The 57,671-nt window shown below is 43.7% G+C and carries 43 protein-coding genes, 1 tRNA gene and 1 pseudogene (2 of these 45 cut by a window edge); 15 read left to right on the forward strand and 30 right to left on the reverse strand.

Going from position 1 to position 57,671, the window contains the following annotated elements; genetic code table 11:
* The 7 genes from L870_RS0110485 to L870_RS0110515 all read right to left on the reverse strand — a co-directional run.
* Positions 1-1,457: the 5' portion of a formate--tetrahydrofolate ligase gene (locus L870_RS0110485; protein ID WP_028518108.1), read on the reverse strand. 217 nt of this gene lie to the left of the window's left edge; the window shows 1,457 of its 1,674 coding nt (coding positions 1-1,457); it begins with the start codon at positions 1,455-1,457; the stop codon falls past the left edge of the window.
* Positions 1,458-1,623: 166 nt separating this feature from the next.
* Entirely contained in the window at positions 1,624-2,478 is an 855-nt protein-coding gene (locus L870_RS0110490) for a carbohydrate ABC transporter permease (RefSeq protein WP_028518109.1), read from the reverse strand.
* Positions 2,466-3,458, reverse strand: a complete 993-nt coding sequence (locus tag L870_RS0110495; RefSeq protein WP_028518110.1) for a carbohydrate ABC transporter permease — start codon at positions 3,456-3,458, stop codon at positions 2,466-2,468. Before L870_RS0110495 ends, L870_RS0110490 begins: the two co-directional genes overlap by 13 nt.
* A 67-nt stretch (positions 3,459-3,525) precedes the next feature.
* The gene (locus L870_RS0110500; protein ID WP_028518111.1) at positions 3,526-4,926 is read right to left on the reverse strand and encodes an ABC transporter substrate-binding protein; all 1,401 of its coding nucleotides are present in this window, start codon (positions 4,924-4,926) and stop codon (positions 3,526-3,528) included.
* A gap of 43 nt (positions 4,927-4,969) precedes the next feature.
* Positions 4,970-6,283, reverse strand: coding sequence for a xylose isomerase (gene xylA / locus L870_RS0110505; protein WP_028518112.1), 1,314 nt, complete (start codon positions 6,281-6,283; stop codon positions 4,970-4,972).
* Between the two features lie 12 nt (positions 6,284-6,295).
* A complete protein-coding gene (locus L870_RS0110510; protein WP_028518113.1) occupies positions 6,296-8,374 on the reverse strand; it encodes a glycoside hydrolase family 3 C-terminal domain-containing protein in 2,079 nt (692 codons plus the stop codon).
* Positions 8,375-8,391: 17 nt separating this feature from the next.
* The gene (locus tag L870_RS0110515; RefSeq protein WP_028518114.1) at positions 8,392-9,282 is read right to left on the reverse strand and encodes a hypothetical protein; all 891 of its coding nucleotides are present in this window, start codon (positions 9,280-9,282) and stop codon (positions 8,392-8,394) included.
* A 223-nt stretch (positions 9,283-9,505) separates the two neighbouring features.
* Here L870_RS0110515 and L870_RS0110520 point away from each other — a divergent pair, with 223 nt between their 5' ends.
* Positions 9,506-10,372 carry an AraC family transcriptional regulator gene (locus L870_RS0110520; RefSeq protein WP_028518115.1) on the forward strand — a complete coding sequence of 289 codons (867 nt, stop codon included), beginning with the start codon at positions 9,506-9,508 and terminating at the stop codon, positions 10,370-10,372.
* A gap of 222 nt (positions 10,373-10,594) precedes the next feature.
* On the opposite strand, the gene bglS is transcribed toward L870_RS0110520, so the two are convergent.
* The 4 genes from bglS to L870_RS0110540 form a co-directional block, all read right to left on the reverse strand.
* The gene (bglS, locus tag L870_RS20155; protein ID WP_080676419.1) at positions 10,595-13,873 is read right to left on the reverse strand and encodes a beta-glucanase; all 3,279 of its coding nucleotides are present in this window, start codon (positions 13,871-13,873) and stop codon (positions 10,595-10,597) included.
* A gap of 89 nt (positions 13,874-13,962) precedes the next feature.
* Positions 13,963-14,754, reverse strand: a complete 792-nt coding sequence (locus tag L870_RS0110530) for an AraC family transcriptional regulator (protein ID WP_028518116.1) — start codon at positions 14,752-14,754, stop codon at positions 13,963-13,965.
* A gap of 192 nt (positions 14,755-14,946) precedes the next feature.
* Complete coding sequence (locus L870_RS0110535) at positions 14,947-15,699, reverse strand: AraC family transcriptional regulator (protein WP_028518117.1); 753 nt, start codon at positions 15,697-15,699, stop codon at positions 14,947-14,949.
* A 135-nt stretch (positions 15,700-15,834) separates the two neighbouring features.
* Positions 15,835-18,816 carry a family 43 glycosylhydrolase gene (locus L870_RS0110540; protein WP_028518118.1) on the reverse strand — a complete coding sequence of 994 codons (2,982 nt, stop codon included), beginning with the start codon at positions 18,814-18,816 and terminating at the stop codon, positions 15,835-15,837.
* Positions 18,817-19,316: 500 nt separating this feature from the next.
* Here L870_RS0110540 and L870_RS0110545 point away from each other — a divergent pair, with 500 nt between their 5' ends.
* Positions 19,317-21,020 carry a glycoside hydrolase family 11 protein gene (locus L870_RS0110545; protein WP_028518119.1) on the forward strand — a complete coding sequence of 568 codons (1,704 nt, stop codon included), beginning with the start codon at positions 19,317-19,319 and terminating at the stop codon, positions 21,018-21,020.
* 92 nt (positions 21,021-21,112) lie between these two features.
* On the opposite strand, the gene L870_RS0110550 is transcribed toward L870_RS0110545, so the two are convergent.
* Both L870_RS0110550 and L870_RS18565 read right to left on the reverse strand, forming a co-directional pair.
* On the reverse strand, positions 21,113-21,718 hold the full coding sequence (locus L870_RS0110550; RefSeq protein ID WP_037272018.1) for a nucleoside/nucleotide kinase family protein: 606 nt from the start codon (positions 21,716-21,718) through the stop codon (positions 21,113-21,115).
* A gap of 53 nt (positions 21,719-21,771) precedes the next feature.
* Positions 21,772-23,085: a peptidoglycan DD-metalloendopeptidase family protein gene (locus tag L870_RS18565; protein ID WP_051411508.1), complete on the reverse strand. Its 1,314-nt coding sequence runs from the start codon at positions 23,083-23,085 to the stop codon at positions 21,772-21,774.
* A 298-nt stretch (positions 23,086-23,383) separates the two neighbouring features.
* On the opposite strand from L870_RS18565, the gene L870_RS0110560 reads away from it, so the two are divergent.
* Positions 23,384-23,632, forward strand: coding sequence for a heavy-metal-associated domain-containing protein (locus L870_RS0110560; RefSeq protein WP_028518121.1), 249 nt, complete (start codon positions 23,384-23,386; stop codon positions 23,630-23,632).
* A 38-nt stretch (positions 23,633-23,670) separates the two neighbouring features.
* On the opposite strand, the gene L870_RS0110565 is transcribed toward L870_RS0110560, so the two are convergent.
* On the reverse strand, positions 23,671-24,888 hold the full coding sequence (locus L870_RS0110565) for a sensor histidine kinase (RefSeq protein ID WP_028518122.1): 1,218 nt from the start codon (positions 24,886-24,888) through the stop codon (positions 23,671-23,673).
* Positions 24,882-25,559, reverse strand: coding sequence for a response regulator transcription factor (locus L870_RS0110570; protein WP_028518123.1), 678 nt, complete (start codon positions 25,557-25,559; stop codon positions 24,882-24,884). The genes L870_RS0110565 and L870_RS0110570 overlap by 7 nt, the downstream gene beginning before the upstream one ends.
* A gap of 298 nt (positions 25,560-25,857) precedes the next feature.
* Here L870_RS0110570 and L870_RS0110575 point away from each other — a divergent pair, with 298 nt between their 5' ends.
* The 3 genes from L870_RS0110575 to L870_RS17300 are packed head-to-tail and all read left to right on the forward strand — an operon-like array spanning position 25,858 to position 29,584.
* Complete coding sequence (locus L870_RS0110575) at positions 25,858-26,526, forward strand: polyphosphate polymerase domain-containing protein (RefSeq protein WP_028518124.1); 669 nt, start codon at positions 25,858-25,860, stop codon at positions 26,524-26,526.
* A 16-nt stretch (positions 26,527-26,542) separates the two neighbouring features.
* Positions 26,543-27,214: a DUF4956 domain-containing protein gene (locus L870_RS0110580; RefSeq protein WP_028518125.1), complete on the forward strand. Its 672-nt coding sequence runs from the start codon at positions 26,543-26,545 to the stop codon at positions 27,212-27,214.
* Positions 27,215-27,226: 12 nt separating this feature from the next.
* Positions 27,227-29,584, forward strand: a complete 2,358-nt coding sequence (locus tag L870_RS17300) for a CotH kinase family protein (protein WP_051411509.1) — start codon at positions 27,227-27,229, stop codon at positions 29,582-29,584.
* Positions 29,585-29,644: 60 nt separating this feature from the next.
* On the opposite strand, the gene L870_RS0110590 is transcribed toward L870_RS17300, so the two are convergent.
* Entirely contained in the window at positions 29,645-32,032 is a 2,388-nt protein-coding gene (locus L870_RS0110590; RefSeq protein WP_028518126.1) for a cation-translocating P-type ATPase, read from the reverse strand.
* Positions 32,033-32,258: 226 nt separating this feature from the next.
* On the opposite strand from L870_RS0110590, the gene L870_RS0110595 reads away from it, so the two are divergent.
* Positions 32,259-32,828, forward strand: coding sequence for a biotin transporter BioY (locus L870_RS0110595; RefSeq protein ID WP_028518127.1), 570 nt, complete (start codon positions 32,259-32,261; stop codon positions 32,826-32,828).
* 34 nt (positions 32,829-32,862) lie between these two features.
* Here L870_RS0110595 and L870_RS0110600 read toward each other — a convergent pair whose 3' ends face one another.
* From L870_RS0110600 to aroB, 6 genes and pseudogenes are all read right to left on the reverse strand, one after another.
* Positions 32,863-33,711, reverse strand: coding sequence for a patatin-like phospholipase family protein (locus L870_RS0110600; protein WP_028518128.1), 849 nt, complete (start codon positions 33,709-33,711; stop codon positions 32,863-32,865).
* Between the two features lie 72 nt (positions 33,712-33,783).
* Positions 33,784-34,261 (reverse strand): annotated as a pseudogene (locus tag L870_RS17305) (GNAT family N-acetyltransferase).
* Between the two features lie 118 nt (positions 34,262-34,379).
* Positions 34,380-34,973: a DUF4364 family protein gene (locus tag L870_RS0110610; protein WP_028518129.1), complete on the reverse strand. Its 594-nt coding sequence runs from the start codon at positions 34,971-34,973 to the stop codon at positions 34,380-34,382.
* 10 nt (positions 34,974-34,983) lie between these two features.
* The gene (aroC, locus tag L870_RS0110615) at positions 34,984-36,063 is read right to left on the reverse strand and encodes a chorismate synthase (protein ID WP_028518130.1); all 1,080 of its coding nucleotides are present in this window, start codon (positions 36,061-36,063) and stop codon (positions 34,984-34,986) included.
* Positions 36,044-37,276, reverse strand: a complete 1,233-nt coding sequence (gene aroA / locus L870_RS0110620) for a 3-phosphoshikimate 1-carboxyvinyltransferase (RefSeq protein ID WP_028518131.1) — start codon at positions 37,274-37,276, stop codon at positions 36,044-36,046. The genes aroC and aroA overlap by 20 nt, the downstream gene beginning before the upstream one ends.
* A gap of 2 nt (positions 37,277-37,278) precedes the next feature.
* Positions 37,279-38,319 carry a 3-dehydroquinate synthase gene (aroB, locus tag L870_RS0110625; protein ID WP_028518132.1) on the reverse strand — a complete coding sequence of 347 codons (1,041 nt, stop codon included), beginning with the start codon at positions 38,317-38,319 and terminating at the stop codon, positions 37,279-37,281.
* Between the two features lie 328 nt (positions 38,320-38,647).
* On the opposite strand from aroB, the gene L870_RS17310 reads away from it, so the two are divergent.
* Together L870_RS17310 and L870_RS0110635 are read left to right on the forward strand one after the other, a co-directional pair.
* On the forward strand, positions 38,648-40,336 hold the full coding sequence (locus L870_RS17310; protein WP_051411510.1) for a bifunctional diguanylate cyclase/phosphodiesterase: 1,689 nt from the start codon (positions 38,648-38,650) through the stop codon (positions 40,334-40,336).
* Positions 40,337-40,420: 84 nt separating this feature from the next.
* Positions 40,421-40,507: transfer RNA gene (locus L870_RS0110635), tRNA-Leu, on the forward strand.
* 143 nt (positions 40,508-40,650) lie between these two features.
* On the opposite strand, the gene L870_RS0110640 is transcribed toward L870_RS0110635, so the two are convergent.
* The gene (locus L870_RS0110640) at positions 40,651-42,072 is read right to left on the reverse strand and encodes a GGDEF domain-containing protein (protein WP_028518133.1); all 1,422 of its coding nucleotides are present in this window, start codon (positions 42,070-42,072) and stop codon (positions 40,651-40,653) included.
* A 312-nt stretch (positions 42,073-42,384) separates the two neighbouring features.
* On the opposite strand from L870_RS0110640, the gene L870_RS0110645 reads away from it, so the two are divergent.
* Entirely contained in the window at positions 42,385-43,170 is a 786-nt protein-coding gene (locus L870_RS0110645; RefSeq protein ID WP_242836509.1) for an AraC family transcriptional regulator, read from the forward strand.
* Between the two features lie 43 nt (positions 43,171-43,213).
* On the opposite strand, the gene L870_RS0110650 is transcribed toward L870_RS0110645, so the two are convergent.
* The gene (locus tag L870_RS0110650) at positions 43,214-44,293 is read right to left on the reverse strand and encodes a magnesium transporter CorA family protein (RefSeq protein WP_028518135.1); all 1,080 of its coding nucleotides are present in this window, start codon (positions 44,291-44,293) and stop codon (positions 43,214-43,216) included.
* A 401-nt stretch (positions 44,294-44,694) separates the two neighbouring features.
* Between L870_RS0110650 and L870_RS0110655 the strand changes: the two genes are divergently transcribed.
* Together L870_RS0110655 and L870_RS0110665 are read left to right on the forward strand one after the other, a co-directional pair.
* Positions 44,695-45,447, forward strand: a complete 753-nt coding sequence (locus L870_RS0110655) for an amidohydrolase family protein (protein ID WP_037272023.1) — start codon at positions 44,695-44,697, stop codon at positions 45,445-45,447.
* A 187-nt stretch (positions 45,448-45,634) separates the two neighbouring features.
* A complete protein-coding gene (locus L870_RS0110665) occupies positions 45,635-46,948 on the forward strand; it encodes a GH25 family lysozyme (protein ID WP_028518137.1) in 1,314 nt (437 codons plus the stop codon).
* 165 nt (positions 46,949-47,113) lie between these two features.
* Here L870_RS0110665 and guaA read toward each other — a convergent pair whose 3' ends face one another.
* On the reverse strand, positions 47,114-48,667 hold the full coding sequence (gene guaA, locus L870_RS0110670) for a glutamine-hydrolyzing GMP synthase (RefSeq protein WP_028518138.1): 1,554 nt from the start codon (positions 48,665-48,667) through the stop codon (positions 47,114-47,116).
* A 394-nt stretch (positions 48,668-49,061) separates the two neighbouring features.
* Between guaA and L870_RS0110675 the strand changes: the two genes are divergently transcribed.
* Together L870_RS0110675 and L870_RS0110680 are read left to right on the forward strand one after the other, a co-directional pair.
* Positions 49,062-49,664 carry an HD domain-containing protein gene (locus tag L870_RS0110675; RefSeq protein ID WP_028518139.1) on the forward strand — a complete coding sequence of 201 codons (603 nt, stop codon included), beginning with the start codon at positions 49,062-49,064 and terminating at the stop codon, positions 49,662-49,664.
* A gap of 18 nt (positions 49,665-49,682) precedes the next feature.
* Complete coding sequence (locus tag L870_RS0110680) at positions 49,683-51,272, forward strand: DUF1653 domain-containing protein (protein ID WP_037272026.1); 1,590 nt, start codon at positions 49,683-49,685, stop codon at positions 51,270-51,272.
* Between the two features lie 140 nt (positions 51,273-51,412).
* Here L870_RS0110680 and L870_RS0110685 read toward each other — a convergent pair whose 3' ends face one another.
* Positions 51,413-51,874 (reverse strand): GNAT family N-acetyltransferase, encoded by a 462-nt coding sequence (locus tag L870_RS0110685; protein WP_028518141.1) that lies wholly within the window; start codon positions 51,872-51,874, stop codon positions 51,413-51,415.
* Positions 51,875-52,075: 201 nt separating this feature from the next.
* Between L870_RS0110685 and L870_RS0110690 the strand changes: the two genes are divergently transcribed.
* Entirely contained in the window at positions 52,076-52,603 is a 528-nt protein-coding gene (locus tag L870_RS0110690) for a nitroreductase (protein WP_028518142.1), read from the forward strand.
* A 37-nt stretch (positions 52,604-52,640) separates the two neighbouring features.
* On the opposite strand, the gene L870_RS0110695 is transcribed toward L870_RS0110690, so the two are convergent.
* The 4 genes from L870_RS0110695 to L870_RS0110710 form a co-directional block, all read right to left on the reverse strand.
* A complete protein-coding gene (locus L870_RS0110695) occupies positions 52,641-53,345 on the reverse strand; it encodes a hypothetical protein (RefSeq protein ID WP_028518143.1) in 705 nt (234 codons plus the stop codon).
* A 62-nt stretch (positions 53,346-53,407) separates the two neighbouring features.
* Complete coding sequence (locus L870_RS0110700) at positions 53,408-54,199, reverse strand: class I SAM-dependent methyltransferase (protein WP_028518144.1); 792 nt, start codon at positions 54,197-54,199, stop codon at positions 53,408-53,410.
* A 232-nt stretch (positions 54,200-54,431) separates the two neighbouring features.
* Positions 54,432-57,188 (reverse strand): rhamnogalacturonan lyase family protein, encoded by a 2,757-nt coding sequence (locus L870_RS17315; protein WP_162148443.1) that lies wholly within the window; start codon positions 57,186-57,188, stop codon positions 54,432-54,434.
* 405 nt (positions 57,189-57,593) lie between these two features.
* Positions 57,594-57,671 carry the end of an SLC13 family permease gene (locus L870_RS0110710; protein ID WP_028518145.1) on the reverse strand. Its footprint extends 1,029 nt past the window's final position, so 78 of the gene's 1,107 nt are visible here — the last part of the coding sequence; its start codon lies off the right edge, out of view; it ends in the stop codon at positions 57,594-57,596.

Consider the following 57,671-nt stretch of genomic DNA (forward strand, 5'->3'; position numbering starts at 1 on the left):
CATATAGGAAGATCCCAGAAGCCGATGCTCTCGATCTCCTTGATAGCCTTTTCAGCCTGAGGAGTGAATACTACTCCCTCAGCGCGGTATATCTCCTTAGCTATCTTCTCTACCTTATCTTTAATAGTAGCGTGAGTATCGTAAATAGGCTTAAATTCGTTATCGCTTACAAGGTCGATAGTCTCGCATACCTTCTGAGCAAGATCCTTTCCGCCTTCGCCGCCCTTTGCGAATACCTCGCACATTGAAACTTCAACGCCCATATCAGCGCAGAAGCTCTGTACGAATTTAACTTCTTCGTCTGTATCTGTAGCAAATCTGTTTATAGCAACAACTACAGGCACATGGTATTTATGCATATTTTCGATGTGAGTTCTCAGGTTCTCGATACCCTTTTCAAGTGCCCACATATTTTCCTTTGCAAGATCCTGCTTCTGAACTCCGCCGTTGTACTTCAGAGCCTTTATTGTAGCAACGATAACCACGCATGAAGGAGCAAGTCCGCCTATACGGCACTTGATATCCAGGAACTTCTCAGCTCCGAGATCTGAACCGAAGCCTGCCTCTGTTACAACATAGTCGCCAAGCTTCAGCGCAAGCTTTGTAGCTCTCAGTGAGTTGCAGCCGTGAGCGATATTAGCGAAAGGACCGCCGTGGATAAATGCAGGTGTATTTTCAAGAGTCTGTACAAGGTTTGGCTTGAGAGCGTCCTTGAGAAGAGCAGTCATAGCACCTGTGCAGCCCAAATCCTTCGCGTAAACAGGCTCACCGCTGAGATTATATGCAACAAGGATATTTCCAAGTCTTTCCTTTAAGTCAGCGATATCGGAAGCAAGGCAGAGTATAGCCATTACCTCAGATGCAACTGTTATGTTGAAGCCGTCCTCACGGGGGATACCGTTAGCCTTGCCGCCAAGTCCGATGAGTATATTTCTCAGCGCACGGTCGTTCATATCCATACAGCGCTTGAACATTATCCTGCGCTGGTCTATCTGTAATACATTTCCCTGCTGGAGATGATTGTCGATCATTGCGCAGAGAAGATTATTTGCTGCTGTTATAGCATGCATATCACCTGTAAAATGTAGGTTTATGTCCTCCATAGGAACTACCTGTGCATAGCCGCCGCCTGCTGCGCCGCCCTTCATACCGAAAACAGGGCCGAGAGAAGGCTCTCTCAGTGCAAGCACTGATTTTTTTCCTATCCTGCGCATTGCGTCAGCAAGTCCTGTACTTATTGTCGTTTTTCCCTCACCTGCGGGAGTTGGATTTATAGCTGTAACAAGTATGAGCTTTCCGTCCTCTTCATCAGCAAGCTTGGAATAAAGAGACTCTGATAGCTTAGCTTTGTAATGTCCGTAGGGCTCGATGTCCTCTTCAGCAATGCCGAGTTCAGCTGCGATCTCTGTGATACGCTTCATATCAGCACTCTGAGCGATTTCGATATCAGATAACATTATAGTGTTCCTCCGTGTCATTGTATTAATAGTTTTATTATACCACGTTTTTTCATCAATTGCAAGGTCTGAGCAAATATTATCAGCAAAAACAAAGAGGACTGAACCTTGCGGAACAGCCCTCTAAGATTTAAGAAAGAAAAATGTGATAACTTTAAGAATACTATTATCCCTTTACACCGCCAAGTGCAACACCTGCGATGATATGCTTTGAAAGTGCAAAGTATACAACGAGGAGAGGGATTACTGTGAGAAGAAGTCCAAGATATACAGCACCCATTTCTGTCTTATATGAGTCACCGTTAAGGAGACTTACCATCATAGGCATTGTATACTTTTCCTTATCCGTGAGAAGTACCTGTGGCAGGAACAGCTGGTTCCATGTACCAACGAAGGTAAATATAGCCTGTGTAGCCATAGCAGGCTTCATCATCGGAAGAACTATCTGGTTGAAGATCCTGAATTCACCTGCGCCGTCAATTCTTGCTGACTGAAGAATTTCCATAGGAAGTGAAGGGATCATGTACTGCCTCATAAAGAACACTGTGGTAGGTGCTGCAATAGAAGGAAGTATCAGTGGGAGATAGCTATTGAGCCAGCCTGCGCTGTGCATGAACTGATAGAAACCGATAGATGTTACCTGTGCAGGTATCATAAGTACTGCCATGATAACTGTAAAGAACGGTTTTCTGAGTCTCCAGTCATATGCAACAAGTGCAAATGCTGTCATTGTTGAGAAATAGATATTACATAATGTAGCACCACATGAGATTATGAGCGAGTTTTTGAAGCCAAGGAACGGCTTGAAGTCTCTGCCCGCAAAGCACGCATAGTTCTTCATCAGATACTTTGAAGGTATCAGTGACAAAGCGTGGCTCTGGATCTGCGGAGTGCTTCTGGTAGCGTTAACTATCATTATGATAAAGGGCAAAAGGCTGAGTACAGTAAGGAGTGCACAGAATGTGTAAGCTGAAGCCTTAAACGCAATTGACTTGGGATTTGTACGTGTTACAGACGCCATTCGTTTACTCCTCCCTTCGCAACCATTCTGGCCTCTTTCTTTGCTTTCTTAACCTGCTTGTTGAGCTTGATCTCGTCCTTATCACGCATCAGATAGAACAATACTGCCGAGCAGATAACAATTACAAGCCACATGATCATACTTGCAGCAGCCGCTCTGTTATAGATATAACTTCCTGCAAATGCCTGGTTATAAATGAATACACTCGTTGTAAGGGTTGCACTGTCAGGACCACCGTTAAGGAATACCTTAGGTATATCGTACATATTCAAACCACCTACAAGGCTTGTAACAAGTGTATACAGTAAAACTGTCTTTAAGTTAGGTATCGTAATACGGAAGAAGGTCTGAACACCGTTCGCTCCGTCGATCTCTGCTGCTTCGTAAATGTCGGGGCTTATACCGAGTACGCCCGAAACAAGTACGATCATAGTATTTCCGTACCAAGTCCAGAACTGGATAAATGCAACAATAAGTCTTGATGCGGTACGGCTGTTAGTGAAGAAATATTCAGAATCCAGAAGGCCTGATGATACGAGAATATCGTTGACAGGTCCCTTTGGGTAGCTGAAGATAGCCTTAAACAGAATCGCAACTGTTGCAGCTGTAATGATGTTCGGCATGTAGAAAACTACTTTAAAAAAGCCTTTTCCTTTTATCTCATTGCTGTGCGAGGTAAACCATGCAGTCAGCAGGAGTGCGATTGTGATCTGCGGGATAAAGTTCATTACCCAGATCATGATTGTATTTTTTAGAGATGTTTTAAAGGATTCATTCTCTAATACTGATTTAAAGTTCTGGAAGATATCTTCCTTGAGGAAATGGTAATTTTCCTGAATAAGACCTTTACGATCAGTAAAACCGAGGGTCGCTGTAAATATGGTAGGATACAGCGTAAAAATCAAAAATGCAACAACAAAAGGAATACTAAAGAGATATCCGTATTTTGAATAACTAATACCCTTGAGCTTCGTTTTCAAAGCCGCAAACCTCCTTTTTATTTATAAGCAGTACCGCCGCAGAGCGGTACTGCTTATAGGGGAAATATTAGTTTACTTTAATGTCAAATGTATCGCCGATAGCCTGCTTGAAGTCCTTGATAGCTGCATCTCTTGACTTAGCGCCGCCTGTGTACTGACGAACCTGATCACGCCACTGGCTGTTGATACCCTCATCGAACTGAGTGAGGTTATCGCCCTTAGCAAACTCGTTAGCCTTCTGGAATACATCGAACATATTCTGTCCGCCGAGGATGTCAACCTTTCCGTCTGACTTGGACATAACAACATTTGAAGCTACGCAGTCCTTAGTCGGGTTAGAAGGATCGAATGTTCCGTTAGCCCACATATACTGGAGACCGCTCTCAGATGTATCAAGTGTGATCCACTCGATGATCTTACCAACAGCTTCCTTGTTCTTGGAATTCTTGTTAGCGATTACCCAAGTACCGCCCCAGAAGAAGCCTACAGGTGACTGGCAAACTGCCCAGTCGCCGTATGTTCCTTCGCCGATCTTTGTACCGCCGCAGTTATCCTTGAGTGAGTAGTTGATGAGCCAAGCAGGACCGAAGAAACCGAGAACAGGCTTCTCACCCTCGCCCTTCATATCAGCGAACCAGCCGTCTGTCCAGTCCTGAGTATCGTTGTGGTATCCGTTATCCTTGAGCTCCTTAGAAAGATCGAGGAAAGCTTCACGCTTAGGATCGATATTGAGCTCGCCGTTAACAACCCAACCTGTATCTGAGCTGTTCTCAACTGCATGCCAGAGATCACCGTCACCTGAGATGATAGCGATATTCTTCTTCTTAAGGTCGTCAGCGCACTTGAAGAACTGATCCCAGTCGCCTGAACCTGCACCGATCTGCTTCTCAACTTCAGCAACATCGTCTGTACCGAATGCAGCCTCAGCTACAGAACGTCTGTAGATGAATGCACCACCTGTAGCCTGATATCCAAGACCTACTACCTTACCGTCATTGTTTCTGCCGATCTCTACTGAGTAAGGAGCGATCTCAGCTTCGTTGATCTTGTTCTCAACATCAATGCCGAGTTCCTCATATGGGCAAGCAAAGCTTGAAGCATCGCCCTTTGTATACTTAAGAACGAAAGCTGCCTCTGCACAGTAGAAGTCAGGAGCATCTTCTCCGCCGCCTGCGAGAGCCTGGTCAAGAGCCGGCTGGAACTGTCCGTCTGTTGTAGGGATTTCTGTAACCTTTAATTCGTACTTTTCTGCGAAATCAGGATGTGTTTCAAAGTACTTCTCACACATCTGCTTAACTTCCTTAGTGAAAGTCATAAGCTTGAGGACTGTCTTGCCCTCCTTGGTTGTTGCTCCACCACCGCTGGAGCCGTCTGAGCCTTCTTCACTCTTGCTTCCGCAGCCTGTCATAGCTGTTGTAGCGAGAAGGGCTAACGCTGAGATGACCGATAATAATCTTGCTTTTTTCATTTTCTTGACCTCCAAATAAAAAAATGTTTATATTGTTCAGTCCTTACAGACTGAAAAGAACGTTATTTACGATTGACTCGAGCATTTCCTGTCTGCCGCTTGAAAGTGAAGCAGTAACCTCACCCTTTTCAAGAGCATACTTTTCAAGTGATGCGAAATCAGCCTTGCCTGCGATGATGTCAGCGCCGATTCCACTTGTCCATGAAGAATATCTGTCCTCAGTGAACTTGTCGATACGACCGTCTTCGATGAGCTTGAGAGCTGCTCTGAAGCCGAGTGCGAATGCGTCCATACCTGCGATGTAGCTGTAGAAGATATCCTCAGGTGTGAAGCTGCCTCTTCTTGCCTTAGCGTCAAAGTTGAGACCGCCGTTTGTGAAGCCGCCTGCCTTGATAACTTCGTACATACACATTGTTGTATCATAGATGTTTGTCGGGAACTGGTCTGTATCCCATCCGAGAAGCGGATCACCCTGGTTAGCGTCGATAGAACCGAATACACCGTTGTCTCTTGATACACGGAGCTCATGCTGGAATGTGTGCTGAGCAAGTGTAGCGTGGTTAGCTTCGATGTTCATCTTGAAGTCCTTGTCGAGACCGTACTTTCTGAGGAAGCCCAGAACAGTAGCTGTATCAAAGTCATACTGGTGCTTTGTAGGCTCCTTTGGCTTTGGCTCGATGTAGAAATCACCTGTGAAGCCGATTGAACGTCCATACTCAACTGCCATCTTCATGAGACGAGCCATATTGTCGAGCTCAAGACCCATATTTGTATTGAGAAGAGTCTCATAACCTTCACGGCCGCCCCAGAATACATATCCGTTACCGCCGAGCTTTACTGTTGACTCGATAGCCTTCTTTATCTGTGCTGCTGAGAATGCGAATACATCAGCTGATGGTGAAGTACCTGCACCGTGCATGAATCTTGGGTGATCGAAGCACTTAGCTGTACCCCAGAGACACTTCTTGTCGCCCATAACAGACTTCATATAATCTGTTACGATGTCGAGCTGAGCATTTGTCTCCTTTAAGCTGCCGTACTCAGGAGAAAGGTCACGATCGTGGAAGCAGTAGTAATCAATGGAAAGCTTATCCATGATCTCCTTAGCTGCGTCTACCTTAGCCTTAGCTCTTGAAGCAGGATCAGTCTGACCCCATGTCTTGTCTGTTGTGCCGCAGCCGAACATATCTGTTCCGTCGCCGCCCATTGTGTGCCACCATGAAAGAGCAAACTTGAGGTGGTCACGCATCTTCTTGCCATTGATGATCTCATCGGGATTGTAGTACTTGAATGAGAGTGGATCTGTGCTGTCCTTGCCCTTATACTCGATCTTACCGATATTCTTGAAAAATTCCATTTTTATCCTCCATTAGACATTTATTTTCAGAGTAGTGCATTTCTTTCCGTTAAGTTTTTCACTTAGCTGGTCGGGCTGCGATGTTCCTGCATAGAGGGTGAACTCACTGCCTTCCTTGACCCACTCGCCCTTTTCGTTGACTGCCATTGTAGCTCTTTCAGGAAGAGTGATCTGTACGATCTTGCTCTCACCTGCGTCAAGTGCGACTCTCTTGAAGCCGCAGAGGCTGTGGTTGGGAACTGCGTTCTCCGAATAACCTTTGATATAAAACTGGACTACGTCCTCAGTTGCGCGGCTGCCTGTATTTGTTATCTTTACAGAAGCAACACCGTTTTCAAAGGACAGCTCCGAGCATTCTGTCTCAGAGTATGTAAGTCCGAAGCCGAAGGGGTAAAGTATATTTCCCTTGGCATATCTGTAAGTACGATCCTTCATGCTGTAATCCGAGAAATCGGGCAGCTTTGAAGCGTCCTCATAGAATGTTACGGGGAGCTTTCCCGAAGGTGATACCTTGCCGAAAAGTATATTCGCAAGTGCTCTTCCTCCAAGCTGACCGGGATACCACGCCTGAATGAGCGCGTCGCAGTCTGCTTCCACATTTATTGCACTTCCTGCGGCAGTTACTATGATGACGGGCTTGCCTGTAGCCATTACCGTCTTAACAAGCTTTCTCTGTGACTCGGGAAGTCTGAGGTCGATCTTGTCACCTGAGGAGAATTCGTTACCTGTATCTCCTTCTTCACCTTCGATAGTTGCATCAAGGCCTACGCAAAGAACTACTACATCTGAGTGCTCTGCGATTATCTCAGCCTCGGCGAGTCTGTCGTCGGGGAGAGCGAGAGCCATGCATCTGTCCTTGTAGAGGTGGCTTCCCTCGGAGAAAAGAACTCTGCCGTCGAATGCTTCACGGATTCCGTCAAGGAATGTAATGTATTCATCAGCTCTGCCGTTGTAGTTGCCCTCAAGTGCGGGAACGCTGTCGGCATTAGGTCCGATAACTCCGATAGTCTTGTATTTGCTGCCGTCAAGCGGCAGGATACCGTTGTTTTTCAGGAGCACCATAGAACGTTCCGAACATTTAAGTGAGAACGCCTTGTGCTCGTCGCAGGATACGATATCATAATCAAGATCATCGTATTCTGTAGACTTGTCAAACATACCAAGTCTTACTCTTGTTCTCATAAGCTTTACACAGGAATCTCTGAGATCTTTCTCGTTTATGAGCCCCTCATTGAAAGCACTGAGAAGGTGGAGATATGTATTTCCGCAGTTGAGATTGCAGCCTGTCTTTAAAGCCAGTGCAGCAGACTCGGGAGCGGTCTTTGTCACACCGTGATTTGTGTGGAAATCTCTTATTGCCCAGCAGTCTGATACAAAGTGTCCGTCAAAGCCCCATTCGTCAAGCTTGCTCATAAGGAACTTGCTTGCACAGGCAGGCTCACCGTTTACACGGTTGTAAGCACCCATGACACTTTCTACCTTAGCCTCTTTTACGAGGGCTTCAAAAGCTGCTGTATAAGTTTCTGTCATGTCCTTCATGTTTGACTTTGCGTCAAACTCATGTCTTGTAGCCTCAGGTCCGCTGTGTACTGCAAAATGCTTTGCACAGGCAGCTACTCTGAGCACCTTTCCGTCACCCTGAAGTCCCTTTGTATAAGCAACTCCCAGACGAGTTGTCAGGAACGGATCTTCACCGTAGGTCTCCTGACCTCTTCCCCATCTCGGATCGCGGAATATGTTAATATTAGGCGACCAGAGTGTGAGTCCTTTATATATGTCACGATCACCGTGAGCTGAATATTCATTGTACTTTGCCCTTGCTTCAACAGAAGTTATTTCTCCGGCTTTCTGTACAGCTTCATCATCAAACATTGCCGCAAGACCTATAGTCTGTGGGAACATAGTAGCTGTTCCTGCTCTTGCTACACCGTGAAGTCCTTCACTCCACCAGTTATAAGCAGGTATCCCCAGTCTCTCCACGCTTGGAGCGTCATACTTGAGCTGCTCTGCCTGTTCCTCTACTGACAATCTGTCTGTAAGATCTTCGGCTCTCTCAAGTGCGGACAATGCTTCGTCTCTGTACTTTTCCATAAGCATTCCCCTTTCAATCAAATTTTACTTACAAATTCTTCTATAACCTTATCTGTAGCCCAGTCGGTAGTAGTAAGCTCCCACTTTTCTTTAACAGAAGCTGTCTCGCCGGGCTGATATTCCCTCAGCTCACCAAGAAGCTCGCATTCAAGAAAAAGGTCGTTTGTGTAAGTTTCATAGTTACAGCAAAAATCAGGATATTCTGTCTTTTTATATTCATCGAAGCACATTCTGAAAATGTTCTTGCCATTAATATAAAGTATCTGCTTCCCTGTAACATTAAAGCCTGCCTTAAAGGCTTTCTTGATCTTGGGATCCTGTCTCAGCAGAACGTACTTATCGGTTAGTGTGAATCTTTCGTCTTTTACATCTGAATAGCTCCACAGCGACATAGTTCTGTTAGGCAGGAAACCTTTGTCCTCTCTGCAAAGAGGAACGATCTCGGTTCCGCCTGCCGCAAGTCCTGTTACGGACCACGTTGCGAACTCCGCAGGCTTATCAGAGCAATTAGTGATCTTGTTTTCAATGGTTACCGAATTGTTATCGTCCATTTTTATGACCATTTGAAACTGCTTGCCAAATTTAGTTTTTGGAGGCGTAAGAGTGAGTGTGCCATTATCAAATATTGCTTCGACGTTTGAATTATCAGGGAGATAAGTCTCGGGCATGACCTCGGGGGCTGTCCATATTCTGTGTCCGCCATAAGCGTACCATACGCCGTAGCCGTTGTTTATCTCATAGAAATTCCTGTCAACGTCCTCAAAAAGGACATTTTCACCGTCCGAGAAGCCAAAAAAAACTATCCTCGGTCCTACATCAATTGTAGTGATGAGCTTAATTTTGCCGTTATCAAGGCAAAGGCATTTTCCATAGTTTTTATAATCAGTCTCATAGCATTTTATTGACATTACACATCACCTTTCGTTTGCTCTATTGCTATTATATAACACTTCGTCAATTTATACTAATCAATTATTGCGGCTGTTTAATCAAGAATTGCTAAGATTGCACAAATTCTTTAAATCCCCTTTACAAATATTATCGTAATGGTGTATAATTGCTATAGAAACAACAGGAAATTATGAACATTGACATAAATTTCACAACAATTTTTGGTCAAGGAGGCTAATCATGATTAAGAATCTATCGGGAGATTATGAGACTGTTGAGTACGAAAACCAACGTTTTGTAATGCTTTATGACAATGATGAAATCGAGGAATATCCAACTCACTGGCATAATGCCGTAGAAATCATCATCCCCTTGCATAACGGGTTCACCGTGACATCCGGCGGTGTGGACTATAATCTTAACGAAAAGGAGATCATCATAATCCCGCCCGGCGAGCTGCATTCAATGCCTGCACAGGAAGGACGAAGAATAATCTTCCAATGCAATAACAGCATACTTAGTGACGTACCTGCTCTTGAAGCTATCGTTCCCGTCTTTTCATCAGCATTCCATATAACTCCCGAAGTAAGCAAAGAGCTTTACATACTTTCGCGCAAAAGCATACTTGATATATACTCGGAATACTATTCAAAATCCACTCTTGCCGATGTAAAAATTTATATCTATCTCATCAAAATGCTCACTGCTGTCAGAGAATATCAGCTCACACAGGCTGCCGATATCTTTGCAAGCGACCCCGCAGGACGCGATGATACGAGAAAATTCGGCATGGTCATGAAGTACATCAACCAGAATTATATGTATGAGATACCGCTTGAAAAGATAGCTTCCATAGCAGGCTACAGCAAATATCATTTTTCACGTATATTCAAAAAATACAATCATGTTTCGTATATACAGTACATCAACAGCAAGAGGATAAAGGCCGCCGAGCGCCTGCTTATCGACCCTAACCTGTCTGTAACCGAGGTAGCCATGAGGGCAGGCTTTGCAAGTCTGACTACCTTCAACCGAGCTTTCAAAAAAGCCAAAAACTGCACTCCCACAGAGTTCAAGACCCTGTATAAGATCTCCGATCACAACTGACCAAAAATGATTTGAAAAAAAAATCTTATAAATTAAAAAAGCAAATCCCGAAAGCAGCTTTATACCACTTTCGGGATTTTTTGTATTTACTGATCAATGTCAAAGCAAAGAATATAGTTCATTCACCACGTGGCGAATCACCATATTATGTTATATACAGCCAAAGGGCGGTACTTAGTACCGCCCTTGACTAATGTATAATGGAAGAATGTTACAAACTTATTATTGCTTGTTGTATGTTACCCACTGATAACGTGCAACAAGAGGGGTTCTGCCGTTGAAAGGCTTGAGCCAGTCATCAACTGTAAGACCGGGCCATGCATTCATCATGATCTTGCCTGCTGTACGCGGTATATTCTGTGTAGCTGTGTGTACAGGCTTTCCGTCGATATACCATGTAATGTGGTCAGGCTGCCAGTCAAATCCGTAAGTGTGGAATTCCTGTGATGCATCAAATCCGAGATCGATCATCTTCTCGTGGTTGCCCTGTCCGTTTGTGTAATAATTGAGCTGAACCTTAGTTGTATCCTTACCGAGGATCTCGATATCTATCTCGTCCCACGGATTCTTGTCAGACTCGCCTGTGTAGGTGAAGAACGAAGATACAACGCCGTCATTCTTTATAGCCTGCATAGAAGTCTCATAGTAGCCGTAGTGATAGAAATTGTTTGTACGGAACTCACCGCCCGAATAGCGTGGATTCCAGTCAGGATTGCTGTCGTTCGTCCACTTCTGGTCAACGCTCAGTTCAAGAAGTCCGTTCTTGATAACAGCATTTCTCTCATACCACCAGCAGTCGAACGGCTTGCCGTTTGTCCAGCCGTTAGATGCGAAGAAGTCGCCGCCCTTTCCTGTGCGGAAATCAGATACCATAGTTGCCTTGGTATTCATAGGTGTGCCCTTGTCAGGGAACGGAAGATTTACGCTCGGAGAAGTTGTAGTTGTGGTAGTTGTTGTAGTGCTGGTCGTTGTAGTCGTTGTGGTCGTCTTTTTTGTAGTTGTTGTAGTGGTAGTTGTAGTTGCAGCAGGCTGAGTTGTAGTCGTAACTACAGGCTGAGCAGCATATGACTCAGGAAGACTTACAAGACCGAGAAGGTACTTCTGGATAGAAACAGCATCATTTCCTGTAAGATTTGTGCCGTTCTCGTAAACGTCTGCATTTGCAACGCCCTGTGCTGTTATATGGTCATTGCTTGAACCGTTAACGCCGTACTTATTAGGATTAGCAAGAGACTGCATTACCAGTACAACGTCAGACATATCAACATCGCCGTCGCAGTTAGCATCACCCCATTTTGTTACGCCCGAAGGAGTCGGAGGTGTTACTACGATCTGCTGTGAAGCTGCTGCACCGTCTGTAAGTGTGAGCAGATATGTAAGAGGAGAATTCCAGTAAATGGTTATCTCGTTTGTTGAGTAGCTTTCACTGTTGTCGATATAGCACTTGTAAGCAGGTGCATCTGCACAATATGCCTTTGCAGCACTGTCCTCAAGTGCAGAGTTTACGCCGCCGACAAGCATACCCTTCATAGCCTCGCCTGCTGCAACAGAAGGTCTGTGGTGAGGATTCTGAGGTGATACTGTGCCGTAGCCTGTCATAAAGCTTGTTCCCAGCGGATTTGTACCGAGGAGGTAATCAAGCTGTCCGTTGGCAGCGTTAAGGTATGCAGCGTCTCCTGTGAGCTGATATGCAAGACCGAGAACGATACCTGCATTTGCAACTGTCATGTTGCTGCCCCAGTTGAACTTTGAAAGTGCTACACCGTAGCCTGAATTCTTGGCAATTTTTACAAAGCTGTCAGCCTGAGAGAGTATCTCCTCCTTAGCATTTCTGTATACAGCCGAATTAACATCGGGATCCTTCATTGTGAGGATTGCGATATTGCCATAATCGCCTACTGTTGACCAGTCAAGTCCGCTCATAGCACCGCTTACGCCGCTGATGTAACTGCTGTCACCTGTTGCACGATACATCTGTATAGCAGCCCAGTAACGCTCGTCCCTGTCGGTCTTGTCGCCGTAGTCGCCTGTAACTATATCTATAGGGTTCTTGAAGTTGAAATCGGGATTCTGCTGGAGATAGTCCCAAGCCTTCTTTGCACGGCTGAGGCAGTCAGCAGCGAATGTGCTGTCAACGTCCTTGTAGAACTCGTATGCCAGAGCCATAGATGCACAGAAATCAGCAGTTGCTGTTGAAGAAACAGGAGTTACTATAAGCTCACCTGTTTCCTTTTCAGGCATTACAAATCCCGGGAAGTTAGCGCAGCTTACCTTGTGGTAAACACCGCCGTCGCTTCTCTGCATCTTCTTCATCCACTCAAGCTCGAAACGTGCTTCGTCGAGTATATCTGCAACGCCGTTTCCGCTCTCGGGGATACCGATGCTGTCGCTGTAAAGTGAAGGTGCAGCACCGTATGCGTAAAGCAGGTCAGCTACAGCCTTTGCAGCAGGAACTACATATCTGCCGTAGTCACCTGCATCGTGCCAGCCGCCCGAAACGTCGATCTTGTCGCTTGTTCCGTAAACTGTTGCCATCGATGTATGACAAGCAGCATGGCTGAACTTGCCGCCCTCTACAGCAACGCCGCAGCGCTGTAAGTAAAGCATCTTTACGGAATCATCAAGAAGATTTCCGTAAACATTGTCGCCGATAGTGAAGGTATATGAATTGTCAAGACCGCTGCACTTGATGTAATAATTACCGGCAGCAGTAACCTTTGAGAAATCGCCCTTGTAGTTTGTCTCGTTTGCGCCTGTATTGCTTACAGGACCTTCAAGTGTTCCTGTGTAAACACTTACATTCGTATCCGCATTTACAACTTCAAACGATGCGGCATTTGAAACATTTCTGAATACAGCTACTTTCTGAGCATTAGTTCTGTATCCTACCTGATTGATGTTTATGTCGGGCTCATAAGCCTTGTCAGCTGAATAATCAACGTTGCTGTCATCAACGAGCTCAAGAGAAACGTTGTCAAGGTAGATAGTGTGCTCACCAAGCTCGGGATCCTTCTCCTGCAAGCCGCAGTTGAAGCACATCTTAGCCATGATATCGGTGTCTTCCTTCATGGTAAACTCATAATCTATTGTCTGAGGTGTAGATGTGACCTGGATACCCTTCCATGTATACGCCTGATACTTGCCGCCGTTCTGCTGGATCATACCCTCTACGTAACGGTCAACGGTACTTGAAATATCGTATTTAAAACGATAAACACCGTTCTTGTAAAGCGGAATGATATCATAGTTGAGCTGAACAGCATAATTGAGCTTGCCGACAGAAGTTATTTTCAGTGCAAGCTTTCCGTCCTCTGTGGTAAGCGAGCACTTACCGCCGCTCTCTTTGTATGTTCCCCAGCCTGATGTCCCTGTTTCAAATGTCGAGTTCTTGATGATGTTCCCTGCTGCCGCAACCGGTGCGGAAACAACAGGAAGAGCTGATGCCATGATGGTGCAGACAGCTATAACTGCTGCACATCGTTTGAAATTGTGCTTTTTCATTACATTCCCTCTCATTCCGTGACATTAGTCACATTTATACACTAATTGTAACAAAATATGCAAGCATGCGCAATAACTTATAAAACACATTATGTAACATTTTGTGTTTTTTTACGGTACTCAGACGGAGTAAATCCTGTCTGCTCCTTGAACTGCCTTGCAAAGTGAACATAGCTGTGGTATCCGCTGCTCGTTGAAATGTCGGTTATATTCATATTGGTAGTGGAGAGAAGCATCTTAGCATAGCTTACTCTGCTCTTTACAAGATCTTCAATGAATGTCATGCCAAAGTGTTTTTTGTAGGCGTGCTGAAATGCCGAACGGCTCATGCGCACTTCATGTGCTGTGCTGTCTACGCTGCGCTGTTCATAGGGTCTGCTATATATCTTATTGCGCACAGTTGAGATAAGCTCAAACTGTGTACTTCTTCTGCCTGATATACTGTTTAGTGTTTTTTCACGTATCTTTATAAACATCAGGCGCATAAACAATTCTGATGATTCGCTTCTGCAAATATTGTCGGAATATCTCTCATAAGCTATAGACTTAACGCAATAGCTGAGAAATTCAAGAGGCATAGTTATAGCTGTCTCAAGCGGTATGCCCATTTTCAGGAACTCTTCTTCCTCTCCTGCATCATCGAAATCAAAGTGTACCCAGTCGTTCTCGAAAACATTCAGCAGCACACAGCGGTAACGCTGAGGCCTGCCCTTGGGATAGATAAATACCGAACCTGCGGGGGTGGTGATCTCTTTGCCGTTGATCTCAAAAACAGCAGGTGTACGTACAAGGAGAAGCAGGTAATCACCGCTTCCGTCGGGTCTGTCAATAAAAAAGTCCGCATCATGGCAGTGGTCGAAGCCAACATTGTTAATGATCATTGCACATTCTCCATTCTTATTAATATAACGTTTTAATGACAAATCCACATTGAAAAATCAAGAAAAAATATATTCATTGTGCTGATTATAACATTTTCAAGCCTCAAATTATATTATTTTAGTGTCATATTTGGCAATTTTATGATATCTGCATAAAATGTTATCCCCCGCAAATGCAGGGGATAAGCCGTTTTAATGATTTTCTTTAGTAAAATCAGGGAATTTATATCGCTTTTTGTACTCCTTTGGAGTAACTCCCAGATATTTCTTGAATATCTTTATGAAGTAGCTCTGCGAACTGAATCCCAGAAGATTACTTATCTCAGAGTCTGTATACTCCGAGAAGGTCAATAGATTTGCTGCTTCCTCAGCCTTAGTCTTGCTTACATAATTGCTGAATGCAATACCTGTCTCTGCCTTAAAAAGTCTTGAAAGATATGCAGGGCTGATCTTGAGGTAATCGGCTGCATCTTCGATCATTATCTTTCCGTGCAGATGATCGCTTATATAGTCCAGCGCACGTACTATCTGCTTGGAGTAGATACCGCTGTTGCGGACTCTTCTCATATGCCGCGTATAACCTTCGATCATTTCCTGATGCACCTGATGAACCTCCGCCTCGGTACGGCATTCATCAGCCTTCATAATATAAATATCACTGAGATTGTAAGCTTCTTCGAGCGTCATTCCGCTGTTTATGCAGAAACGTGCAATAAGCGCAGCCGAAATGCTGAAATGATATTTCAGATTTCTGAGCGGATCCTTGCTCAATATTCCGTAGCCTTCGCTGCAAAGCGGTGTCGCAAAGACCTTTACAAGCTCGATATTACCTGAGCAAATGCTTTCATAGCAGGCTATCTCCCTGTCAAACGGGGCGTGTTCAAAGCCTTCTTCGCGTTTTAGGAAGAGATGGGAGGAAATGTACTTTTCGGTATAATCACTCATGTATTTCACCTCTCATATTAATTACTTTACCTTATTATACCATTTATTTATGAATTATTCAACATCTTTATATGTCCTAAATCGAGTCCGCTATACATTTTGTGCACAGCGGACTCGTATCAGAAAAGAGGTCGATCATTCACCTGTTTCGTGGAAGAAGTAAGGCAGTGCGTCATATACATAATGCCTTACATAGCCCCACCAATGCGTTTTGCCTTGAGCAACCAGCCAATATAAGTTGCCCTGTGAGAAATCTGATGTGTAAGTAAAGTAGTTGGAACGAATCTTGAGATCTTCCATTTCGGGCTTCATATTGCTGTAAGCAATATCATCAGATCCCGTAGCTGCAAAGATGTAATACTGATTCTTTTCAAGTCCAAGGCTGTCGATCTCCTTGGTAAGAGTGTTCATACCCTCCCAGTTATTACCTGAAAGCGGCATAAAGTAGCCAACGATGTCCATATCATGATCTGCTACACACCATGTTGAGAGACCGCCCATTGAGAAGCCTCCGTAAGCACGGTGCATTCTTGTTGCTCTGAGATTTTCTTCCGACACATCGCCCTCGGCATATGTGGAATATTTCTTTTCAACGAACGGTACAACGCTCCTGCGGAACTCGTCGTAGAACTTGGCTGCCTCTGTCTTGTTGAAAGTAGGCGTTACTACGATCATCGGCTCAAGCTCACCGTTCATTATCATATTGTCGAGGATATAATTCAGCTTTACATCGTCGCTGAATATAGTATTCTCATTTTCTCCGCCGCCATGCATGAGATAGAAGATATTGTACTTCTTGCTCGGATCATAGCCGTAAGGGAGATATACATTAAGACTGTTCTGTCCGTTTATTCCGTTATAGCTCTCCTTAACTATCTTTCCCGCCTGCGAGCACGGGTTAAGGTAGTTTCCAGGAGCTTCCTTAAATTGCAGATCAGCATTATAATCGAAGTCCCTTGTAGGTGTTTCGGGAGTATTATCAGGGAATTCAGCTATCCTGCCAATCAGGTATCTCTGAAGAAGAACAAGATCATTGAGCTCAAATGCTTTGCTCTTGTCAACATCTCCATTGATATTTGAATGATCGCTGTCGGAGCTGATAAGTATTTTTCTTGCACGTACAAGATCAAGTGAGTTTACACAGCCGTCCATATTTATATCACCAAGCATATAAAATCCGCCTACAGCTCCTTCGATGACCGTACCTGACTTCGCTGCCTTGATATCATCAATATAGAAATCACCTGTGCTCTTATCTGTCTCAACGTAAATCGAGATATTCTCAGCACCCACAGGAATTTTGAAGTTTTCATTTGAAAGCTGTACCCACTTGCCTTTCAGTGCCTGAACAGTGTCGATCTTCGCATAATTTACATCACCGTCAAGCTCATACTGCATGGTGAAGTGAAAAGTATCATAGTCTCTGCCTGTGTCATACATAACATTGGCACTGAAGCTATAGCTCTCTCCTGCCTTGAATTTGCTTCCCAGCTCTATAACTGCACCCTGATACGCCTCAGATCTGTCTGAGCAGTAAAGCGAACCGTTTCCGCTGAAAGACTTGCTTGAAGAAGCAGCTACCTTTGCACCTGCTCTGCCGTCAAAGTCGTCAGCACCGCTCTCAAATGAGCAATTCAGAAGATAATCACCGTTATCAGGCGTAACATCAACTGTAGTAACTGTCGTAGTTACCGACGATTCCTGCCTTGTCGCAGCTGCAGTTGTTGTAACAACAGAAGTATTCTCGCCGTCGCCGAAGCGCCACCAGTCCATATTCAGCAGATAATTGCTGCCGCCTGTAAACTTGAAGTAAAGATCATGCTCGCCGCTTGCGCCGCTGATATCACATGAAACTTCCTTCCACGACTGCCAGCCTCCTGTGTTGGACGCCTTACAGGTCCCGATCTTTTTTCCTGTAAGACTGTCAAGATATATTTCGATATCTCCGCCCTCACTGTCGGAGGATACACTTGCCGTAAATTTATTTGTACCGCTGCCGAAGTCAACTCCCTTTACCTTGATATAGCTTCCGTTCCGGATATTGCCTATATTCATTCCGCCCTCGGAGCATTTTTCGGTCTTTACGCCATTCGAGAAACAGATAGTCTCAGCCTCTACGCGCTTGTACGGATCAAGAGCCTGCAACTGGTCAGGACCGCTTTTCGTAGGAGATATCGTCGGTATAGAACCGTCAGAGCCATAAATAAACTCATCTATGCATACGCTTCTGTCAAAGCTTCCGCCGCCCGGAAGGCTGGCATCATGATAGAATAAGTAGGAATGCCCCTTGAAGTCGATAACTCCCGGGTGGTTCGTGAAGCAGTTATGTGACTTCATGACCTGACCGCCGTAAGTCCACGGACCTGTAGGCGATGGCGCAGTTGAATAGCCTAAGCTCTCGCTTCCGTCATTGCCGTAGAATGCAGCAAATACAAGATAATACTTATCATTTCGCTTGTAGAACCACGGACCTTCTCCGTAAGAAGAAGCCTTGCTCGACGGTCCGAAGGTCTGAGCGTTCATATCAAATTTTCCCACAGAACCCGAATAGCTCACCATGTCCTCGTTGAGTCTGACATAGTAGCAGCTCGGATTGCCGAACATGAGCCATGCCTGTCCGTCATCATCGATAAATACAGTAGGATCAATATAATCCCAGTTCGGACCAACAAGAGGCTTGCCTAAAGCGTCCTTGAAAGGTCCTGTAGGTGAGTCGGCTACTGCAACACCTATCGCACGTCCGCCGCCGTTTTTGTGCTCAAGTGTCACATAGTAATAGAACTTACCATTTCTCTCGATGCACTGTGCAGCCCACGCAGTATCTTCCTTGCCCCACGTAAAGCTGTCCCATGACAGGATCATGCCATGATCCGTCCAGTTCTGCATATCCTGCGACGAGTAACAATGCCAGTCAGGCATGTAATAAAAGTCGGAATTATCCTTGTCACGGCCTGTGTACAAGTAAACCGTATCATCATACACCATAGGTGCGGGATCGGTACTGTAAATGGTCTGGATACAAGGATTGTCCGCTTTTGCCTCAAGTTGCGGCAAAACAGCCGCAGCGGGGATAGCAAGAGCCGCAGAGGTTACGAATGAGAGGATCATTTTTTTCATAAGTCTGCCCCCAGTATTAAGTTTTTACTTTTAATTACCCTTCTTGTGTGCATTTTGAATAAAAACGATACAAAATGCGCTTCTCTTTTTTATATCACTTAAATTATAATGATACATGGTATCATCTTATACCAAAATTATGATAAAAATGGTAATATTTCTACATCAAATATTACTTTTCTGTTAACAATATCATAATTTAGTTATTTAACATTCGATTTTAAAATCTTTCAGTATAATTTCCACCTTATCTTTAAATATTAGGTTGCTATCTTTCTTGAAATAAAGTATAATAAGGTTTTATAAACTTTCATATATCTTAAAAAACTATCCACTTGCGTGGCAATATTTAGTAATTATTGATAACATCAGCAATAAACGACTTGATTTTTTGTAAATTGAAAACTATAATTAATCCAGAAGTAAAATACGGGTAATGTTGTTTCAAACATCATTTACTGAAATTATTATTTTTTAACTTGTTTTGAGGAGTGATTTAAGTGAAATTAAGGAAACTCAAAAAATTTTTAAGTGCAGGCATGGCTGTTATCATATCAGCTGCTTCTGTCCCCTTCATCACCGTTGCTGCCGACCAGCAGGAAATTGGCACTATAAATGGCTATAAATGGGAAATCTGGAATCAGTCTTGTGCCGGTACTGCCAATATTGAGCCCCATGACAAAAGCTTTGAATGCTCGTGGGACGATGTAGAAAACTGTGTTTTCGATATGGGATATTATTATAATGTGAAGAAAAAGAATTATAAAAAGCTCAACTATGACATAACTGTCGACTATGATATTGAATTCAGCCCAAAGGGAAATGCTTTCTTCGGAGTATACGGCTGGATGGAAACGCCTCTTGCCGAATACTATATAATTGAAGGCTGGGGCAGCTGGAGACCACCCGGATCAAGTGATAACAAAAAAGGTGTTTTCACACTCAACGGCAATATCTATGATGTATATAAAACAATGCGCTATAATCAGCCATGTATCTGGGGTACAAGTTCATTTCCTACTTATTGGAGCGTTCGTCAGACAAATTCCTGCAAGGATAATACAACTAATAAGGTACGCGGTACGATAAATGTATCAGATCATTTTGACGCATGGGACAGATTGGGACTTGACGTATCCGGAACACTTTATAATGTTGTTTTCGATGTTGAAGGATTCAGATCATCAGGTTCTGCAAATGTCAAAAAACTCAGCATTTATCCCCCGCCGCCGACTCCCAATGCTATTAAGCCCGACAGCAACGGCTATTATATCAAGGATAAGTTTGAAAGTGCAAAATCTACAAACTGGCTCCAAAAAGGATACTCTGCATATTCTGTAACCAATTACGGTACTAAAAGAGGATATTCTCTCTGCGTATGCAATCGAGTAAATACAGAGATCAATGCTTTATATCCCCTTGATACATATACCTTCAAGCCCGGTAATACATACAGCATCGGAGCTGCATTAATGCAGCAGTATGTTGAAAACTCAGACTATCGCCTGCTTTTACAGTATAAGGACGCTGACGGTGTGACTCAGTATGATGTTATTGCTTCAAACAGCGGCAGCTCAAATGAGTGGGTAGATCTTTCAAACAGATCTTATACTTTGCCTGATTACGCCTATGATCCCGTACTTTATTTTGAAGTTCCGAACAATTCCGAGGACTTCTATCTTGACGATTTCTATATAGGAGTTGATAAAACACAGCCTTTAGCCGCCGATCTTGCTGACACATGGAAAAATATTATCATTCAGGGCGATATCAATAACGACGGCAATGTCGACCTGTTTGATCTTCCTGCAATGAGAAAAGTCCTTATCGACATATTAACAGGCGACACTCAGCCACCTGTTAATGCGAACCTTAACGGTGACAGCGAGGTAACTGTCGCTGACCTTGTTCTGCTCCAGAGATATCTTACCGGAAAAGAAAAGGAATTTGCCAAGCCAGTCATAACAACTGCTGCAACAACAACAACAACAACAACTACTACTACTACTACTACTACTACAGTTACTTCTACAGAAACCACAGAAAGCACAACTGCTTCTACCGAAGTTACTGCAAGCGAAACAAGTAAAACTACAACTATAGCAACTACTACACTATCTGGTACAACCGCACCTGAACCTACTACTGTCGGAGCTGCAACAGCAGAACAGCCTTCTACAACTACGAAGGTATATGCAAACTAACCGCGGTACTCATATTAATATCGAGAGCCCCCCTTTTGAAAAAGGGGGGCTCTTAATGATCAGCATAAAAGCTTCTGCAAAAGTGCTGTTTTTTATATTACAAGGTCTGCATTTTTGGCTGGGCAGTATTTTTTCGCGTAGAAATGCTCCGCAGGAAAATAACGCTCATTATACTTTCGGCGGATATCAGCTTCATCTCCGATATATCCGTCCCTGCACAGTACACGTCTCAGTCTTTCTTCTTCGGCAGCATCAACATATATCATAAAGTCAAATGCACCTTCAAGCTCTTCTCGCTGCAAAAATACTCCTTCGGTAATGACGATGCTTCCCTTTGGTATGCTCCTCATATCTGTGATATAGCTGTCGTTTTCCTTGTTATAAAGCTCTATTGGCGGCACTTCCCTGCCATCGCGTACAGGCTTTGCAACAGCACTCAGAAAATAGTCATACCGCCACTGCAAATAATAATACTGCTCCCACTGAGGATAGTCGTCATTGTATCTGACAGCCTTAGGGTGAATAAAATCGTCTATGTGAAATACCGAGGTATTTATCCCCTCTGCATCAAGAAGTCTGCTGACCTCATATGCAACGGTGCTCTTGCCTGCACCGCCCAGACCGTCGATACCGACTAATAATGTGCTGCCATTTTTATACTTTTTTCTTATCTCTTTTACTATAGTTTCTGCGCTCATAAATTACTCCTTAAAAAAACGGAAGTACCACCGAAGCGATACTTCCATATTGATCATTCACTTACTGCAATTACAGCTTTTTTAAGCTCAACAAGGTCAAACACATCGACCGTTCCGTCCTTGTTCATATCAGAAGCAAGGTACTGCTTCTTTGTAAACTCGTCAGCCTTGTTGAGAATATAGCTCTGTAGCAATACTACATCTGACACATTCAGCTCGCCGTCACCGCTGAGGTCGCCCATAACGCCGCTGTAAACATCGCTGCTTATCACAAAATCACTTGATACCAGCGTATATGCCTGTCCGCTTTTATCCTCAGCGACTATCTTATATGTGTACTCACCCTCATAAAGAGCGTTGAATATGATATTCTTATCAAAATAAGTGGAAAGATCGTATGTCAGCGCATTCGGAACAGCCTCCGCGCACTGGCTCGTTGCTTCACCGTCACGGAAATATACACCGCCGCTTACCTTGGTTATGTTAAGGTTGGAAGTAATAACGCCCTTGATCGAAAATGGCTTTCCGACCTCGATAGTTCCCTCGGGAGTTGTCTGGTTTTCGATCTTCATACCCGACTTTATCTCTTCATTGCGCTGCATATAGTCCATAGAAGCATAACCCTTGACTCCGTTATACTCAACGTGTGCCCACTGTCCGTTGCCCTTAGTTACTGTGAACTCAGCATTTGCAGGTATCTGTCCTATAACAGATGTATTCGTACCGTGTCCTGAACGGATATTAAGGTAAGTAACTACATTCTTGGTTGTGTACAGTCCTGCATAATCCTCAGAACAGCTGCACTCGGCAGCAGGTGTATTATTGCTTGTCTGCTCACCGCCTGCATTGTCCGAATATACAAAATAAGTCATTGGATCATAATATGTACGTGAAGGGAAAGAACCGAGCAGCTTGTCACATACTCCGAAGTGGAGATGATTGCCCGAGGACTGTCCCGTACTTCCTACCTTTGCAATAACATCGCCCTGCTTAACCTTAGCCCCTGCCGATACATTCAGCTGTGAAGCATGAGCGTAGAAGGTATATACTCCAAGATCAGAATGGTAAAGAATTACCATATATCCGTAAGCGTCCTTCCAGTCAGCCGAGATGACCTCTCCACCGTAAGCCGCATAGATATTGCTGCCTCCTGCTGCCTCGATATCAATAGCATTATGATGCTCTGAATTATCATAGGTATTTCTTGCAGGATCAAAATAGGTTGTTATATTCTTATACTTTGCTTCTGTGGGCCATACTGCATATACAGCAGCCTTTGCATTCAATGTCGGAACAAACATAGAAACAGTAAAGATCATTGTTATAGATAATAGGACAGCTGCCGCTCTCCTGATAAAATTCTTCATGATATTTTCTCCTTTTGCAGTAAAAAAATAATATGACAATACATATATTACCATATTTTCCGCAAAAAGTCAATCCAAAATCGTAATTTTTCACCAAAGAGCACATAAAAATACAACATTTACAATACGTTCCGAACGAATAATGAAGCTCACTTTAATACTGTTATGACAGTTTAAAGTACATAAAATAATGTATCAGCGTTCTTTTTGGCAATAATATTTATTGCTGCTTGACAACTGCACAAATTTGTTTTAAAATAATATTGTCAGTATTAACTAACCAAAGGAGATGAGATACATGGTCAAAACAATAATCAAGGTTGAAGGCATGATGTGCGGAATGTGCGAAGCTCATGTAAGTGATGCTGTCCGTGCTGCTGTAAATGCAAAAAAGGTCAATTCCTCTCACAGCAAAGGTGAAACTGAAATAATCTCTGAAGAAGAGCTCGATAAAGCTTTGCTGAAAGAAACCGTTGAGAAATCAGGATATAAAGTGCTGGGCATAACTTCAGAGCCGTATGAGAAAAAAGGTTTATTCCGCAGATAAAAGAGAGATGTCTTTAGACATCTCTCTTTTTTGCTATCTCATAATGGAAGGGATACATAGAATATATTATATCCGTTCTCGCTTTCCGCCCATATCTTTCCGGTGTGCTCGCTTATGATACTGTCGGCTATTGATAGTCCCAGACCATAGCTCTGTCCGTCGTTTCTTGACTGATCCACACGGTAAAAACGCTTGAAAATATTCTCACATTCCTCCTTTGTAAGCGGAGTTCCCAGCCCAGAAACAGACAATAAACAGTTTGATGACTGTTGCTTCAGCTTCACCGTTACTTTCTCAGCAGGATCACTGTATTTAAGCGCATTGTCAAGAAGAATATTTATAACCTGCCTGAGCTTTTCCTTGTCGCCTTCCACATTGATATTCTCATCAATATCTGTGGAAAGTTCCATTTCATTCTCATAAAACAGCGGCTCAAAGGGCAGTATACTGTCATTTATGAGCTTACTGAAATCAACTGTGCTGAATTTCTGCGGCGCTCTGTTACTGTTATTATCCAGCCTTGCAAGCTCAAGTAGACTTTCTATCAATCCTCTCATGCGCCTTGACGTTGAGAGGATATTTTTTGTAAAGTTGTCCCTGTCACCTTCCGTATAGCTCTTATCAGTCATCATCTCCGCGTTCGTCATAATTACTGTAAGCGGAGTTTTCAGCTCATGAGAAGCGTCTGCTATGAACTGCTTCTGCTCGTTCCATGTTTTTTCGACAGGCTTTGTGACCCATTTTGCAAGAAGCAGACTTATTATGAAAAATACTATATAGCCTATCAGACCTATTATGAGCGAATTCCTTATAAGTCCTCTTATCATGGCTTTTTCACTGGATACATCTGCAAAAACTATTGCTTTCATAGGACCGTTTTCGTTCTTCATATATCTCAGGTCATAGTCAGGAAGTATGCCCGTATCCTTTGAACTTGCCTCCGCAGCGTCCACAAGCTTTTGAAGCAGCGCCTTATCAGTAAGGTCGTAATAGCCTCCGCCAAAAGCAGTCAGTTCACCGTTCTCGGCAATATGTACCGTAAAAAACGGCAGACGTATATTATCGGGCATATTATCAGGCTTGTGCATAGATGCAGCAGCAGGCGGACGAAACGCCTGAGTACGCATCATCTGTATGCTCTCTCTCGCTATATTCTGCTTTGTAAAATGCAGTACAAGTCCGAATATAAAGATAAAAAGCACGGTTACGATGCTCATTATTACAGCAATGAACTTTATCCTAAGACGTTTCAGCATTTTGTGTCACACTCCAGATGATAGCCTAACCGCCGCATGGCTTCGATGCGCACATCTGAGCCGATGCTGAGCAGCTTTTTCCGCAGAAAGCTCACATATGCTTCCACATGGTTCTCAACTGCATTTGAATCATATCCCCATACCTTTGTCAGCAAAGTCTCCTTTGATATGTGGTTAGTCCCCGAGGTCATAAGGATACGCATTACTTCAAACTCTCTTGCTGAGAGTCTGACGCTGTTTTCTCCGCATACAAGGGAAGCCGACTCGATATCAAGTCTTGTATTTCCGAAAGCAAGCTCGTTCACCTGAGAACCCTGTCTGCGCAGAAGTGCGTTCACACAGGCAAGAAGCTCTCTTGCATCAAACGGCTTGGTGAGGTAATAGTCAGCTCCTGCATTGAGTCCCTCGACCTTATCCTCAACGTCCGATCTTGCCGTCAGCATAAGTATAGGCGTTGCATTACGCTTTTCGCGGACAGCCTTTGCCACCTGATAGCCATTCTTCTTAGGCAGCATGATATCAAGTATAATAAGGTCATAGATATCAAGCATAGCATACTGCTCGCCGCTTTCTCCGTCATAGACTGCTTCTGCTTCAAAGCCCTTTGACTCCAGCATCAGCTTCAGCGAATCCGCTAACACCTTTTCATCTTCTATAATAAGTATTTTCATATGTGTTCCCCCTTTTCAAAAAAGCATATCCGAACAGCATTAAACCCTGAGCAGCATAATGCACATTTCTCTTTATAATATTATAATACATTATACAACTGAATTCAAGCTGAAAAAAGCAATATATTGATAATTTTTCACTTAACTTTCACTTTTGCTTAACAGCCCTTACACCCGTTTTCAGCATCAATTCAGCAAAACTATGTATAATTAAAGCATAGGATAAACGCACACAGACTTAAAAATAATTCGCCCATTGGTCTGTGTGTGTCCTATATCAAAGAAAAGAGGTGAGACTATGGATTTCAGACACGAGATAAAGCATGAGATCAACTATTCCGACTTGATAACGATACGCCACAGACTCAGCACAGTTGCATATCCCGATTCGCATACAATAAACGGAAAATATTTTATCCGAAGCCTTTACTTCGATAATCTTGCAGACAAAGCTCTTATGGAAAAAGTTAACGGAATGAGCCGAAGAGAAAAATTCCGTATTCGTTACTACAATGGTGATACTTCTGTTATCCATCTGGAAAAGAAAAGCAAGATCGATCATCTTGGAAATAAACAAAGTGCACCGCTTACAGCGCAGCAGGCACAAAAGATCGTTGACGGCGACATCGAATGGATGCTTGAGTCGGAGCATATGCTCATACGTGAGCTGTACTCGAAAATGAAAAATCAGGGAATTGCTCCGAAAACTATTGTTGATTACACAAGAGAGCCTTTCATATATCCCGCAGGCAATGTCCGCGTAACACTTGATTACAATGTAAGAAGCGGTATGAGATGCACGGATTTTCTTGATCCCGATTGTGTTACCGTTCCCGTTTCGGACTCTATCATACTTGAAGTAAAATGGGACGGATTTCTGCCTGATATAATCAGAGACGCAGTTGCCCTTGCAGACAGGCGCGAGGGAGCTTTCTCAAAATATGCAGCCTGTCGAATTTACGGTTAAAAAAGGAGTTTTTACAATGAGCTTAAATGATATTTTCAAATCAAATTTTATAGAGAATGTGACCAGTGTCAGCATTCTTGATATGGCGATCGCACTTGTACTTGCATTCGGTCTGGGAATGTTCATATTCCTCGTTTACAAAAAGACCTACTCGGGAGTAATGTACTCAGCAAGCTTCGGTACTACACTCATTGCACTCACAATGATAACTACGGTTGTTATCTTGGCAGTCACAAGCAATGTCGTTCTTTCACTCGGTATGGTCGGCGCACTTTCTATCGTCCGTTTCCGTACAGCCATTAAAGAACCGCTGGATATCGCATTCCTGTTCTGGTCCATCGCAGTGGGTATCGTTCTTGCAGCAGGCATGATCCCTCTTGCAGTTGTCGGCAGCGTTATCATCGGTGTTATCCTTCTCGTATTCGTTAACCGCAAGGCTTGCAAAAATCCATATATCGTTGTAGTTCGCTGCGACGATCACGACAGCGAAACAAAGGCAAAGACTTTCCTTGACGGAAAGACAGAGAGATGTGTTGTCAAGAGCAAGACTGCTCAGAAGGGCTCTGTTGAGCTCAATATGGAAATCAGACTCAAGGACGACAATACAGATTTCATCAATACCCTTGCTGATATGGAAGGTGTGAGCAGTGCTGTTCTCGTAAGCTACAACGGCGACTACATGGGATAAGGGTGTGATAGAATGTCAGCACATAAGAACATTGATAAAATATGTATGGTCGTTATTGCGGTCACACTTATTATATCGGTCATATTTTGCAACGGTCAGGCATTGGGCATAGAAATGACCGCTCATGCCATAGGCTATGAAAACCGCCTCTTCGATCAGTCAAAGGTACATACTCTTGACATCGTTATCAACGACTGGGACGGCTTTATCGAGACCTGCGAAAATGAGGAATACACAGCCTGCAATCTGATCATAGACGGTGAAGCAGTTAAAAATGTCGGCATAAGAGCAAAAGGCAACACTTCCCTCAGCTCCGTAAAGAATATGGACAGCAGCCGCTACAGCTTCAAGATAGAGTTCGATCAGTATGAAAACGGAAAGACCTATTACGGACTTGACAAGCTCTGTCTTAACAATATCATTCAGGATAATACTTACATGAAGGATTATCTTGCTTATACGCTTATGCATGATTTCGGCGTTGATGCTCCTCTTTGCAGCTACACATACATCACAGTCAACGGTGAGGACTGGGGACTGTATCTTGCTGTGGAAGCTATAGAAGAATCTTTCCTTGAAAGAAACTACGGCAGCAACTACGGCGACCTCTATAAGCCTGATGCAATGAGCTTCGGCGGCGGAAGAGGAAACGGCAAAGACTTTAGTATGGGGAATTTTAACGATAGCAAGAGCGAAGATAAAAACAGCTCCGACAGCGATAAAAACCAGTTTGATCCGGGAAATTTCGGCGGCGGTATGCCTGATTTCGATGGAGATATGCCTCAGTTTGATCCTGATAATATGCCCGAGGACTTCGACTTCGGCGACTTTGATCCTTCAAAGATGTTCGGCGGAGAGAACGGCGAAGCACCTGACTTCGGCGGCGGCAAGGGCGGCTTCGGAGGTGGATTCGGTATGGGAAGCGACGATGTAAAGCTTAAATATACCGATGACGATATCGACAGCTATTCAAATATCTTCAACAATGCAAAAACTGCTGTTACAAAAGCAGACAAGAACCGTCTTATAAGCTCGCTGAAAGCTCTTCAGGAGCAGTCAGATCTTGAAAGCACAGTTGACGTTGAGGAAGTTATCCGCTACTTTACAGTACATAATTTCCTTGTTAACGGCGACAGCTATACAGGTCAGATGATACACAACTACTACCTCTATGAAGAGGACGGACAGCTCTCAATGATACCGTGGGACTACAATCTCGCTTACGGCTCATTCATGGGTGGAAACGCTTCATCTTCCGTAAATGACCCAATTGATACCCCTGTATCAGGCGATATGAGCGACCGTCCGATGGTATCATGGATATTCGATAACGAAGAATACACAGAACAGTATCACCAGCTGATGAGTGAATTCCTTGACAGCGTTGATTTCGAGAAGCTTATCTCCGATACAGCAACTCTCATCGACAAGTACGTTGAAAAAGATCCTACTAAGTTCTGCACATATGAAGAGTTCAAAACAGGCGTTGAAGCTATGACTAAATTCTGTACTCTTCGTGCAGAAAGCGTTCGCGGACAGCTTGACGGCACTATCCCTTCTACATCTGACGGACAGAGCGCAGACAGCTCAGCTCTTATAGATGCCTCAGGTCTGAACACTTCTGATATGGGCTCTATGGGCGGCGGAAAAGGCGGCTTCGGCGGATTTGGCGGCGGTCAGAAGGGTAATTCCTTCAACAAGTCAAACGATACTCAAAAGACTGACGAAACTGCTGAAAATGACAAGGCTGAAAAGGTCGCAAGAAAGAGTATGCCAAATACAGCGTCCTTATCTGTTACGAACCTGAGCAATATGCAGGCTCCAAGCAACGACAGCAAATCAGACAGCAGCGATTCTTCCAAGGGTTCCAAGAGCGGAAAACCAAGCTTTGGCAGCGGTCAGCCACCACAGGGATTTAACGGTGAGATGCCTGATGACTTTGATCCAAGCAATTTGCCTGATTTCGGTGGAGAAATGCCCGAGGGCTTTGACCCAAGCAATATGCCCGATTCCGGCGGAGAAATGCCTGACGGCTTCGACCCGGGTAATATTCCCGACGGTATGCAGGGCGGCTTCAAGTCTTCTGACAATTCAAAGGAAGCTGCAACAGAGGCTGATGATGACGAAAAAGCTTCTGAAACTGAAATAACTTCTGATACTGAATCAGAAGCAACTATGCCAAACAACGATAAGGGCAATGCTCCCGAAAACGAAGGCAGATCAAAAGGCGGCGAAAGACCCGATATGGGAAGCTTTTCACCCATGAGCGGCGGCAGCGAAAGCAGCAATACCAAAGCATATATACTGCTTGGCGTATCTGCACTTGTTCTCCTGCTTGGTCTGGGAGTTGCAATAAAATTCAAAAGATGATTCCAATACCTCTCTTATACACAAAACAGGCAGATACTTCAAGTATCTGCCTGTTTGTTTTTAGTTATTGCCATCATTTATAAAGAATGACTGTATTTTTTTTGTTATCAGTGTCATATAGCGCAGACATGGCTCTGCGATAATTGAGAAGTTTACGCAGAGAAGGATACAGCGGTTAGACATATTTGTTATGTCGAACATCTTGCTGATGAATATCATACAGCAGGCAAGTCCCACTCCACAGAGTATCCACATCCACATCTTGTACATATCCATAGGCTTGCATATCTGGAATACAATCATCATTCCGACGATACTCATGAGTATCGTTGAAGCCGTAGCTATATCTGTAGATGCAACATTGAAGATGTTTCCGAAATATACCATAGCACATACCACAAGTACGTCTGTAAGTGCCGCAGGAAGAGCTTTCAGAAGTATATTCGTAATGAACTTACCCTTGATAAGATCGCGGTTAGGCATCTGCGACAGGAAGAAAGCAGGTAAACCTATGGTGAATATACTTATAAGAGATATCTGTGCAGGCTTCATCGGATAAGCAAGTCCGAAGAAGATGAATAATACTGATATTATTAATGAGAAGATATTCTTTACAATAAAGAGACTTCCCGAGCGCTCAAGGTTATTTACGACCTTTCGTCCCTCTGCAACAACATCAGGCATCTTTGAGAAGTCGGATTCAAGAAGAACAAGCTGTGAAGCCTGTGCGGCTGCGTCACTTCCCGAAGCCATAGCTACAGAGCAGTCTGCATCTTTAAGTGCGAGAACGTCGTTTACACCGTCACCCGTCATTGCAACTGTCTTGCCTGCTTTTTTTAGAGCTCTTACAAACTTGCGCTTCTGTTCGGGAGTAACTCGTCCGAATACAGTATAGCGTGTAACAGCGTCCCTTATAGCACTTTCTGTTGTGAGAGTAGTAGCGTCAACATAGTCTGATGCATGTTTTATGCCTGCCTGCTTTGCGACTTCGGATACCGTAACGGGATTATCACCCGAAATGACCTTTATCTCTACGCCCTGCTCAGCAAAATACTTGAATGTTTCGGGAGCATTTTCACGTATGGGATTTGACATCATTATAAAGCACATGGGTTCTACAGAAGCTGTAAGCGCCTTTCCGTCGGGAACACCTCTGTACTTTCCAAAAACAAGGACTCTGTAGCCCTTGCGGTTATATTCCTCTATCTTCTCCTTATATTGGTCTATCTTTTCCTTGAGGACAAATTCAGGAGCACCGAGTACAAATGACTCACGTTCAAATGTAACACTGCTGTACTTGAATTCAGATGAGAAGCCTGTTATAGACACGGCAGCTCTTCCCGCAGGACGATGGAAGTGATTCTTTATAGCCGCCATAGTCTGGTTATCCGAATCCTGAGCAGCAGCAAAATCACTGATAAGTCCCTGTACAGAGTCTATATCGTATTCGTCGGTCGCAGGAACTACTGCTGTTACTGACATCTCATTCTCTGTGATAGTACCTGTTTTATCAACGCAGAGCACATCAACTCGCGCAAGTGTCTCAATACATTTCATATCGTGAACAAGTACCTTGCTGAGAGCAAGCCTCATGGCACTGATAACAAGCGTAACACTCGCAAGAAGGAAAAGTCCCTCAGGTATCATGCCTATTACAGCAGCGACCATCGACTGTACACTTGCACGTATGGTGTCGTGGTTTATATAGTACGCCTGATAGAAAAGTATGCTTCCTATCGGTATAATAGCAACGCCTGCAAACTTTACTATCCTGTTTAGTGAGCGGATCATCTCGGACTGCTCACCCTTTCGTGATTTCTTTGCCTGTATAGTAAGCTTTGAGATATATGATTCTCTTCCTACTCTTTCAAGTCTTGCACGGCATGTGCCCGAAACTATATAGCTTCCCGACATGAGAGTATCTCCCGGCTTTTTGCTTATTTCATCGGATTCACCTGTAAGGAGTGATTCGTTTACGGAAACGTTTCCGTCCACAACTATAGCGTCAGCACTTATCTGATTTCCTGCCTTGAATATTACTATATCATCTATTACAAGATCCTTTGACGGAACTGTCTTTATCTCTCCGTCACGGACTACCGTTGTAACAGGGGCATTAAGCACCTTTATCTTGTCCAGTACGGACTTTGAACGCATCTCCTGTATTATACCGATAAGAGCATTGGCTACGATTATAGGCATAAACGTAAGGTCACGGTAAGAGCCTACAACTACAAGCAATACAGAAAGGATAACAAATATAAGGTTAAAGTACGTGAGTACGTTATCGGCTACTATCTCCTTTACTGTTTTTGAAGGCGACTCAACAGGCTTGTTGTCCTGTCCTGCTTCTGCCCTCTCCTTTACCTGTGCAGATGTAAGTCCTTCATTGAAATCCGCCTTTACTCTGTCGGGGACAATTATATCATTAAATTCGCTAATTTTCATTATTTCAATAAACACCTCGCAAATAAATACTATTTTAATTGTAACATATTTCTTTAACAATTTCAATCATTATTCAGAATTTTATTGTCAACCATTTTAGACAAAATAGGTTGACAAAGAATAATATCTGTGCTATAATTCATATGTAAGATCTTATAAAAACAACAATACGCATGATCCATCACAGACGATATGCGCGTTTATATCACGTAAGGAGTTGTATTCAATGGTCAATAATACAGCAAATGGAAAAAAGCTCAGCTTTTCTACAAAAGAAATGGTGCTTACAGCCATGTTCGCAGCTATAATAGTTGTATGCTCATGGATATCCATTCCAATAGGCACTATCGCCATTACATTGCAGACATTCGCAATTTTCTGCGTACTCGGTATTCTCGGCGGAAGAAACGGTCTCTTCTCCATATTGGTATTCATACTTCTCGGAGCTATAGGACTGCCTGTTTTTTCAGGCTTCAAAGGCGGTATAGGAGTGCTTACAGGTCCAACCGGAGGCTATATACTGGGATTTATTTTCATGGCACTTATATATATGGCAGGCGAAAAGCTCTTCGGCAAAAAGCTTGTCGTGCAGATAGTGCTCATGCTTGCAGGTCTTGCAGTCTGCTACGCTTTCGGAACAGTATGGTTCATATACGTGTTCTCAAAAGACGGAAATTCAATGCCGCTTTCAAAGGCTTTGAAGCTTTGCGTAACGCCATTCATACCATTCGACATTATAAAGCTTGTCCTTGCTCTTATAATCACAGACCGTGTAAAAAAACATCATCTTATATAATATCGAGTGACCTGTCCGATATAGGACAGGTCTTTTATTTTTCAAGAAAAGCAAGCAAATCCTCAAGGTATCGGCTTGCAGTACGTCTGCCTATACGGTAGACCTCAAGCATAACATCAGGGTCATGCTCCACATGACCTACAGGCAGCTTTTCGGGGGGAGCAATAACAAAGGCTCTTCCCTCTTCTTCCGCACTGCGAATATATTTCAGCTCGCTGTTGTACATCTTATGACGATTTGCAGCTGCCTTGACAAGCTCGGGGTATTTTCGGTATTTGACCTTCATAAGTCTCATTCCGCCTGCCGGCTTCTTTATGTAATCTCGTGGCTGAGTAAGTATGACAACATTTTTTTCACAGCCGCGGCTCTCCATGAATTTTAGCGGGATAGAGTCGGAAATACCGCCGTCAAGCAGACGATGCTCTCCTATCTCCACTATCCTTGCCGCTATGGGCATAGAGGCTGATGCGCGTATCCATTCAAGCTCGGTATAGTCAATATTTCCGCATTTATGGTATACTGCCCTGCCTGTGTTTATGTCAGTGCATACCACCCAGAAATCCATAGGTGATGCATTGAAGGCTTCCGTATCGAATATATCAAGCTTATCAGGTATCTCATGATAGCAGAATTCAGAGCCGAAAAGATCGCCTGTCTTTATGTATGAAAGCATACTGCAATAGCGTTTATCCTTGCAGAATCTTGTATTATAGCGTATAGCCCTGCGTATTTGTCCCGACTTATAGTTGCAGCCGAATGCTGCTCCTGCGGAAACTCCCACAGCTACGTCTAATTTTATATCGTTTTCCATGAGGATATCAAGAACTCCTGCGGTAAAAAGTCCGCGCATAGCTCCCCCCTCAAGAACAAGTCCGTATTTCATTTCATGCTTCCTTTCAGTGTTTATTAAGATCATTGATAGCTTCGACTCGGACGGATAATATCCGCCCCTACACTAATCAATGTTCACTGTCATTATGTATTCTTCATCATTTTCAAAAACTGTTTTAAATCCGACCTTTTCATACATCTTTACGGCATAATTAGCCTTTTGAACTGCCAGCGAGAGCCTTTTACAGCCTTTTTCAGCATAAGCCGCTATTATTGCTCGCATAAGTGCAGTACCTATGCCTTTGCCTCTGTAGTCCTTATACAGGGATATGGCAAGTGAAGGAGTATCGTCATCTATATGACCGTAATCGTTCATTATACGTCCCCATACAGCTCCGACGATATTGCCGTCTGCTTCTGCGGCAAGAGCTATATCGCCTTTTCTCTGTCCGAAATCCATGATATAGACCTGCAATTCGGGCTTGTATAATTATATCCCTTGGCGGCGGAGCTGCCCCCTCAGGAATAAATATTGCTTCATAGAGAAAATCAGCCAGTACCGGATATTCTGTTTCGGATAACGGTATTATGCAGTATTTCATTTATTTCTCCATATTCTGTGATAAGTGGTTAGTGGTCGGTTAACCCAAATCTATGCATTTATCACTGTTAACTGATAACTTATTAAGAAAGGAGCTGCCAAAACAGCTCCTTATGTCGTCAATTGTCGCTCAGGTCGTATGGCGGTTCTTCATTTGAGAGCGCAACTTCTATTACTTTTCCGTAAAAACCGGCAGGATTTAGCATTATCTTCTCGCCTATGAGCTTTGCCTGAGCAAGGTCGGGAGCATAGAGCTTTAAGTCCATAAGATCAAAATTCACATCTACGCATCTTACATGAGTATAATAGCCGTTTCCAACAGGCTCATACTCTATTTTCAATTCCTTTTCGTACTGAACACGGGCAAAATACCTAAGTGCCGCAAGCACAAGCTTGTCCCTGTAGGACTTTGGAGCATAGTTTTTTAGCTGTTTTGCGCATTCTCTGCCCTTTGGCTGCAAAATGTAGCATTCATTGCCGCTGTTGTCCTTTTCGGAGGTTATATGTCCGTTTTTCAGCAGATAGCCAATAGAGTCCTGATAATAGAAGTAATTCACTACTCCCGTACCGATAGCAATATCATAAAGCTGGTCTGGACTTACGGGTCTGTCTATTTTATAAAGCAGATAACACAGCAGAATATTCAGCGTCGGTACGTCTTTTATTTCGATATCGGCGCGTTCTGCCATTTTCATTATGTTTTCGTCCTGCATAAAAGTCACCTTAACAGAAATTTGGATAATCCATCATATGTGAAAGAAGCGCGATATTCACAGCTGCTTCAACACACGGAACAGCCGAAGGTACAGCGCATGGGATATGCTTTTCGCTTTCAGCTGTCTCACTGGTCATATCACGGTAATTAACGGCATTCTGAGTCTGAGGGATATACTCCGAGGGCTTGAAAGCAACTCTCAGAGTAACAGGCATACCCGAAGATATACCACCGATGATGCCGCCATGATTATTGGTCTTTGTGAGCACGTGACCGTGGTCGTTGACATAAAACTCGTCATTGTTCTGGCTTCCAACCATTTTTGCCGAAAGGAAGCCTGCTCCGAACTCAAGTCCCGTAACGTTTGGGATACCGAATATGAGCTGAGCGATAGTATTCTCAAGACCGTCAAATATAGGCGATCCTATTCCCGCAGGAACATTCACAGAAGCACACTCGATAACGCCGCCGAGAGACTCTCCGCCCTCATAAGCCTTATTGATATCCTCTATCATCTGCCAGCCCTTGCGGTCATTGATAACAGGAAAATCCTTCATTCTGACGCTGAGAACGCCGTCCCTTGTGATATTCACAGGATCGTAGGGGTTGTCCTTTACATTGTGTATCTGTAATATATGGGCACCTGTATAGATGCCGCGTCTTTCAAGTATCTGAGCGCAGACCGCACCAGCAAAGCACAGCGGAGCTGTGAGCCTGTCCGAGAAATGTCCGCCGCCTCTGACATCATTGAAGCCTCTGTATCTCATTGCACCTGTATAGTCCGCATGACCGGGACGAACAAGATTGTCTGTCTCTTCATGCTGAGGTGCAGATGTATCGGTATTTTGCAGGAATGCACAAAGAGGAGTACCCGTTGTACGCTCGTTGAAAATACCTGACATTATATGAGGCATGGAATTTACGGCAGTCTGACCGCCGCAGGAATATCTTCTTGCCATGAAGCGCGCAAGCTCCTCAGCATTTATGTATTCTCCCGATGGAAGATTATCCACGGTAACGCCTATTGCAGGTCCGTGAGCTTCACCGAACATGGAGACAGATATCCGATTATTCCAGAATGATGACATTAGCTTTACCTCCGAGCATTTTGTAGTCGTCAAAGAAAGCAGGATAGGACTTTTCGGCAGCCTCAGCGCCCTTGATAATTACTTCTCCGTCGGTACAGGTAGCTGCTATGGCTGCCGCCATAACTATTCTGTGGTCGCCGAAGCTGTCAACTGTACCTCCGTGCATTGCTCCTGTAGGTTCAATGATGAGTCCGTCATCGGTAACTGTAACGCAGCCTCCCAGAGAATTTATGAGAGCCGCAGTAGTTTCAAGGCGGTCGCTTTCTTTTATTTTAAGTCGTTTAGCGTTGTATATTACTGATCTTCCGCTGCCGAAAGCTCCAAGCACCGCCAGTATGGGAACAAGGTCGGGAATATCGGAACAATCGGCATTATAATTGCCAATAGTATTATTATAACATATATCATGTATAATTTCAAGAATTTTCTTATCGCCCTGAACACTGTTTTCATTAAGGTTATGAAGCTCTACCTGTGAGCCAAGAGCATTTGCAACGCAGAAAAAAGCTGCCTGAGAGTAATCTCCCTCGATCTTTTCGTCATGAGGCTTGTATGTCTGTCCGCCTTTTACACGGAAGCCTCCAGCAGTTTCCTCAGCTTCTACACCGAAACGGCGCAGAGTATCTATGGTAATGTCCACATAGGGACGGGATTCAAGATGCGATGTGAGGATTATCTCCGAATCCCCGTCAAGAAGTGGGAGCGCAAAGAGGAGTCCCGTGATGAACTGCGAAGAAACATCGCCCTCTATCTCAAATCTGCCGCTTTTAAGTCCGCCTGAAACGGTAAAAGGCATAGTGTTGTGATAATCGAATTTCACGCCGTTTTTTCCGAGCTCTCTTGTGAAGATGTCGATAGGACGCTGAGGAAGTCTGCCTCTGCCGCGGAATTCAGTCTCTGTGCCTACAGCGGCGGCAATCGGTATAATGAAACGAAGTGTGGAACCGCTCTCATTGCAGTCAACGATGCATCTATCAGCAGGTCTGCCTCCGTTTCCCTTAACGGTGATATCCTCGCCGTTCACTTCAAACTCAGCCCCCAGAGCAGTCATAGCTCCTATTGTAGCTTCGATATCCTTTGACATGGTAACTCCGCTGAGATATGAAACTCCGTCAGCAAGTGAAGCACAAATTATCGAGCGGTGAGCACAGCTCTTTGAAGCAGGAACGCTGAGACTGCCCTTAAGCTTTGAAGGAGTTATGCGTATATCCATTCTCAGCCCTCCATAAGTCGGCAGAATTCAGTGAAAGGCACTTTCACTATCTCGCCCTTGCCTATCTCTTTGCAGATGATATAGTTGATATCCTTTGCTTCATTTTTCTTGTCCTTTGAACAGAAAGGAAGAAGCTCCTTCATTGGGATATCACTTCCTGTAGGCAGCTTATAAGCTGCACATACCTTTTTAAGTCTGTCGGAAAGCTGAGGTGCAAGGCGGTCAGTTATCATGCACATACCTGCTGCAACTCCCTCGCCGTGGAAAATGCCTTTATAGTTGTGCCAACCCTCTATGGCATGACCGAGAGTATGACCGAAATTCAGCACCATACGCTCTCCCCTGTCACATTCATCGTGTTCAACTATGACACGTTTTATATCAACGCAGGCATATACCATTTCGTCCATTATCTCGTCAACTGTACCGAGATCGCGGGACTCTATAAGCTCAAAGAGCTTTTCATCGCGTATCATACCGTATTTTATGCACTCGCCCATGCCCTCTGCAAGAGTCTCCTCGGGCAGAGTTTTAAGTATGTCACTGTCGCATATAACAAGTGCAGGCTGCTTGAAAGCACCTACAAGGTTTTTGCCGCCTGAAATGTTTATAGCTGTCTTTCCGCCCACGGACGAATCCACCTGTGCAAGAAGAGTAGTAGGTATCTGCACAAACTCTACGCCCCTGAGATAAGAAGCTGCGGCAAATCCTGTAATATCGCCTACAACGCCTCCTCCGAGAGCAATTATGATATCACTTCTTGTAATATTGCTCTTACAGAGAAAATCGTATATATTTCCGAGATTTTCAAGACATTTCGCCTCTTCACCGTTTGGGAAAGCGTACACACTGCACTCAAAGCCCTCTTTTTTCAGGGAATCAAGTGCTGTCTGCAAATGCAGCTTTTCAACGATATCATCGGTAATAACGGCTGCCCTGCGCGATTTTGTTACGTTTGCGATATATTTTCCACAGTCATCAAGTGCACCGCGCTCGATCAAAACTTCGTACGGATGACTTGTTCTGACATTTATTTTTTTCATATTCAAATTCCTCCAGATCTATAATAACTGCCGTTTTCAACGGCATAATGTTCCATAAAAATTATACCATACACCGCTCTTACTGTCAACACTTTTCCGCTGTAAAACTTTTATTCGATGAATTGATCTTTCATCAGATATAACACGACGCAAAATTCTTTTCAAGCGCATTTTCTTAGCAACATACATAAAATTCTTTGAACATCTTGCGTAATTTACATTATATTAATAATATATTCATTATTTTCCGTCTATCGTGTGTTATAATAAATCTGTATAATAATGCAAATCTGATACAGAATGTTTTCTGTATTCGGAGGGGATATGAATGAATACAAATGAATATCTGACAGCACTTGAAAAATTGATATGCAGTTTACATCGGCTCTCTTTTGCAACACCCGTACAGATTTCAGAAGCAGTGGCTGAGCTTTGCTGTGTCCTTAAAATAGGCAAGATCGAAGTTATTTCCTATGAGAACGAAGCTTCTGAGCATCTGGGCTTGCCCGAGACCCAGTGCTTTTATGACTGCGGTAATTTCCAAAACAGCGACTGCATCAGCAATCGTATCGTTACCGTAGATGAAAATATCGCAGTATATAACATTTTTATCAAGGACAATGAACCCGAATGGACAGATGAAGAACGCAGAAGAATAGACATCTTTATTGCTCTTTTCAGTACATTCTGCGGTAAATTCAGACTTCTGAAGCTCACTCAGCATCTTACTTTCTTTGACGGTGAGCTGAATATGCATAATCTCAAGAAATTCATGAAATGCGGCAGAAAGCTTTGTAAAAGCGGCATGATAGCCAATTATACAGCTGTCCGCTTCAATCTGAAACGCTTTTCTGTTGTCAATCAGCATATAGGACGTGAAAGCGGTAATATTGTAATGAAAAAATTCATAGGCTGTATCGCAGAGCTTCTTGACGATGAAAACGAAACCGTATGCAGGATAGGCGGAGATAACTTCATTACACTTATCAAGAGCTACAAGCTCCAGAACGTTCTTAAAATACTTAACGGTACAGGCATTGTATATGACGAAAAACGCAACGAGCGTATAAATATATCCGCTACAGCAGGTGTTTATGTTATGCAGAACAACGACAGTGTAATACTGCCGACAGATATTATGGACAGAGTGAGCATGGCATACAGTATTGCCAAAAACTCTGCAAAGGTCGACGTTGCATACTTCGATGATATGCTTCTGGCAAGAAGCAAAAGGAACAATGATATCACTGTAAGCTTCCCGAAAGCCCTTGAGGAAAGAGAATTTCTTGTTTACTATCAGCCCAAAGTGGCAATTAGCGGCAGAAAACTCGCAGGTGCAGAAGCGCTTTGCCGCTGGATGCATAACGGAAAGCTTGTATCGCCGGGTGAATTCATTCCTGTTCTCGAACAGGGACGCGATATCTGCAAGCTGGATTTCTATATGCTGGATGCTGTATGCAAGGATATCCGCAGGTGGCTCGACAGCGGCAAGAACGTAGTACGCATATCTGTTAACCTTTCACGCCGTCACCTTTCCGACATGGATCTTCTGGACCATATCGTCGAAATCGTTGACAGGAACAATGTTCCCCATGAATATATCGAAATAGAGCTTACCGAAACTACGACCGATGTGGAATTCAACGATTTGAAGCGTACTATCGGAGGTCTGCAGAAAACAGGTATCTCCGCATCTGTTGACGATTTCGGAGTAGGCTATTCTTCCCTTAATCTCATTAAGGAGATACCGTGGGACGTATTGAAGCTTGACAGGAGTCTTCTCACTACGGAAGATGATGAAAACCCGAGACAGAAAAATGTCATGTTCAAGTATATCGTTGCTATGGCTCAGGAAATGGGACTTGAATGTATTTCCGAGGGTGTTGAGACCAAAGAACAAGTACAGTTTCTCGCGGAAAATAGTTGTGATCTTGCTCAGGGCTTCTATTTTGACAAACCTATGCCCGTTGAAGAATTTGAGACAAGACTTGAAGGAAATTATGTATATAATAAATGATCAGGCTGCCCCAAAATCGGCAGCCTGAATTTATAAAAAACTATTGACAAAGTTTTTATCATATGTTATAATTATGACTAATGTGCCGGTGTGATGGAATTGGCAGACGTGACGGACTCAAAATCCGTTGGTAGCAATACCGTGCGGGTTCAAGTCCCGCCACCGGCACCAGCGGGGAGCCCCCGCAGGCAAGTTCGCGCTTTACTTCTTGTGGAGCGCGAATTTTTTCCGCGTTTGAAATAATATCTGAACTGTAATAATATACATATCACAAAAAGGCTACTGCTCAAAATGCAGTAGCCTTCAGCTTTACATTATCCGTTTCTTTTATCAATTACACCGCGCTTCTTTTCAGGGTGAAGCTCATAATAGCGCTTCTTATCCTCATACATAAGCATATCTGCTTTTTGCAGGGCAGTGCGGACATTATTCACGCTGCTTTCGTAAGCTGCGCCAACAGCAAACACAAGATCCTTGTATTTCTTTGACACTTCTCTAAGCTTTTCTGCTTTTCTGTTAAGCTCGTCCTCCGTAACATCTGTCAGTATCACCGTAAACTCATCGCCGCCTGCTCTGAATATTTCATGAACAGCAAAAACGTCGCGCAATGCGTTTGCAGCATTTTTCAGGAGAGCGTCACCGGCTTCGTGTCCGATATCATCATTTACACTTTTAAGACCGTTCAGATCAGCAAAAATAACTCCAACTGTTTTCTCTGATTTCCTTGCTGTCAAAGCGTCAATATAGTTATTCATCTCATTGCGGTTCATTACGCCTGTCAGCATATCGGTCGAACTCAGTATATGAAGCTTGTCCATCATACGATAGCTGTACAACTCGGAAGCAAGAATAAATGATGTAAGCTCAAGGGTCTCCTTTATTGTATCAGCTACATCTGCACTGAAATTAATTGCCCATATATAGCCAAGCAGTTCACCTTTGAATTCAAGCGGAAAAAGAACGATAGTCTTACCGCCTGCACTTGTAATGGACTCATACCATACAGGATTTCGTTCTTTGACGACCTCCATATCATGTTCATTCTTTACGATAAGACAATTGCTGCCTGCGATAGTATCTTTCCATGTTTCTGCAATATCGTAGAAGTCCTCCAAGTACGCATTCATGGAAACAAGCTTTGTATCATTCGATAAAGCCTCGCAAAGCACAGAGCATTTCCGCTTTTCGGTATCCATCATCAGGATACAGCAATGCTCGGAATCACAGAGATCACGGATATCCTTACAAATAGAGTCCATAGTCTCCTGAAAATCCTCAACGCTCCTGAGCTTGATACAGGTCTCAAGGACCGCAGTAGCGATCTCAGATGATATATTTGACATACGCTTTGCATCGGGCTTGAAATTGATCTCCATTATGTACGCACAATAACAGGTACTGCCATTGTCAGGAGAAAGCGGCAGGAAAGACATATTGAACCATACATCAAAACGCGCAGGGTGTGCATATGCATGAATACATTTCTTCAAAACTGCTGCTCTGTAAACCGAATCCTCAAAATTAAGGTCACGGTTCAGATAATTAGTATATTCACTGTTCGGAACGAACTTGCGTGTAAGAAGTTCCACATTCTCAGCAGGACGTTCGATACTGTCCAGATAAGGACGGTTTCCAGTAACGATACGTATATTGCCGTAGCTTCCGTTTTCAAACTTGTCTACCGAAACAATACAGGCTGCTGTAGGTATACTGTCAACAAAAGGCTGAAAATCCATATATAATCCCCCTTACTTACTTTGAATCCATGCTCTTTGGCTCAGAAACATCTGTTATTATTATACCATATATCTCTCCATTTTGCAATAAATATATCCAATTCCGACATATTATTAACAAAAATTTAACATTGTTTTATTGCTTCAAAAATAACAATTCCTCTTAGATATGTCATATTATGTATCTAATATCAACTATCGGGAAATCATATATTTATATATCACTTTCGTGCTGCTTTTTATTGACACCTTGCTTTATACTATGCTATAATATTAGTATGATTTTAGTTTTGGAGGATGAACACCTTGAAAATGGTTGAGATCGGCTACAATCACAGGCACGATCGCAGCTTCTGCATAGACAGACCCAATGGAACAGAAAGTTGGCTGCTGCTGATTGTAAAAACACCCGCACATTTCAGAATAGGAAGAAAAGATATAAGGACTTCCGCACACTCGTTTATAATATACACACCAAATACTCCTCAATATTATTTTCCTGCAAGCAATGAATATTTCGATGACTGGATGCATTTCACTCCCGATGAGGAGGAACAAAAAATGCTCAGTGAGCTCAATATCACTCTTGACCATCCTGTTGATATAGCTGATATAACAGATATGTCGGCAATGATGCGCAGTATGTGTTTTGAACATTATTCCTCTGATCCGTACAGGGAAAAATCCATTGATCTTTACTTCAGACTGCTCATATATAAGATATCGGAAAAGCTTATCCAGAAGGCGGCAAATCACGACCGTCCCGAGGGAATATACTCCGAAAAGCTTCTCTGGATAAGACAGTCTATCTACCGCTGGCCGGGCAGAGATTACTCCATTGATGATATGGCTAAGGAGCTTTCACTCAGCCGCTCGCGTTTCCAGCATCTTTATACCGAGACCTTTGGCGTAAGCGTCAACAAGGACGTTATAACCAGCAGACTGAACAAAGCCGCAGTGCTTCTGAAAACTACTGATCTGCCCGTCAAGGCTGTTGGTATGAATGTGGGGTACGGAAATACTTCATACTTCGTAAAGCTCTTCGGAAGCTTTTATGGAGTGACTCCCCTTCAGTTCAGACAAACAGAAGAAAAATAAATTCGCCTTAATGGAGCATCTTTAAGATGCTCCATTAAGGCTTTTACTTTTCAAGTCCGGCGATACCGAGTACGGTTATGGCGAATACGATAACAATGAGGATTATCGCCCATACAAAACCGTATTTTACTGCAAGCACGGTAAGAACTATCAGTATTACCGACATATAGGTCAGAAATCGTGTACGTATACGCTGCTTTTTTAGCTTTGCAGCTGCTCTTTCCGACTGTTCACGTTCATGTATTATACGTAGCTTTTCAAACTCCTTTTTTTCTTCTCCATCTATTTCCTGCTGCTCGATAGCAAAGACCGCGTCCTGCACTCCGCTGACGAACCTTTCATACACAGTCGCAAGTCTTAACCTGTCATCACCTGATGAATATTCCAAGGCTCTCCGCATATCGTTTCCGAGCATATCTGCAATAGTTCTGCGAAAGAACTCGTCATCAGAAACATCAGCTCCGAAGCTTTCTGCATATTCACAGGCAAATCCGTCAATGACCTCTTCAAGAAGCAGGTCGTTCTCATCGCGCAGCCCTCTGTCAGCAAGGAAGGAATAATAATACGCCTGCCAGTTTTGAGGCGAAGCTTCCTTTATAAGGCGGCAGTATTCCGCAGCAGCCTCAAAATCCTCAGCCTCCAGAAAATCCTCTATTCTTTTCAGCAAATTCTCCGGCGGTGTACTCAGACCTACCTCATCACTGCTCTCTGTCAGCTTCTTTATACTTCTGATAAGCTCTGTGAGGAAATCTATCCTTGATATATCTCTTACCATATTGTCAAGAAGCTCCTGCGGTATCTGCTGAGAGCCTATGCCCTTTACGCAGGTAATAAGCTTTTTATCATCATTTCTGCGCACTTCTTCAGCACAGCTGATCCATTCTTTCCTGAACGGTTCTGCACTGAAGCTTTCCTTGTCAGAGGCTATAACAAGGTATACCTTTGCTTGTGATATTGCAGCTTCTGCATTTGCTTCGCTGACAGGCGCATAATACACTCTGACTCCCTCTATAGTCAGCTGATCGTATATCTCGTCGGCATACTCCTTATCGGGAGCTGTACAATTATTTTCATCTGTCAGCCGACAGCACATGAACACATCGTATTTTTCATCAGGCGACACTATTTTCGCCTCCCGTAAAGTTTTTTCAATATTGTATTATAACATATAAAAAATACAAAAGCAAGAGACGCAGCATAACAGTTCATGTTCAGCAATATTTTGACGCGAAAAATGAAATAGCAGCAATAAACTTGACTTTATATGCGCATTGTGCTATGATAAAAATGCAAACAAGGCGATAATACTGAAGAGGAAGTGATACTCCCGAAGTTATGGCTGCTGCATGAGCAGTAAGCGTATGTGTCGGAAAGTGCGGACGATCAAAAGTTAATGCATCACAGGCTGCGGAAGCGGTCTGGTTCGTTATGCAAACTGATCGCTCTGCAAATAAACGTGAATGTACCGCAGAGTAATCTGCGGTTTTTATTATTTCACGCCTTGTTGATGAAAGGAGTATTACTATGATAATTGATTCACATTTACATCTTCCCGTTGATTTTCCTGATTTTAAGTCAAAGGGAGAAGCACTTCTCGATGAACTGAAAAAGAACGGAGTTGACCGCGGTATAGTTATTGCAGACTCGGAACTTGAAAGCGTTATCGGTTCGGTAAGAGACTGCGCAGAGCTTTTTGAGGGAAGCGGTATTATAAGCGTTATCGCAGGCATAAGTCCGAATTATGAATATGCTCCACAGCTTGATTACTGCCGCAAACTGCTGGAAAGCAAGCGCATAGTCGGACTTAAAGTGTATACAGGTCACGAGGATTTTTACTGTACAGCCTTATGTCTCAAACCTGTTTATGATCTTGCAGCTGAGTACCATGTGCCCGTACTTTTTCACAGTGGCTGGGACAATACTCATTATGCCGCACCGAAGCTGATAAAAAAGCTTGCAGTCAGCTGTCCCTCCAATACTTTTGTGTATTGTCACTGTTATTATCCGAGGCTTGAGGAGTGCTTTGAAGAACTCAGGAATTGTCCTAATGTTTATTTTGATACCTCATCGGTGGCAGATAATGAAAAGCTGCTGCCGCAGATAAAGTCAGCACTTGAAAAAGCGATACATGAAATGCCTGAGCGTTTTATATTCGGGTCTGATTTCGGAAGCTGCTCACAAAGTATACATTTAAGCTTTGCGGAGAGTCTTGATATAACCGATGAAGAACGTGAACTTTTCATGCACGTAAATGCCGAAAGAGTATATGGATTATGAATCTTGTTTTTCATGCTGCTGTTGTTGCTATTTTCAAACTTATATGCTATAAGCAGCGTGACGCTGCACCCTTTTTCGCGTCAAAATATCACTGAGTATTAACTATTACGCCCCGGTTGTTGATATTTCAAAATATATATGTTATAATGAAAACATTAATTATAAAAATATATCTGAAAGGAACAATATGAAATTAAAATATATATTACCTGCTGTATTTGCAGCCTGCCTGCTTACAGGCTGCGGCGATAAAAAAGCAAACAACAGCGATACTGATACAAAAAAAGACTCCGCCGTTACAACCTCGACTGTTTCTTCAACAACTGCAAAGACTACGACCACAGCTAAAAAAACTACGACCACAGTCACAACCACCGCAAAGGTCGATCCACCCAAAGACCTCGTTATGAAATGCCGCGATACTGTTGAAGTATACGAGGATATAAAGCTTGAGGACTTCATAACCGAAAAGAACGTCGATCTGAAAGACGGTTCCGTATTGCTCAATACCTCGGACACAGGCGTTTTTGAGGTGGAAGTGCCATATATTTACAACGGTGCTGAATTCAGTCAGAAGCTACAGTACAGTGTTATTGATACCACTGAGCCCCTGATAATAAATGCAGGCTGGACTCCGAATCACAAGGTCGGCACTGATTTTGACCTCAATAATTACGTCGGATTTGCCGATAATTTTGACAAGAATCCCGTTCTCACCTATGAGGGAGAGGTCGACCCGAATGCTGTAGGTTCATATCCGATCACCGCTACCGTTACGGACAGCTCAGGAAACTCCGTTTCGTGGGACCTTAACATAAACGTGCTCAACGAAGTACCAAAGCCTGCTGACAATAATCCCCGTGTGAATTACAGCGATTTTATCAATACCTACAATACCGATGATGTACGTTTCGGCATAGATGTTTCCGTATGGCAGAGCGATGTTGACTTCAACGCAGTCCGCGATGCAGGATGCAGCTTTGTAATTATCCGCGTGGGCTATTACTACAGCCAGATAACCCTTGACGATTATTTCCGTCAGAATCTTGAAAACGCCAAAGCCGCAGGTCTCGATGTGGGAGTATATTTCTACACCACCGACAACACCGAGGAAGGAGTCCGCGAGCACGTCCGCTGGATAATCGAACAGCTTGACGGCCAGAGTCTTGAAATGCCTATTGTTTTCGACTGGGAGGAGTTCACAAACTTCCAGAAATACGGCATGAGCATACACGACATAAACGATATCTATGCCGCATTTGCTGATGAAGTAACTAAAAACGGCTACAAGCCCATGCTCTACAGCAGCAAGAACTTCCTCAATAATATCTGGAGTGAAAGGACAAAGAGTTCAACTCCTGTATGGCTGGCACATTTCGTTGACAAGACCGACTACGACGGCGAATACGCTATCTGGCAGGCAAGTGCATACGGTCATATCCCGGGTATAAACGGCGATGTGGATATGGATATACAGTATCTCAATAAACCTATAAACTGAATTAAAAAGAGCTATCCGATTTTAAATGAATCAGATAGCTCTTATCTTTTCTGACAGAAATTTAATTACTGTGGCGATAATTGAGAAGTGTTGCCAAATCGTTGCCACTGTTATCAAAACAACAGCAGAAACAACGTATTTACGCCGTTTCAGCAAGCGTTTGCATTATTCCCACTCCACAGTTCCCGGAGGCTTTGAAGTGATATCGTACACTACTCTGTTAACGTGCTCGACTTCATTGCAGAGACGGTTTGACACCTTAGCAAGTACATCATACGGAATTCTTGCCCAGTCAGCAGTCATGAAGTCATCGGTAGTTACTGCACGGATAGCGATAAGGTGGTCGTAAGTACGGTGGTCGCCCATAACGCCTACTGTGCGGACATCGGGAAGAACTGCAAAGAACTGCTTCAGCTGTTCCTCGATGCCGCTCTTGCGTATCTCATCACGGAATACAGCGTCTGCTTCCTGTAATACCTTTATCTTTTCCTCTGTGATCTCACCGATTATACGAACTCCAAGTCCGGGACCCGGGAACGGCTGTCTCCATACGAGGTCGTGTGGGATTCCGAGCTTTTCACCTACAGCTCTTACCTCGTCCTTGAAGAGATCTGCAAGAGGCTCGATAGTACCTGCGAACTTTATGTCATCAGGCATTTTTACCATGTTGTGGTGAGTCTTTATAACGGCTGTACTGCCATGACCTGCCTGATTTCCTCTGCCTGACTCGATACGATCTGGATAGATAGTACCCTGTGCAAAGAAGCCGTCTGTTCCCTGCTCTCTTATCTTATCCCAGAATACATTGTAGAACTCAGTACCGATTATCTTACGCTTCTGCTCAGGGTCTGTAACGCCCTTGAGTGCAGCAAGGAACTGGTCCTTGCAGTTTACGCGGACGAAATTCATATCAAAAAGCTTTGTGAAGGTCTCTTCAACGAAGTCTCCCTCGTCCTTGCGCATAAGTCCCTGATCTACGAAAACGCAGGTGAGCTGCTTGCCCACTGCACGGCTGAGAAGTCCTGCTGCGACCGATGAATCAACACCGCCCGAAAGTCCGAGAATTACCTTTTTATCACCTATCTGCTCGCGGAGCTTCTTGACTGTATTCTCGATGAAGTCGTCCATTACCCAGTCACCTGTGCAGCCGCAGACATTGTAGAGGAAGTTATGGAGTATCTGCTTTCCGTACTCACTGTGAGTTACCTCAGGGTGGAACTGTACAGCGTAGAGCTTTCTCTCGGGAGCTTCAAAAGCTGCACATGGACAGTCCGCAGACTTTGCAGTTACACTGAAGCCCTCGGGGAGCTGACTTACAAAATCAGTATGGCTCATCCATACAACGCTTTTTTCGGGAACGTCTCTGAATATAAGACTGTCTGTACCCTGATTTATTTCTATCTTGCCGTATTCGCTCTTTTCGCAGCTTTCGACCTTGCCGCCTAAAGTATAAGCCATTAACTGGCAGCCATAGCAAATTCCGAGGATAGGCACACCTATCTCAAATATCTCCTTTGATATATGGGGAGATGCAGGATCATACACACTGTTGGGGCCGCCTGTGAAGATGATAGCGGCAGGCTTCATAGCCTTTATCTCACTTATAGGAGTATCAAATCGTTTTATCTCGCAGTATACACCGCACTCACGTACTCTTCGTGCGATGAGCTGATTGTACTGACCGCCGAAATCAAGAACGATACAAAGCTGGTTAGACATATTTTTCCTCCTTAACCTCCGCTTTACGGCAGCGGACACCGTATTTACGTATCAAACTTTCGCATAGCAAAAGTTTGATACAGTTAAGAGTTGAGAGTTTAGAGTTATCAGTTATAAAGTTATAAAAGCAACTTATTTAAATAACATGAGTGAAGCGAACACATCAACTTTCAACTCTCAATTCTCAACTCTCAACTTTATGCATAGCATAAAACCATGTTTTAATTATGCCATATTTCAAAGAAAATTTCAAGCCTTTCCTGCTGTTTTTTCACCGAATATAAAGCTGCTGCGGCAATTATAGTAATAATTAATAAAAAAATTATATACGCCTATTGAATTTACTTGCAATTTGTGGTATAATATTTATATAGTAGTGTAAGGAGTATCATATATGACACCTAAAGAAGAATTTATCTCTATATATAAAGAAAACATAAAACGCGAGGGAGCTGATAAGCTTCTGGAATACCTTGAAAAAAGCGACTTTTTTACTGCTCCCAGCAGTACACGCTTTCACGGTTCCTATGAGGGCGGTCTTGTTCAGCACAGCCTCAATGTTTATCACTGCCTTAGGGATTACCTTTCGCGTCCGCGAACAAAAGAGCTTTACGGCATGGACTATTCCGAAGAGACTATCGCTCTTGTTGCTCTGCTCCACGATGTATGCAAGGTAAATTTCTACACAGTTGAGATGAGAAATAAAAAGAACGATGAAACAGGTCAATGGGAAAAAGTACCGTTTTACGCCATCAATGACACTCTCCCATATGGTCACGGCGAAAAATCGGTATACATACTCTCGGGTTTTTTCTACGGTGAAAACCGTCTTACCCGTGAGGAAGCTTTTGCAATACGCTACCACATGGGCTTTTCATTCGGGGGGACCGAGGAAAGAGGCACTATCGGCAGGGCACTTGAAATGTACCCGCTCGCTCTGGCACTGAACGTGGCTGATATGGAAGCCTCTTATTACATGGAAGGCTCAAATAAATAAATGTAAGGAGTTTTGATTATGAACTGGTATGATAACGCCATAATCTACCACATTTATCCTCTCGGATTCTGTGGTGCGCCTAAGTTCAACGACGGCAGTGAGGATGTTGTCTATCGTCTTGACAAGGTGCTGGAATGGATACCACATTTAAAGGAGATGAACGTTGACGCAGTCTACTTCGGACCTGTTTTTGAGTCCGTCGAGCATGGTTATGACACCATTGACTACAAAAAAATAGACAGACGTCTCGGCGACAACAATTCCTTCCGCTTTATATGCGACAGACTTCACGAAAACGGTATCAGAGTTATCCTCGACGGCGTTTTCAATCATGTAGGCAGAAAGTTCCCGCAGTTCGTTGATATACAGGAAAAAGGACAGGCTTCACAGTACTGTGACTGGTTCCAGAACCTTAACTTCGGCGGTCCAAGTCCCTGCGGCGATCCGTTCTGGTATGAGGGATGGAACGGCCATTACAACCTCGTAAAGCTCAATCTCCGCAATGTCGGCGTTTGCGATCATATAATCGACGCTATCAATTACTGGATAGAGTCATTCGGCATTGACGGTATCCGCTTTGACGCTGCCGACTGCCTTGACTTTGAGTTCATCAAGAGAGTACGAAGCTTCTGCAAGGGCAAAAAACCCGATTTCTGGCTCATGGGCGAAATAATCCACGGTGACTACAACCGCTGGGCTAATCCTGAGATGCTTGACACTGTTACGAACTATGAGTGCTATAAGGGACTCTGGTCATCACATAACGATAAGAACTATTTCGAGATAGACTATTCTATCAACAGACAGTCAGGTGCTAACGGCGGTATATACCGCAATATCGACCTTTACAACTTCGTTGATAACCATGATGTTAACCGTCTTGCAAGCACTCTCAGCAATAACGCTCACCTGCCGCTGGTATACACTCTTATGTACACCATGCCGGGTATACCGTCAATTTACTACGGCAGCGAATACGGCATAGAAGGCAGAAAAGAAAACAACTCCGATGATAATCTCCGTCCGTGTCTGCACCTCAACGACATGGCAGAGCACGGAAATGTTTCACTTTATAATCATATCGTGAAGCTGGGACGTATCTACCGCGCTTATCCTGCTGTAAGAAACGGCAGCTATGAGCGTATGGTCATAACAAATCAGCAGCTTCTATTCAAGAAGGTGTTGGGAGATCAGACAGTATATATCGCTCTCAACCTCGCCGACCATGAGTACGACCTGAATTTCCAGACTCATCTTTCGGGACTGGTAGATGTTTTCACAGCTTCTCCCATAAGCGTTGAGAACTCAAACGCCCATGTGCGTATGGCTCCGTATTCTTCAATGATAATCGTTGCAGACGACATCGTCAATAACGAGCCAAAGCATGAAGAAGTACCTGTAGATAAAGACACAGAGATCGAGATAGGCGCTAAATACCGCCACTTCAAGGGCAATGAATATGAGCTCCTTGCAGTTGCCCGTCACACCGAAACTATGGAAGAGCTCGTTATATACAAGTCCCTCAAGGACGGCGAAGTATGGGCGCGTCCAAAGTCGATGTTCATCGGTAAAGCAGGTGATGTCAGGCGATTCACAAAGCTTGACTGATACGAAATAAATACAGCCGCTGATGCATAACTGCGGTATGTGTATACAAATTTAGCCCCGAGGCTTTGTCTCGGGGCTTGATTGTTTTATTGCTTATATAAATTGCAGGGAACGCCGCCTCTACAATAGGCTAACGGCTTTTACTTTATCCTCTTTATCATCTCATCGTAGCATAGCTTATCACCGTTTCTGCACTCTATGCTGTGGTAGCTTACGAAGCTGTACCCTTTTCTGAGATATATTGCCTTCGCAGGAAATGACGCATCAAGCCTTATCGTATCATACTTCTCGGCTATCTTCTCCTCTGCAAATCCGATAAGTACACCTCCATAACCTTTTCCCTGATACTCGGGCAGCACGAACAGTCTTGTCATTTCGTTATCGGCAACTGTAACTGTTCCCACATCGCAGCCTTCATCGTTTCTCAGCAGGTAAACCCTGCCCTTGTTGATATCCCTTAAAATATTCTCATCACAGTGATGCGCAAGGAAGAACTCAACTGCTCCCACAGGATAATAATGCGGATATACAGCATTTATTGCTGAATGAGATATTTTCTTTACCGTTTCAAGATCTGACCTTTCAGCTTTATATATATCCATTCTTCACACTTCCCTTCATTTAACGATCATAGCCAGAATGAGCCGTACTGTCAATGCAATATAATAAACAGGCTAAGCTCAAAATTGCACTATCTTTATAGAAATTATAAAATTATGACAAAAAAATCATAAAAAATGTTGATTTTTCCAGAGGTATATGATATAATATATGTATCTTGAAATGCTTAGGAGGAGCGTATAATGAGCAAGCTTACAAAAATAATCAAGGAACGCCGAAGCGTTCGCAAATTTTCATCATTGCTCCCGTCAAAGAACTTAATTGACGAGGTATTGGAAGCAGGTATTTACGCTGCTTCAGGCAGAGGCAAACAGGCACCTGTATTGATCTCGATCACAAATCAGGAGCTTCGTGATACTATTGCAGAGGAAAACAGAAAGATCGGCGGCTGGGAATCAGGATTTGACCCATTTTACGGCGCACCTATAATAATTCTCGTAATTGCTCCAAAGGATATCCCTACTGCGGTATATGACGGAAGTCTCAGTATCGGAAATATGATGCTAAAGGCTCAGGAGCTCGGTCTTGGAAGCTGCTGGATACACCGTGCAAAAGAAGAAATGGAAGGTGATCTTGGCAAGGAGATACTTAATAAAGTAGGTCTCAAAGGCGATTATATCGGCATTGGTCATCTTGCACTGGGAATACCTGATGTTCCACCCGAGCCCGTTCCCGAGCGTCTGCCTGACAGAATTTTTAATATCGACTAAAAGCAAAGCGGTCCGATAAATCGGATCGCTTTTTCGTTTATTCAGCTTTTCTGTTACATTCAACGTCCTGTATCAGCCATTTTTCATCGTTGACCTTATAAAGTGAAAAACACATAGTAATAATATCATCGCCCTTTTTCAGCCCGACTTCGTAGTGCTTTCCCTCAGTAACGCTGACAGGCTTCTCAACATTTTCAAAATCGAAATCAAAAGCCTGTATCGTCTGTGTTACAACAGCTCTTTCATCGTCTGAAAGCGCTTTGTTACCGCCTGTAACTTCTTTATTTATACCGCCGTAAACATAATACATATTTGCCATTTCATCGGCATATTGCAGCTCTTCCTCAGTATATCCGCCTGTCTCTTTTTCATAGTCTGTTTCATAATCAGCAGTATCCATAAGGGATACTGCCTGTTTGTAGACCAAGCCGAATATTCCCTGATCTATGGGCATGATATACTGCAATTCATCTCTTATAAAGAAAACATCTTTGAGCTGCGAAATATCCCGCTCTTTTACAGCCTTTACAAAACAGCCGACAGCATCTTCATACTTCTCGAATCCGTTAAGCTCCGTACCTTTAGCTGCATATTCCGCAGTTTCCTCCGAGCTTATAACGATATCCTCTTCCTCCTCGGAAGCTTCTGATGTTAAAATATCAGCAGTCTTTTTTTCACCGCAGCCTGCCAAAGCCATACCCATTATAAGTACAGCTGCTATTCCTGCAAATAATCTTTTCATTCTTATCTTTCCTGATCCTTATATATTATTACAGGAATAAGTGATCCCTTTCCCCTCGGATCTTACTTCTTTTTCAATATAGCTATCGCAGCATAATGCAGCACATCAAACTCTTCGGGAGCTGTAAGTGCAAGAAGCGCTCTGTGTTCGCGCTCCCACGCAGCTATCTCAGCCTCGGGAAGTGAAGCGCCGATACCGCGGCAGGTCTTCATTCTTCCGTTCCAGCTCTCCCGTGTAAAATGCACATTAAGGTCAAAGCCTGCTCTGTAAACTACGTCAAAGGACTCAAGCATCTCATCGGATATATGAACAGGTTCACGCTCCCAGCCTCCTCCTGTCCAACCAGGGTTATACTCCAGAACGAGCTTTTCACTCAGCCCTGCTATCCTGTCCTCGTTAGGGAGCCATGCCATCTGCATCACCACAAGTCTGCCGTCTTTTTTCAGCATTTTTGCAAGCCTTGGTGCAAGCTCCTTTGTGTCAAAATACCAGAAGCACTGACAAGCAGTTATAATATCAAAGCTTTCATCAGGAAAATCATTTTCCTCAGCAGATACTACCTGAAAATCAATATCCATCTTATTGGCACTTGCAAGAAGCCTTGCCTGAGCTATCTGGTTTTCCGAGATATCAGTGCCCGTCCATTCAGCTCCGTACTGATACATATTACGCGGTATAACGCCCGTTCCTGTACCGAGGTCAAGGCATTTCTGTCCGCTTACGCCAATGCCGCAGTCAACGAGCTTTTTATAAAATTCCTTTGGATAAATGTCGCGGTATTTGGCATATCCTTTTGATGTTTTACCAAAGTCGAATGCCTTTCCGCCGTCGATCTCTTTATTCTTTATCTCCATAATGCTATCTCCTTTTATATCTGAAACCTGAAGCTGTTACAACTACAAAAATCTCATCATAGATCACAGTACAAACATATCATGCGGTCAGCAAACCTCAGCTTATTCCCATTATGAGAAGTATACCCCCTGTTATCTATTAAACTTTATAATACCAGTTTTCTTACGATTTGTCAAGTACATAGCCATATTCAAAAAAAGCTGCATGAAAAGTCATGCAGCTCATTTAGTATTATTGTACCATAGGATCAAGTGAAGAAATCTTATTGAGCAGGAATTCCTGTATCCTCAGCGCATCGTTTGAGGTTATTCCCTTGCTGCTTATATCCACATCAGCATTAGCTTTACCCTGAGCTGTGATAGCTGATGCCTCTGTACCGCCTTCACTGTACTTGTTAGGATTTGCGAGGCTCTGCATGATTAGAACGATATCGGACATATCTACATCGCCGTCGCAGTTTGCATCGCCCCATACAGTTACAGTAACACCGCCGTTTGTAGTTGTAGTCACAGGCTCTGTAGTTGTAACAGTCGTTGTTGTGGTTGAAGTAGTTGTCTCTGTGGTGGTCGTTGTAGTCGTGGTAGTGGTAGTAGTGGTTGTAGTAGTTGTTGTAACTACCTCAGGCTCCTTTACGAAAACAGTGTAGTTTATAACGTTTCCTGTCATTCCGTTTGTGCCGAGGACTACCTTCTGACCTGCTTCAACCTCCTTTTTGTAAGCCACGAAATTAACTCCGTTGCTTGAGCTTGCAGTAAGGTCTGTCCTTGTATAGCCGCTGAGCCATGAAGGGACGAGGTTTGCCTCTTCCTCACGGGTATCAACAAGGACGTATACTTCACACTTGTCACCTGTTGTGAACTCAGCAAGGTCAGCATCTGTATTCTTTGAATTGCAGGCTGTCATTATGTACTCACTGTTCTGGAACTGTGATGCAAGTGAAGTATAAGTAAAGTCTCTGTCACCGTAGATAACACCGCCTGTGGTATTAGACTCCATAAGCTTCCATGCGCCCGAGTTAGCACTGTCCTTAACGAGGAAATTCTTCACAAGCTTGCCGTTTACAGGCTCGGGAGGAGTATTATTCAGCTTGACGTTAGGTCTTGCAGGGAGCGGAGCCTCTGTGCCAAGATAGAAACTTGTGTGCGGAGGCTGATTGTATGATGACTGCTGACAGCCGCACTGCATACGGTACTGCATATCGTGCATGAGAGTTGTTATGCGGTACTTTGTCTCGGTATTTGTACACCATACGCGGAGCTTTGTATTATCCTCAGTTCTCAGGATAAGCTCCTCACGCCAGTCGCCGAAGAGGTCTGCTGTAAGACAAGGAACTGCCTTTGTGCCGTTATTTGAAGCACAGCCATTAGCTGTAAATATTGCAGGATAGTTGTTTATTGCCGCACCATCGGTAATGGTGATATCGTCAAGAAGCTCACGCTCTAAGTCGCCATCCCAGTGGATAAGGAAGTTTGTGGCAGGCCATTTGTTGCCTATCTGCTTGCCTGACACATCATATACTGCATTAGCAGGTCTTGAGCCCCAGAACTCAGCGCCGCTGTTGCCTGCAACGATATTGTCAGCGCAGCAGCGTCCTGTATCCTTATCGCCGTCGTAGTGCCAGATTATCTGACCGTTTCTGCCGTCAACAAGTGAGATACCGTAATTGCCGTCCTCATGGCAGATGAAAACCTCTATTCCCTCATGATTGGGGTCAAGGTCGCCTACGTGCATAGCGTCACCGTGCTTCTGCTTGGTAGACCAGAGCAGCTTTCCGTTGTCGTCGATACAGCAGGCGCCCATGCAGACCTCCTGTCTGCCGTCGTTATCGAAGTCTGCGACCATTACGTTGTGGTTTCCGCAGCCGTAAGCAGGATCGCTTGTATTGAATCCCGTATCAAATACCCACTTCTTTGACAGTTTGCCGTTTACAACGTCAACAGCCGAAAGGGTAAGTCTTGTATAGTAGCCTCTGCCGTAGATGACAGAGGGGTGAACTCCGTCAAGATAAGCAATAGCGCAGTTGTAACGCTCGCAGCGGTTTCCGTAGTTGTCGCCCCATGTGGACTTGGCGGTATTGCTTGTAGCATCACCTCTCGGTACAGGAAAATCGATAGTATCGAGAGCTGCACCTGTTGCGCCTTCAAAGAGGGTCATATACTCGGGACCTGTAAGGATAGTACCCGAGCTGTTTACATAATTGGCATTTGCGTTGCCTATTACCTTGCCCTTGCCGTCAACAGTACCGTCGCAGGTCTTTGTGATGAGCTCTGCCTTGCCGTCGCAGTCAAAGTCAGCAACAGCCATCTGTGTATAGTGCTGACCTGCACGGATATTCTTTCCCATGTCTATACGCCACAGCTTCTTGCCCGTAAGGGTATAGCAGTCGATATACACATTTCCGGTAAAGCCCTGTATGCCCTTGTCGGGATTGTGCGTCTGGGAGTTATCCTTTGAGTTTGAAGGATCCCACTTTACAAATATCTCATACTGACCGTCACCGTCAACGTCGCCTGCACAGCAGTCATTGGGCGAATAGGTGTAGGCTTCACCGTTGATAGTTCCGCCTCTCGGAACATCAAGAGGTATATCGAAGTAATTGCTGCCCGATGTGAAGCGGCAGTCCTCGGAATTGACCACATTGCCGTTCACGAGAGTGTCAACACGGTACTTCGAGCTTGAATTTCCGCTTGCGTCCCAGTAGTTGGTAGGATCGCCTGCCTTGCTTGTGTAGATGAGAGTATCATCACGGAAGAGCCGGAACTCTGCATTGTCATTATCGTTGGCATTAAAACGCCAGCTTATGAACATACCGTTGCCCGATTTTATAGCGTAGATGCCGCGGTCAAGGTACTCCATGATAGCCGAACCGTTTCCGCCGTTTCCGTAGGCTGCATCAGCTTTGAGAGGTGTGCCGATACTAAGGTTCGAGCTTACAGCCACTGCCAGAGAGGCAGCAGCGGCTGCAATTTTCTTTAATTTAAAATTCATTGATTATTCCCCCAATGATTTATATTTTTTGGACATAATGTCCCGCGTCAATACTATTATACTATTTTATTCACGATTTGGCAATGATTTATTGTCTCTTTTTTCTGCGATTTTACCCCACAAATGTGCTTATATGCAAAATAATGACATATAAAAATAGCATGATACCATTATATTACATAAAAAACAAATACGCTCTGTCTTTTAGTTTTAAATCACTCAGCATCGGTTAGACTTTCCGTACAAATCCTGCCGACCGTTTTTGTGCATATAGCAGAATTACAAAAATTATTTTCTGATAATCAACGGTTTCCCATTGATTTTTGTTCTTTTTCAGCCATATTATAAAAAGACACTTGCAGACACAAGCATATAAAAAAGGACGGATAATATCCGTCCTACATCTTAGCTTATTAAATACTGAACTCCCAAAAGAAGTCCGAGAAGTGCAAAGTTTATAACTGAAAAAACTGCAAAATATCT

This window comes from Ruminococcus flavefaciens ATCC 19208 (assembly GCF_000518765.1).
GTDB classification, from domain to species: Bacteria; Bacillota; Clostridia; order Oscillospirales; family Ruminococcaceae; genus Ruminococcus; species Ruminococcus flavefaciens.

What these genes read in the sequence shown, in the direction of transcription:
- L870_RS0110490 (WP_028518109.1), bottom strand. Translation starts at nt 2,478, where the DNA reads ATGGCGTCTGTAACACGTACAAATCCCAAGTCAATTGCGTTTAAGGCT.
- L870_RS0110500 (WP_028518111.1), bottom strand. Translation starts at nt 4,926, where the DNA reads ATGAAAAAAGCAAGATTATTATCGGTCATCTCAGCGTTAGCCCTTCTC.
- xylA (WP_028518112.1), bottom strand. Translation starts at nt 6,283, where the DNA reads ATGGAATTTTTCAAGAATATCGGTAAGATCGAGTATAAGGGCAAGGAC.
- L870_RS0110510 (WP_028518113.1), bottom strand. Translation starts at nt 8,374, where the DNA reads ATGGAAAAGTACAGAGACGAAGCATTGTCCGCACTTGAGAGAGCCGAA.
- L870_RS0110515 (WP_028518114.1), bottom strand. Translation starts at nt 9,282, where the DNA reads ATGTCAATAAAATGCTATGAGACTGATTATAAAAACTATGGAAAATGC.
- L870_RS0110520 (WP_028518115.1), top strand. Translation starts at nt 9,506, where the DNA reads ATGATTAAGAATCTATCGGGAGATTATGAGACTGTTGAGTACGAAAAC.
- bglS (WP_080676419.1), bottom strand. Translation starts at nt 13,873, where the DNA reads ATGAAAAAGCACAATTTCAAACGATGTGCAGCAGTTATAGCTGTCTGC.
- L870_RS0110530 (WP_028518116.1), bottom strand. Translation starts at nt 14,754, where the DNA reads ATGATCATTAACAATGTTGGCTTCGACCACTGCCATGATGCGGACTTT.
- L870_RS0110535 (WP_028518117.1), bottom strand. Translation starts at nt 15,699, where the DNA reads ATGAGTGATTATACCGAAAAGTACATTTCCTCCCATCTCTTCCTAAAA.
- L870_RS0110540 (WP_028518118.1), bottom strand. Translation starts at nt 18,816, where the DNA reads ATGAAAAAAATGATCCTCTCATTCGTAACCTCTGCGGCTCTTGCTATC.
- L870_RS0110550 (WP_037272018.1), bottom strand. Translation starts at nt 21,718, where the DNA reads ATGAGCGCAGAAACTATAGTAAAAGAGATAAGAAAAAAGTATAAAAAT.
- L870_RS18565 (WP_051411508.1), bottom strand. Translation starts at nt 23,085, where the DNA reads ATGAAGAATTTTATCAGGAGAGCGGCAGCTGTCCTATTATCTATAACA.
- L870_RS0110560 (WP_028518121.1), top strand. Translation starts at nt 23,384, where the DNA reads ATGGTCAAAACAATAATCAAGGTTGAAGGCATGATGTGCGGAATGTGC.
- L870_RS0110565 (WP_028518122.1), bottom strand. Translation starts at nt 24,888, where the DNA reads ATGCTGAAACGTCTTAGGATAAAGTTCATTGCTGTAATAATGAGCATC.
- L870_RS0110570 (WP_028518123.1), bottom strand. Translation starts at nt 25,559, where the DNA reads ATGAAAATACTTATTATAGAAGATGAAAAGGTGTTAGCGGATTCGCTG.
- L870_RS0110575 (WP_028518124.1), top strand. Translation starts at nt 25,858, where the DNA reads ATGGATTTCAGACACGAGATAAAGCATGAGATCAACTATTCCGACTTG.
- L870_RS0110580 (WP_028518125.1), top strand. Translation starts at nt 26,543, where the DNA reads ATGAGCTTAAATGATATTTTCAAATCAAATTTTATAGAGAATGTGACC.
- L870_RS17300 (WP_051411509.1), top strand. Translation starts at nt 27,227, where the DNA reads ATGTCAGCACATAAGAACATTGATAAAATATGTATGGTCGTTATTGCG.
- L870_RS0110590 (WP_028518126.1), bottom strand. Translation starts at nt 32,032, where the DNA reads ATGAAAATTAGCGAATTTAATGATATAATTGTCCCCGACAGAGTAAAG.
- L870_RS0110595 (WP_028518127.1), top strand. Translation starts at nt 32,259, where the DNA reads ATGGTCAATAATACAGCAAATGGAAAAAAGCTCAGCTTTTCTACAAAA.
- L870_RS0110600 (WP_028518128.1), bottom strand. Translation starts at nt 33,711, where the DNA reads ATGAAATACGGACTTGTTCTTGAGGGGGGAGCTATGCGCGGACTTTTT.
- L870_RS0110610 (WP_028518129.1), bottom strand. Translation starts at nt 34,973, where the DNA reads ATGCAGGACGAAAACATAATGAAAATGGCAGAACGCGCCGATATCGAA.
- aroC (WP_028518130.1), bottom strand. Translation starts at nt 36,063, where the DNA reads ATGTCATCATTCTGGAATAATCGGATATCTGTCTCCATGTTCGGTGAA.
- aroA (WP_028518131.1), bottom strand. Translation starts at nt 37,276, where the DNA reads ATGGATATACGCATAACTCCTTCAAAGCTTAAGGGCAGTCTCAGCGTT.
- aroB (WP_028518132.1), bottom strand. Translation starts at nt 38,319, where the DNA reads ATGAAAAAAATAAATGTCAGAACAAGTCATCCGTACGAAGTTTTGATC.
- L870_RS17310 (WP_051411510.1), top strand. Translation starts at nt 38,648, where the DNA reads ATGAATACAAATGAATATCTGACAGCACTTGAAAAATTGATATGCAGT.
- L870_RS0110640 (WP_028518133.1), bottom strand. Translation starts at nt 42,072, where the DNA reads ATGGATTTTCAGCCTTTTGTTGACAGTATACCTACAGCAGCCTGTATT.
- L870_RS0110645 (WP_242836509.1), top strand. Translation starts at nt 42,385, where the DNA reads ATGGTTGAGATCGGCTACAATCACAGGCACGATCGCAGCTTCTGCATA.
- L870_RS0110655 (WP_037272023.1), top strand. Translation starts at nt 44,695, where the DNA reads ATGATAATTGATTCACATTTACATCTTCCCGTTGATTTTCCTGATTTT.
- L870_RS0110665 (WP_028518137.1), top strand. Translation starts at nt 45,635, where the DNA reads ATGAAATTAAAATATATATTACCTGCTGTATTTGCAGCCTGCCTGCTT.
- guaA (WP_028518138.1), bottom strand. Translation starts at nt 48,667, where the DNA reads ATGTCTAACCAGCTTTGTATCGTTCTTGATTTCGGCGGTCAGTACAAT.
- L870_RS0110675 (WP_028518139.1), top strand. Translation starts at nt 49,062, where the DNA reads ATGACACCTAAAGAAGAATTTATCTCTATATATAAAGAAAACATAAAA.
- L870_RS0110680 (WP_037272026.1), top strand. Translation starts at nt 49,683, where the DNA reads ATGAACTGGTATGATAACGCCATAATCTACCACATTTATCCTCTCGGA.
- L870_RS0110685 (WP_028518141.1), bottom strand. Translation starts at nt 51,874, where the DNA reads ATGGATATATATAAAGCTGAAAGGTCAGATCTTGAAACGGTAAAGAAA.
- L870_RS0110690 (WP_028518142.1), top strand. Translation starts at nt 52,076, where the DNA reads ATGAGCAAGCTTACAAAAATAATCAAGGAACGCCGAAGCGTTCGCAAA.
- L870_RS0110695 (WP_028518143.1), bottom strand. Translation starts at nt 53,345, where the DNA reads ATGAAAAGATTATTTGCAGGAATAGCAGCTGTACTTATAATGGGTATG.
- L870_RS0110700 (WP_028518144.1), bottom strand. Translation starts at nt 54,199, where the DNA reads ATGGAGATAAAGAATAAAGAGATCGACGGCGGAAAGGCATTCGACTTT.
- L870_RS17315 (WP_162148443.1), bottom strand. Translation starts at nt 57,188, where the DNA reads ATGAATTTTAAATTAAAGAAAATTGCAGCCGCTGCTGCCTCTCTGGCA.